Origin of the sequence: Sodalis sp. dw_96 (assembly GCF_018449575.1) — a bacterium.
Classification (GTDB): domain Bacteria; phylum Pseudomonadota; class Gammaproteobacteria; order Enterobacterales; family Enterobacteriaceae; genus Acerihabitans.
The window spans coordinates 57,672-115,342 of record NZ_JAAVUT010000008.1 but is presented as its reverse complement, the minus strand read 5'-3'; the positions used below and the strand labels follow the sequence as shown (position 1 = coordinate 115,342).

General features: G+C 58.8%; 47 protein-coding genes and 2 pseudogenes (2 of these 49 cut by a window edge). 33 read left to right on the top strand and 16 right to left on the bottom strand.

Annotated elements, in window-relative coordinates; translation table 11 throughout:
* The 4 genes in view from HB631_RS13875 to HB631_RS13860 are tightly spaced (at most 12 nt apart) and all read right to left on the bottom strand, a layout consistent with a single transcriptional unit that may run on beyond the window.
* Nucleotides 1-369 carry the 5' portion of an ABC transporter ATP-binding protein gene (locus tag HB631_RS13875; protein WP_213991757.1) on the bottom strand. It extends 753 nt beyond the left edge of the window, so only the first 369 of its 1,122 coding nucleotides appear in the window; it begins with the start codon at nt 367-369; its stop codon lies off the left edge, out of view.
* Nucleotides 366-1,259 carry an ABC transporter permease gene (locus HB631_RS13870; RefSeq protein ID WP_213991756.1) on the bottom strand — a complete coding sequence of 298 codons (894 nt, stop codon included), beginning with the start codon at nt 1,257-1,259 and terminating at the stop codon, nt 366-368. The genes HB631_RS13875 and HB631_RS13870 overlap by 4 nt, the downstream gene beginning before the upstream one ends.
* A complete protein-coding gene (locus tag HB631_RS13865; RefSeq protein WP_213991755.1) occupies nt 1,256-2,203 on the bottom strand; it encodes an ABC transporter permease in 948 nt (315 codons plus the stop codon). Before HB631_RS13865 ends, HB631_RS13870 begins: the two co-directional genes overlap by 4 nt.
* 12 nt (nt 2,204-2,215) lie before the next feature.
* Nucleotides 2,216-3,817 carry an ABC transporter substrate-binding protein gene (locus tag HB631_RS13860; RefSeq protein ID WP_213991754.1) on the bottom strand — a complete coding sequence of 534 codons (1,602 nt, stop codon included), beginning with the start codon at nt 3,815-3,817 and terminating at the stop codon, nt 2,216-2,218.
* A 543-nt stretch (nt 3,818-4,360) separates the two neighbouring features.
* Between HB631_RS13860 and HB631_RS13855 the strand changes: the two genes are divergently transcribed.
* From HB631_RS13855 to leuD, 6 genes are all read left to right on the top strand, one after another.
* Nucleotides 4,361-4,747, top strand: a complete 387-nt coding sequence (locus HB631_RS13855; protein WP_213991753.1) for a VOC family protein — start codon at nt 4,361-4,363, stop codon at nt 4,745-4,747.
* 192 nt (nt 4,748-4,939) lie between these two features.
* Complete coding sequence (locus HB631_RS13850) at nt 4,940-6,019, top strand: extracellular solute-binding protein (RefSeq protein WP_213991752.1); 1,080 nt, start codon at nt 4,940-4,942, stop codon at nt 6,017-6,019.
* Nucleotides 6,020-6,022: 3 nt separating this feature from the next.
* Nucleotides 6,023-7,129 carry an ABC transporter ATP-binding protein gene (locus HB631_RS13845; protein ID WP_213991751.1) on the top strand — a complete coding sequence of 369 codons (1,107 nt, stop codon included), beginning with the start codon at nt 6,023-6,025 and terminating at the stop codon, nt 7,127-7,129.
* The gene (locus tag HB631_RS13840) at nt 7,126-8,922 is read left to right on the top strand and encodes an iron ABC transporter permease (RefSeq protein WP_213991750.1); all 1,797 of its coding nucleotides are present in this window, start codon (nt 7,126-7,128) and stop codon (nt 8,920-8,922) included. The genes HB631_RS13845 and HB631_RS13840 overlap by 4 nt, the downstream gene beginning before the upstream one ends.
* Nucleotides 8,909-10,339, top strand: coding sequence for a 3-isopropylmalate dehydratase large subunit (gene leuC / locus HB631_RS13835; protein WP_213991749.1), 1,431 nt, complete (start codon nt 8,909-8,911; stop codon nt 10,337-10,339). Before HB631_RS13840 ends, leuC begins: the two co-directional genes overlap by 14 nt.
* Nucleotides 10,336-10,941 carry a 3-isopropylmalate dehydratase small subunit gene (gene leuD / locus HB631_RS13830; protein WP_213991748.1) on the top strand — a complete coding sequence of 202 codons (606 nt, stop codon included), beginning with the start codon at nt 10,336-10,338 and terminating at the stop codon, nt 10,939-10,941. Before leuC ends, leuD begins: the two co-directional genes overlap by 4 nt.
* Nucleotides 10,942-11,241: 300 nt before the next feature.
* Here leuD and HB631_RS13825 read toward each other — a convergent pair whose 3' ends face one another.
* Entirely contained in the window at nt 11,242-12,156 is a 915-nt protein-coding gene (locus HB631_RS13825; protein ID WP_213991747.1) for a LysR family transcriptional regulator, read from the bottom strand.
* A 132-nt stretch (nt 12,157-12,288) separates the two neighbouring features.
* Between HB631_RS13825 and HB631_RS13820 the strand changes: the two genes are divergently transcribed.
* Both HB631_RS13820 and lpxO read left to right on the top strand, forming a co-directional pair.
* Nucleotides 12,289-13,062 (top strand): SDR family oxidoreductase, encoded by a 774-nt coding sequence (locus tag HB631_RS13820; protein WP_213991746.1) that lies wholly within the window; start codon nt 12,289-12,291, stop codon nt 13,060-13,062.
* 302 nt (nt 13,063-13,364) lie between these two features.
* A complete protein-coding gene (gene lpxO / locus HB631_RS13815; protein ID WP_213991745.1) occupies nt 13,365-14,267 on the top strand; it encodes a lipid A hydroxylase LpxO in 903 nt (300 codons plus the stop codon).
* A 39-nt stretch (nt 14,268-14,306) separates the two neighbouring features.
* Here the strand turns inward: lpxO and HB631_RS13810 are convergent, their stop codons facing one another.
* Nucleotides 14,307-15,704, bottom strand: a complete 1,398-nt coding sequence (locus HB631_RS13810; RefSeq protein WP_213991744.1) for a PLP-dependent aminotransferase family protein — start codon at nt 15,702-15,704, stop codon at nt 14,307-14,309.
* Between the two features lie 387 nt (nt 15,705-16,091).
* Here HB631_RS13810 and HB631_RS13805 point away from each other — a divergent pair, with 387 nt between their 5' ends.
* From HB631_RS13805 to HB631_RS13765, 9 genes are all read left to right on the top strand, one after another.
* Nucleotides 16,092-16,574, top strand: coding sequence for an MSMEG_0572/Sll0783 family nitrogen starvation response protein (locus HB631_RS13805; protein WP_213991743.1), 483 nt, complete (start codon nt 16,092-16,094; stop codon nt 16,572-16,574).
* A 12-nt stretch (nt 16,575-16,586) separates the two neighbouring features.
* On the top strand, nt 16,587-17,609 hold the full coding sequence (locus tag HB631_RS13800; RefSeq protein ID WP_213991742.1) for a Nit6803 family nitrilase: 1,023 nt from the start codon (nt 16,587-16,589) through the stop codon (nt 17,607-17,609).
* The gene (locus HB631_RS13795; protein WP_213991883.1) at nt 17,584-18,678 is read left to right on the top strand and encodes an MSMEG_0568 family radical SAM protein; all 1,095 of its coding nucleotides are present in this window, start codon (nt 17,584-17,586) and stop codon (nt 18,676-18,678) included. The genes HB631_RS13800 and HB631_RS13795 overlap by 26 nt, the downstream gene beginning before the upstream one ends.
* A 13-nt stretch (nt 18,679-18,691) precedes the next feature.
* Nucleotides 18,692-19,255, top strand: a complete 564-nt coding sequence (locus tag HB631_RS13790) for an MSMEG_0567/Sll0786 family nitrogen starvation N-acetyltransferase (protein ID WP_213991741.1) — start codon at nt 18,692-18,694, stop codon at nt 19,253-19,255.
* Nucleotides 19,255-20,214 carry a sll0787 family AIR synthase-like protein gene (locus HB631_RS13785; RefSeq protein WP_213991740.1) on the top strand — a complete coding sequence of 320 codons (960 nt, stop codon included), beginning with the start codon at nt 19,255-19,257 and terminating at the stop codon, nt 20,212-20,214. Before HB631_RS13790 ends, HB631_RS13785 begins: the two co-directional genes overlap by 1 nt.
* A gap of 21 nt (nt 20,215-20,235) precedes the next feature.
* On the top strand, nt 20,236-20,535 hold the full coding sequence (locus HB631_RS13780) for an MSMEG_0570 family nitrogen starvation response protein (RefSeq protein ID WP_213991739.1): 300 nt from the start codon (nt 20,236-20,238) through the stop codon (nt 20,533-20,535).
* A 15-nt stretch (nt 20,536-20,550) separates the two neighbouring features.
* The gene (locus tag HB631_RS13775; RefSeq protein WP_213991738.1) at nt 20,551-21,819 is read left to right on the top strand and encodes an MSMEG_0569 family flavin-dependent oxidoreductase; all 1,269 of its coding nucleotides are present in this window, start codon (nt 20,551-20,553) and stop codon (nt 21,817-21,819) included.
* The gene (locus HB631_RS13770; RefSeq protein WP_213991737.1) at nt 21,806-23,641 is read left to right on the top strand and encodes an AMP-binding protein; all 1,836 of its coding nucleotides are present in this window, start codon (nt 21,806-21,808) and stop codon (nt 23,639-23,641) included. The genes HB631_RS13775 and HB631_RS13770 overlap by 14 nt, the downstream gene beginning before the upstream one ends.
* A 137-nt stretch (nt 23,642-23,778) precedes the next feature.
* Nucleotides 23,779-24,297, top strand: a complete 519-nt coding sequence (locus HB631_RS13765) for a phenolic acid decarboxylase (RefSeq protein ID WP_275955691.1) — start codon at nt 23,779-23,781, stop codon at nt 24,295-24,297.
* Nucleotides 24,298-24,408: 111 nt separating this feature from the next.
* On the opposite strand, the pseudogene HB631_RS13760 reads toward HB631_RS13765, so the two are convergent.
* Nucleotides 24,409-24,600, bottom strand: a pseudogene (locus HB631_RS13760) (LysR family transcriptional regulator); the annotation flags it as partial.
* A 627-nt stretch (nt 24,601-25,227) separates the two neighbouring features.
* Here HB631_RS13760 and tauA point away from each other — a divergent pair.
* From tauA to tauC, 3 genes and pseudogenes are all read left to right on the top strand, one after another.
* Nucleotides 25,228-26,208, top strand: coding sequence for a taurine ABC transporter substrate-binding protein (tauA, locus tag HB631_RS13755; RefSeq protein WP_213991736.1), 981 nt, complete (start codon nt 25,228-25,230; stop codon nt 26,206-26,208).
* A gap of 80 nt (nt 26,209-26,288) precedes the next feature.
* Nucleotides 26,289-27,056, top strand: a pseudogene (gene tauB, locus HB631_RS13750) (taurine ABC transporter ATP-binding subunit); the annotation flags it as partial.
* A gap of 208 nt (nt 27,057-27,264) precedes the next feature.
* Nucleotides 27,265-28,044, top strand: a complete 780-nt coding sequence (gene tauC / locus HB631_RS13745; protein WP_213991880.1) for a taurine ABC transporter permease TauC — start codon at nt 27,265-27,267, stop codon at nt 28,042-28,044.
* 182 nt (nt 28,045-28,226) lie between these two features.
* Here the strand turns inward: tauC and HB631_RS13740 are convergent, their stop codons facing one another.
* The 6 genes from HB631_RS13740 to ssuC form a co-directional block, all read right to left on the bottom strand.
* Nucleotides 28,227-29,549, bottom strand: coding sequence for an aminotransferase class III-fold pyridoxal phosphate-dependent enzyme (locus HB631_RS13740; protein ID WP_213991734.1), 1,323 nt, complete (start codon nt 29,547-29,549; stop codon nt 28,227-28,229).
* A 122-nt stretch (nt 29,550-29,671) separates the two neighbouring features.
* On the bottom strand, nt 29,672-30,814 hold the full coding sequence (gene ssuD / locus HB631_RS13735) for an FMNH2-dependent alkanesulfonate monooxygenase (protein ID WP_213991733.1): 1,143 nt from the start codon (nt 30,812-30,814) through the stop codon (nt 29,672-29,674).
* 243 nt (nt 30,815-31,057) lie between these two features.
* Complete coding sequence (locus HB631_RS13730) at nt 31,058-32,059, bottom strand: glycyl-radical enzyme activating protein (protein ID WP_213991732.1); 1,002 nt, start codon at nt 32,057-32,059, stop codon at nt 31,058-31,060.
* A complete protein-coding gene (locus HB631_RS13725) occupies nt 32,046-34,520 on the bottom strand; it encodes a pyruvate formate lyase family protein (RefSeq protein ID WP_213991731.1) in 2,475 nt (824 codons plus the stop codon). The genes HB631_RS13730 and HB631_RS13725 overlap by 14 nt, the downstream gene beginning before the upstream one ends.
* Nucleotides 34,521-34,678: 158 nt before the next feature.
* Entirely contained in the window at nt 34,679-35,467 is a 789-nt protein-coding gene (gene ssuB, locus HB631_RS13720) for an aliphatic sulfonates ABC transporter ATP-binding protein (protein WP_213991730.1), read from the bottom strand.
* On the bottom strand, nt 35,464-36,255 hold the full coding sequence (gene ssuC, locus HB631_RS13715; RefSeq protein ID WP_213991729.1) for an aliphatic sulfonate ABC transporter permease SsuC: 792 nt from the start codon (nt 36,253-36,255) through the stop codon (nt 35,464-35,466). The genes ssuB and ssuC overlap by 4 nt, the downstream gene beginning before the upstream one ends.
* A 467-nt stretch (nt 36,256-36,722) precedes the next feature.
* On the opposite strand from ssuC, the gene HB631_RS13710 reads away from it, so the two are divergent.
* The 5 genes from HB631_RS13710 (at nt 36,723) to HB631_RS13690 (ending at nt 44,274) form a co-directional block, all read left to right on the top strand.
* On the top strand, nt 36,723-37,694 hold the full coding sequence (locus tag HB631_RS13710) for an aliphatic sulfonate ABC transporter substrate-binding protein (RefSeq protein WP_213991728.1): 972 nt from the start codon (nt 36,723-36,725) through the stop codon (nt 37,692-37,694).
* On the top strand, nt 37,691-39,145 hold the full coding sequence (locus tag HB631_RS13705; protein WP_213991727.1) for an aldehyde dehydrogenase family protein: 1,455 nt from the start codon (nt 37,691-37,693) through the stop codon (nt 39,143-39,145). The genes HB631_RS13710 and HB631_RS13705 overlap by 4 nt, the downstream gene beginning before the upstream one ends.
* On the top strand, nt 39,142-40,995 hold the full coding sequence (locus tag HB631_RS13700) for an AMP-binding protein (protein ID WP_213991726.1): 1,854 nt from the start codon (nt 39,142-39,144) through the stop codon (nt 40,993-40,995). The genes HB631_RS13705 and HB631_RS13700 overlap by 4 nt, the downstream gene beginning before the upstream one ends.
* 165 nt (nt 40,996-41,160) lie before the next feature.
* Nucleotides 41,161-42,450 (top strand): rhodanese-like domain-containing protein, encoded by a 1,290-nt coding sequence (locus tag HB631_RS13695; protein ID WP_213991725.1) that lies wholly within the window; start codon nt 41,161-41,163, stop codon nt 42,448-42,450.
* 840 nt (nt 42,451-43,290) lie between these two features.
* Nucleotides 43,291-44,274 carry a GGDEF domain-containing protein gene (locus HB631_RS13690; protein ID WP_213991724.1) on the top strand — a complete coding sequence of 328 codons (984 nt, stop codon included), beginning with the start codon at nt 43,291-43,293 and terminating at the stop codon, nt 44,272-44,274.
* 9 nt (nt 44,275-44,283) lie between these two features.
* Here the strand turns inward: HB631_RS13690 and HB631_RS13685 are convergent, their stop codons facing one another.
* A complete protein-coding gene (locus tag HB631_RS13685; RefSeq protein ID WP_213991723.1) occupies nt 44,284-46,278 on the bottom strand; it encodes an LTA synthase family protein in 1,995 nt (664 codons plus the stop codon).
* A gap of 527 nt (nt 46,279-46,805) precedes the next feature.
* On the opposite strand from HB631_RS13685, the gene HB631_RS13680 reads away from it, so the two are divergent.
* Both HB631_RS13680 and HB631_RS13675 read left to right on the top strand, forming a co-directional pair.
* On the top strand, nt 46,806-47,501 hold the full coding sequence (locus tag HB631_RS13680) for an alpha/beta hydrolase (protein ID WP_213991722.1): 696 nt from the start codon (nt 46,806-46,808) through the stop codon (nt 47,499-47,501).
* 148 nt (nt 47,502-47,649) lie between these two features.
* Entirely contained in the window at nt 47,650-49,074 is a 1,425-nt protein-coding gene (locus HB631_RS13675; protein WP_213991721.1) for an MFS transporter, read from the top strand.
* Between the two features lie 91 nt (nt 49,075-49,165).
* Here HB631_RS13675 and HB631_RS13670 read toward each other — a convergent pair whose 3' ends face one another.
* Nucleotides 49,166-50,131, bottom strand: coding sequence for a YhfZ family protein (locus HB631_RS13670; RefSeq protein WP_213991720.1), 966 nt, complete (start codon nt 50,129-50,131; stop codon nt 49,166-49,168).
* A complete protein-coding gene (locus HB631_RS13665; RefSeq protein ID WP_213991719.1) occupies nt 50,115-51,449 on the bottom strand; it encodes an MFS transporter in 1,335 nt (444 codons plus the stop codon). Before HB631_RS13665 ends, HB631_RS13670 begins: the two co-directional genes overlap by 17 nt.
* Before the next feature lie 131 nt (nt 51,450-51,580).
* Between HB631_RS13665 and HB631_RS13660 the strand changes: the two genes are divergently transcribed.
* The 6 genes from HB631_RS13660 to HB631_RS13635 form a co-directional block, all read left to right on the top strand.
* Nucleotides 51,581-53,032: an FAD-binding oxidoreductase gene (locus tag HB631_RS13660; RefSeq protein WP_213991718.1), complete on the top strand. Its 1,452-nt coding sequence runs from the start codon at nt 51,581-51,583 to the stop codon at nt 53,030-53,032.
* A complete protein-coding gene (gene pdxA / locus HB631_RS13655; RefSeq protein WP_213991717.1) occupies nt 53,029-54,033 on the top strand; it encodes a 4-hydroxythreonine-4-phosphate dehydrogenase PdxA in 1,005 nt (334 codons plus the stop codon). The genes HB631_RS13660 and pdxA overlap by 4 nt, the downstream gene beginning before the upstream one ends.
* 18 nt (nt 54,034-54,051) lie before the next feature.
* Nucleotides 54,052-55,248: a four-carbon acid sugar kinase family protein gene (locus tag HB631_RS13650; protein WP_213991716.1), complete on the top strand. Its 1,197-nt coding sequence runs from the start codon at nt 54,052-54,054 to the stop codon at nt 55,246-55,248.
* Nucleotides 55,249-55,416: 168 nt separating this feature from the next.
* Nucleotides 55,417-56,190 (top strand): glucose 1-dehydrogenase, encoded by a 774-nt coding sequence (locus HB631_RS13645; protein WP_213991715.1) that lies wholly within the window; start codon nt 55,417-55,419, stop codon nt 56,188-56,190.
* The gene (locus tag HB631_RS13640) at nt 56,190-57,110 is read left to right on the top strand and encodes an NAD(P)-dependent oxidoreductase (protein ID WP_213991714.1); all 921 of its coding nucleotides are present in this window, start codon (nt 56,190-56,192) and stop codon (nt 57,108-57,110) included. The genes HB631_RS13645 and HB631_RS13640 overlap by 1 nt, the downstream gene beginning before the upstream one ends.
* 292 nt (nt 57,111-57,402) lie before the next feature.
* Nucleotides 57,403-57,671, top strand: partial view of an SPFH domain-containing protein gene (locus HB631_RS13635; RefSeq protein WP_255556993.1) — the beginning only. 1,813 nt of this gene lie beyond the right edge of the window; only the first 269 of its 2,082 coding nucleotides appear in the window; the start codon lies at nt 57,403-57,405; the stop codon falls past the right edge of the window.

The following is a 57,671-nucleotide window of genomic DNA, read 5'->3' as shown; positions in this document are numbered from 1 at the left end:
AGAGGAGTGGCTGTCCTGGAACACCATCTGTACCGCCCGTCTGGCTTCGGGGCTGATTTTTTTGCCCGGCTGCCAGAAGGTTTCGCCGTCCAGGCTGATTTCACCTTCATCCGGCTGCATCATGCCGGTGATAAGCCGGGCGGTGGTGGATTTGCCGCAGCCCGATTCGCCGACGATCCCCAGGGTTTCACCCTTGAGGACCTCGAACGACAGGCCGTCCACCGCGCGCACCTGCTGGCGGCTGCCCAGCCAGCCATCCTTGAAACGAAAGTACTTGCGCAAGCCGGTCACCCGCAGCAGCGGCTGCGCCGGGCCGCCTTTATCGGCAATCGGCGGCAGCGGCGAATCGTTATAAATAACCTTGCTCATCGGCGTATCTCCATGGCTTTGCGCACGCCGTCGCTAATGACGTTAAAGCAAATAGAGCAGACAAAGATCATCACGCCGGGCATGGCCGCCACGGCCGGATTGACATAAATCGACTGCCGCAGCGACGAAAGCATCAGGCCCCAGTCGGCAGTGGGAGGACTGACCCCCAGCCCGAGGAAGCTCAGTCCCGAGGCGGTAATGATCGAGATGCTGATCTGGCTGGAGGCGAAAACAATAATCGGCCCGGCGACATTGCTCAGCACATGCTGCTGGATGATGCGCCAGGTGGAGGCGCCGGACAACATGGCCGCCATGACGAATTCATAGCCCCGCACCTGGGTGGTGACGCTTTCGGAAATGCGGGTGATGGGGGGAATGAAAATCAGCGACAGGGATAAAATCGCGTTCAGCAGCCCAGGACCCAGGGCGCCGGAAATGGCCACCGCCAGCAGCACGGAGGGAAAGGCATAGAAGATATCCATGCTGCGCATGATGGCGGTATTGACCCGGCCGCCGGCGTAACCGGCCAGAATTCCGAGAAAACCTCCGCCCAGCAGGCCGATCATCACCGGCATAAAGGCCATCAGCAGCGATACCCGGCCGCCGTAAATCAGGCGCGACAGCAGATCGCGGCCCAATTCGTCCCCGCCCAGCAGCCGGTGGGGGGTGCCCATGTCCGCCATCCTCATCAGGATACTGGTGGCATAGGGATCTTCCGGAGCTATCCAGTTGGCGCCGATGCAGCAGACCAGAATAATCAGCAGCACCAGAGATGCCGCCAGGGAAACCGGCTGACGAAGAAAACGGCGCAACACCCTGGCGCTGTAACGTCCCGTCTTGGGGGGCCGTATCGCCGGCCCGGCCAGGGTCACCGTGACCTGCTTTATCATCCGATCCTCCTCAGGCGCGGATCGGCCCAGCTCTGCAGCAGGTCAACCAGCAAATTCAACAGTACAAAGGAAATCGACAGTACCAGCATGGTGCCCTGCAACAGCGGCAGGTCGCGCTGGAAGATGGCGGTGGCCATCAGAAAGCCGGTGCCGGGCCAGGCGAACACCGTTTCCACCAGCACCGACCCCCCCAGCATATGTCCGATTTGCAGACCCATCACCGCCAGGGAGCCGGGCAATACATTGCGGATCACATGCCAGAAAATGCGCGAGCGGGTCAGCCCCTTCGACCACAGGGTAGTGATGAATTCCTGATCCATGACTTCGGCCACGTTGGCCCGCACCGTGCGGGCAATCACCGAAATGGGAATGGCGGCCATGGTCACCGTGGGCAGGATCATATGCTGAAAATGCACCCAGTCCAGCCGCCACTCATTCGGCCCCATGCCCAGCGGCGGCAGCCACATATGATTCACCGAGAAGATGATCACCAGCACAATCGCCAGCCAGTAATGGGGCACGCTGACCCCGGCCAGGGTAAAAAAGCTGATGACGTGGTCGGCAAGCCGTTCCCGCCACACGCCCGCCGCGATGCCCAGGGAAAACCCTAGAATACAGCTCATCAGCCCGGCGCTGACCGCCAGCACCAGCGTGTTTTTCACCGCGGTCATGGTTTCCGTCGCCACCGGGCGGCCCGAGCCCAGCGACATGCCCAGATTGCCCCGCAGGGCATTGCCCAGCCAATAGAAGTATTGCACCGGCAGCGGTTTATCCAGTCCGTACTCATGGCGAATCTGATTCACCAGTTCCGCCGAGGCCTCGTCCGGCACCAGGGCGTTGATGGCATCCCCCGGCGCCAGATGCACCAGGGAAAACACCACTACCGTAACCGCCAGCGCAATGGGAATGGCATACAGTAGACGACGAATAACATACGACAACATGGCTTTGCCCCGTTATTGCTGCATGGAGACAGGTGAATAGTCGGAATACCAGCTCTGGGCATGGACATAGCCCTGGACCTTGGGGGACATGGCCCGAGATCCCACATCATGCACCACCCAGATAAAGTAGGCCTGGTCCACGAAGCGGGTATGGATTTGCGCCAGCAGCTTGTCTTGTTTCGCCGGATCGAACTCCCCCTGGACCTGACGGATAAGCGGCGTAATCACCGGATCGTTGACGCCGCCCCAGTTGGTGCCTTCCGGCGGGACTTCCTTCGGATCAAGGTAGCGAATCAGGGCATAGTAGGGATCGGTGGTGGACCAGCTATTATTGATGCCGTCGATGCCTTTATTGTTCGGCGAAGCGGCTCCGTCTCTTCTGCGGCCGCGCAGGGCTTCCCATTCGAACACGTCAAACTGCAGGTCCACGCCGATTTTGCGCATGTCTTCCTGGATGAACTCATTCATCATCAGGGGATACATCTGTCCGGATCCGGAGGTGGAAATGGCGATTTTCAGCTTCAGCGGATGGTCGGGACCGTAACCGGCTTCCTTCAGCAGGCGTTTGGCTTCCTCAGGATCGTATTTTATCTTGAAGCTGGGATTGCCGTACCAGGGGTTGCCCTCGGCCATTTGCGCGGTGGCGGGTGTGGCCAGACCGTGCAGCAGCTGCACCATGCCGTCGCGATCGATGCCCAGGTTAACGGCTTTGCGTACCCGGATATCGGCGAACGGCGAACCGGGCAGCACGCTGACCGTATAGGGCCAGACATGGGGGATGGTATTGGTGGAGATCACCATGCCCGACTTCTTCAGTCGCTCCACGGTATCCGGCGCCGGGCTTTCAATCCAGTCCACGGTACCGGACAGCAGGGCGGCGGTGCGGGCGGACGGCTCGGGAATAGGCAGCAGAACCAGCCGGTCAAGCTTGGGTTCCCGGGCTTTATCCCAGTAATCTTTATTCGGCACCAGATCGGCCTCCTGGTGCGGTATCAGCTTATCCAATTTCCATGGGCCGGTGCCCGATGGGTGCTGGCGAAACTGCTGCCAGCTTTTGCCCATTTTTTCCCACTGCGCCGGCGAGGCAATCAACAGCCGGGTCATCTGGTAAGGGAAAAAAGCATCGACCTTTTTGGTTTCAATTTCAATCTTGTAGTCATCCAGCTTCTTCCAGCTTTTGACATCATTGATATAGGGTACCATCTGCTTTTGTATCGACACGTCATAGGCGGGATAACTTTTATTGAACACCCGCTCCAGATTAAATATCACCGCATCGGCGTTAAAGTCCGATCCGTCATGGAATTTCACGCCCTTTCTTAATTCAAAAATCCAATGTGAATTATCTTCTGGAGAAATATACCATTTGGTCGCCAGACCCGGCCGCAGCACCGAGGCGGCATCGCGTTTGGACAGATCCCATTCGATCAGCGGGTCGAATACCGTATACCCGCCGAAGGAGACGCCTTCGGTGCCCTGATCCGGCGCGCCGTCCATCACCGGGATATCCGCCAGCGTCATGGCGATCCTGAGAGTTCCGCTTGCCTGCGCCCATTCCGAACATAGCAACATCGCGCCCATCAATGAAAAATGTAGCAATTTTTTCAATGACATAATCTGTCTTCCTCATGGTAAGGGAATATTAGGTTGTGTGTATCTGCAGCAGGGAAAAGCGACTTATAGTTTTAATACTATATAGTTTATACTGTACTTTTTTAGACGGTGCAAGATGCTGCTTATGGATTAAATAGCGGCAAATATTGGATGTTTATATCGCGACAGCCACTTTATCTCATCAGGAAAACACAAGATGAATGCTTGCTAATATATTGAAGTCAGGCTGGTTTTTTTCATGTGACGACCCTTGGGGCGGGAGGGTCCCTCCCTCAAGAGCCGCTATTTCTCCTGGCGCGGGGAGACGGGTGATAGCAAAAACGTATGGCTGGGGTTAGGTTGTTATGGCGTTATTTGACTTTAGTTATCTCAATTTGTGCGTTAACAGCGATATCCCCAGCTGCTAGTCTATTTTGGTTGGGCGTCATGAATGAAGCGTTAACGGCTGATAATACTCCCCACGAAATTTGTCCACCTAGAAGAATATTCGTTTAGAGCGCCATGAATAATGACGCTTTTAACCTCACGTATCAGGAGAATAATATGGCCGCCCCGCGCATCGTTCATCTTGCACTTAAAGTTGATGATCTTGATTATGCCACTCGGTTTTATGAACAGGTGTTCGGTTTTAAACAAATAAAAACGGAACATAAACGTCAACATACCTCCCGGCATCTGACCGACGGGCATATTGATTTTACGCTGGTGCATTACGATAACGAGGATCACGAAGAGGCATTACTTTCCGGGCCGGGCCCGCGTATTCATCATTATGGCGTGTCGGTGGACGATCAGGATGAAATAGCGGAGAAGATCAAGGCGCTGGGAGGCGAAATCCTTTCGCCGCCGGGCGCCGGCGCGCTGAAATTCCGGGCGCCGGACGGCACCATTGCCGAAATTGTCAAAGAGGGCCGTTATTCAACCGAATAGCTCTGGTGAGTATCTCTGTTATGTCGGTGAGAAGTGCCGGTATGTAACGCGATGCTTTACACCGAGTAAGGCCTAACCTATATGCCGGTAACCTTTTGGCGATTTACGTGGATAAGAAAGGTCGGCATAAAAGATTTTTTTATTAGCAAATATATAACTTTGTTTCAGAAAATTATAAAAGGCGTGCTTATTATGGCTTTTACTGTAGTAAAAAATATCCTGCTGGGAACCGCGCTATCGGTTTCGTTATCATCCGCGACCTTTGCTGCGGACGATCTGAAATTAAGCGGCGGGGTATATGAACAGCTTTATACAGCAGCCCTCGCCAATAATGAAAAAGACGTTATTTTTTATTCTCCGGCCAGCCGCGAAGAATCAAAGCTGCTCAGTGAGTTATGGAAAACCAATTTCCCAAAAATTCATCTGACCATCGTCGGTAAAAAAGCGCCGGATCTGATTACACAAATAGAAGCGGAACGCGCGGCAAAACAATATCGTGCCGATGTCACCACCATGAGCCAGCCTTATGTCGCCGCCATATGGAAACAAAAAGGCTATTACCTGCCTTATAAAGTTTCCACCTTTGACAAACTCAGACCGGATTATGCCGACGCCGACGGCGCCTATTATTCAATCGGGGTGTTTCTGCTGCCCGCCGCCTATAACAGCCGCGCGATTCCGGATAAAGCCGGTCTGCCCCATTCGCTGGCGGATTTTCTCGATCCTAAATGGAAAGGTAAAATTGTCTTGGCGGATCCTTCCACCGCCGGCAACAGCCTGACGTTCTTTTTGGCCTTGCTGCAAACCGGAAAAATCCACTGGGATTATCTGGAAAAACTGGCCAAACAGGACGTGCTGTTTGTGCGCGGCAATCCTGAAGCGGCGCGGATCCTGGCTTCCGGCGAGCGCAGCGTGTCTCCGATGGTCTCCTCCTTTAATGTGCTGACCTCCAAACAGCAGGGGCAGGCCATTGATCTCTACAACCTGGACGAGGGCACGCTGGTGACCCAGCAGCCCAGCGGCATCATGTCCAATCCGCCGCATCCGACGGCGGCCAAGCTGCTGATGGAAGTCCTCACCAGCGCCCAGGGCCAGGAACTGAGGGCCGACGCCGGTAAATTTTGGCCCACCAACGCCGATGCCGGCTCGGTGGACGGCCTGCCCAAGCTGGCGGAGTTGAAGCCTTATAACGTTGATCTTGCCGGCCTGTCCAACGAGAAGACCACGCAGGATTTCCTGAATCGTTTTAATAAAATTTTCGGTCGCGAGTAACCTATGGCCATAGATGATTCTGTTTCCCGCCCGGCCCGTCTGGAGCTTATCGGCCTGAGAAAACAACTGGGGGATAAGCCGGTGGTGGACGGGGTCGATCTCAGGGTAAATGAAGGGGAGAGCCTGGTACTGCTAGGGCCGAGCGGCTGCGGTAAAACCACCACTCTGCGGATGGTGGCCGGTTTTATCGAGCCCGACGGCGGGGAAATCCATCTTTCCGGCCGGCTTGCTTCCGGGCGCGGCGCCTTTGTACCGGTGGAGCGCCGTCAACTGGGCATGGTGTTTCAGAACTATGCCGTATGGCCCCACAAAACCGTTTATGACAACGTGGCGTTCAGCCTCTCCATCGCCGGGGATGACCGGGCCACCATCCGGCGCAAGGTAAACGATGTGCTGAAACTGGTGCACCTGGACGGCCTGGCCCAGCGTTATCCCGGTGATTTGAGCGGCGGCCAGCAGCAGCGGGTAGCGCTGGCGCGGGCCATTATCGCCGAACCGAGCCTGCTGCTGTTCGATGAGCCGCTGTCCAACCTGGATGCCGGATTGCGTGAAGAGATGCGCTTTGAACTCAAGCGCCTGCATAGGCAAAACGGCATCACCATGTTTTACGTCACCCATGATCAGGAAGAAGCGCTGGTGATAGCGGACCGGATTGCGGTGATGAACAAGGGCCGCATCGAACAGTGCGACGTGCCGGAAGCCATCTACCGACGGCCCGTTTCGCGCTTTGTCGCCTCGTTCGTCGGCACCACCAATCTTATCGATGGCAGGGTGGCGGGACTGGATGCCAATACCCGCCGTCTGCTGGTGCAATCCGCCCTGGGGGAGCCTTTCTGGGCAGCCGCATCGGACCGGATGATTGCCACCTGCCGTACCGGCGACGAGGTAGCGGTATCGGTACGGCCGGAAAATATCTCTTTCGATCCAGACGCCGCCGGCGGTATGCACGGCCGGATTATCGATTCCTCGTTCCTGGGCAGCCGCTACGATCTGGTGATCGAGGTGGCGGGCCTTCCTCTGCGGGTTCAGACGCCGAGGCAATGGGCCAGCGCCATGGCGAACGGGGTGACCGTTTCTTTCAATCCCGATGAGGCCTGGGTGATAGCATGATGAAATCGAGCATCGCGCCGGCGGCGGAACAGCTTCGCCGTTATGCCGGCATTGCGACCCTGGCGCACAGGGGCACCGCCCGCTGGCGCAGGGTGGCGTCGGAACCGGGGAAACTACTGATCCTCACCGCCGCGTTATTGGTGCTGGGCGCGCTGATTATTTATCCCATGGCAAAGCTGGTGCTGCTGGGAGTAGCCGGTAATAGCGGTTTGGCCACCCTGCGGCCGCTGGTCGATGCGTTTTCCGACCCGGGCATGGTGAAGGCGGTAGGGAATTCCGCACTGCTGGCGATAAGCGTCACCGGCGGGGCGCTGGCCCTGGGACTGCCCATGGCCTGGCTGGTATCGCGCACCGATATGCCGGGGAAAACCCTGATCCGCGTCAGCGCCGCCATTGCCTTTGTGGTGCCCTCGTTTATCACCGTGATTGCCTGGATTTTCCTGGCCGCGCCGAATTCCGGTTACCTGAATACCCTGCTGGACGGGCTGTTGGGCACCACCACGCCGTTTTTTAATATCATCAGCTTCAGCGGGCTGGTGTTTATTGAAATCGCCCATTTGTATCCCCTGGTATTTTTCACCGTCTGCGCCGCGCTGGTGAACATCGATCCCGGTTATGAACAGGCCGCCCGCGTGCTGGGGGCCGGCCGGATGCGCACCGCGCTTCAGGTGACCCTGCCGCTGGTGAGGCCGGCGGTATTATCCAGCGCCATCCTGGTGATACTTGACGCCCTGTCGTCATTCGGCGCGCCGGCGGCTATCGGCACCATGGCCAATTTCTCGGTTATCACCACCAAAATCTACAAGCTGCTGACTTTCCCGCCCCATTTCGAACAGGCGGCGGCCCTGGCGTTGCCCATCGTAGTATTTACTCTGGCGAGCCTGTTGCTGCAACGCCTGCTGATTCGGGATATCCGTTATCGGACCCTCTCCGGCAAGGCCGGGGCCAAAGCGCTGCCGGTGCGCCTCGGCCGGGGACGCTGGGCGGCGGCGGCCTTTTGCGGAACGGTATTTTTCGTTACCGCCTTTTTACCCCTGGCGGCCCTGGCGCTGCTCTCTTTATTGACGGCGTTTGGCGATGCCGTGACCTTTTCCAACCTGACGCTGGATCATTTCGCGATGATCGTGGATTCCACCTTCGGGGTATTCGACACGGTAAAACACAGCCTGCTGCTGTCCGCCGCGGCGGCGTTGATCTGTATTATCCTCGGCGTGCTGTTTGCCTGGTTTGTCGAGCGGACCACCATTATCGGCCGGGGGCTGGTGACCGCGACGATTTTCATTGCTTACGGCTTTCCGGCGATTACGTTTGCGGTGGCCATTATGCTCGGCTATGTGAATTGGTTTTACGGCACCTTCACCATCCTGTTGATTGCCTATGTCGCCAAACAGCTGCCGATTTCCTTTGTACTGTCACGGTCAGTGCTTAAACAGATTGCCCCGGAACTGGAAGAGGCCGCGCGCGTGAGCGGGGCCGGCTGGCTGCGCACGTTTACCGCCGTTACCTTGCCGTTGTTAAAGCCCAGCATGTGGGCCGGCGCGCTGCTGGTCTTCGCCTTTGGCCTGCGGGAACTGACCATGTCGGCTATTTTGTCGCAGCCGGCCACCCAGGTAATGTCCACTAAAGTGATCGAATACCTGGAAACCGGCGAGGTGGAACAGGCGGCGGCCATGGCGCTGATTATCGTGGTGCTGAGCCTCGGATCCCTGGCCCTTTACCGGCTGATGTCCGGCGGAAATTTAATCGATATGAAAAAAATGACGTCTTGGAGTAAAAAGCATGGGCACGATTGACAGCAGGCAGGGCAAGACCCTGGCGGAAAAAATCTGGGATCGCCACCGTATAGTGGATATCGACGGCGAGCAGCTGCTTTACCTGGATAAGCTGCTGGTGCATGAAGGGTCCAGCCACGCTTTTGAGGCGCTGAACACCCTCGGCAAGCAGGTATACCGGCCGGAGCAGATCATCGCCTGTTCCGATCACTATCTGCCCACCACCGGTCGGGAGCGCGGGGTGGAAGGCATCGCCGATCCGGCCATCCGCAACATGATATTGAGACTCGGCGAGAACGCCCGTCGCCATAGCATCCGTTATTTCGGTCCGGAGGATCCCAATCAGGGTATTTTGCATGTGGTGGCGCCGGAGCAGGGCATCACCCAGCCCGGCCTGCTGATTGGCGGCGCTGATTCACACACTACCACCCATGGCGCTTTCGGCTGTCTGGCCTTCGGTATCGGCGCCTCGGACGCCCGCCACGTGCTGGCAACCCAGACCCTATGGCTGCGCCGGCCGAAAACCCTGCGGGTACGGCTGGTGGGGGAAGCGGCGCCTTATGTGTCCGCCAAGGATATCAATCTGGCGCTCATCGCCCTTATCGGCGCCGGCGGCGCCCTCGGCCATATTATCGAATATGCCGGACCGGCGGTGAGCAGTATGTCCATGGAGCAGCGCATGACGCTGTGCAATATGGCGGTGGAGGCGGGGGGCCGGGCCGGTATCGTCGCGCCGGATGAAACCACCTATGCCTATCTGCGTGGAAAACCTTTTGCCCCCGCCGGAGAAGATTGGGATCAAGCGCTGGCCGACTGGCGTACGCTGCCCTCTGACGCCGATGCGGTATTCGATCGGGAGGTCGTCCTTGATTTGCTTGAGGTTTCTCCCACGGTGACCTGGGGCACCAGCCCCGAGCATGCCTTGGCCATCGACGGCCATTTGCCTGACCCGGCCGCCATTGAGGACGGCGACCAGCGACAGGAAGTGGCCGCGGCCCTGGACTATATGGGCTTGACCGCCGGCGCCCCGATAACCTCGATAAAAATCGATCGGGTTTTTATCGGCTCCTGCACCAACGGGCGCATTGAGGATTTGCGGGCGGCGGCCGGCATCGCCCGGCGGGGACGGGTTAAAGTGCCGGCCTGGATCGTGCCCGGCTCCAGCTCGGTGAAACGGCAGGCCGAGCGGGAAGGGCTGGACAAGATCTTTATCGAGGCGGGCTTCGAATGGCGCGACGCCGGGTGTTCCCTGTGTACCGCCATTAACGGCGATGTGCTGGCGGAAGGGGAGCGTTGCGCCTCAACCAGCAACCGTAATTTTCGCGGCCGGCAGGGGGTTAACGGACGCACCCACCTGGTGAGTCCGGTGATGGCGGCGGCGGCGGCCCTGACCGGCTATCTCACCGACGTACGCACCTTTGGGGAAACCGCATCATGACCGCATTACTGACTATCGACGCCATCGGCATCCCTTTTGATGAACCGAATGTGGATACCAATCAAATCTGTCCCACCCGGTTTAATAAGGTCCCGCGCGGTCCGGCCTTTGCCCGCATCGCTTTTCACGATCGGCGCTTTGACGGCCAGGATAACGAGAAGGAATTTATCCTTAACCGGCCGCCTTATCGTGACGGCGGCATTATCGTGGCGGATCGCAACTTCGGCTGCGGTTCTTCCCGGGAGACGGCGGTATACGCGCTGGTGGAATTCGGCATCCGGGCGGTTATCGCCTCCAGCTATGGTGATATCTTCGCCAATAACTGCTATAAAAACCGTCTGCTGCCGGTGGTTCTGCCCAATGAAACCTGCGTTGCCCTGCGTCATCAGCTGCATGGCGACCGTGGGGCAAACCTGCGCATCGATCTTGAACAGCAGGTGGTGTGGGACCTGAACCATGAGGCCCATGGATTCGAGATCCATCCCTTGCGGAAAAAGAGCCTGATTGAGGGCATTGACGATATTGCCCTGACCCAGGGTTATGCCGAGACTATCCTGGCGTTCGAACAGCGGTATCGCGCCGCTTTTCCGTGGATTAAGTAGTCCTTCCCAAGTTATTGGCGCGGTCTGCCTTTAGCAGGCTCGTTGCACGATCGGTGATGGCGGGCCTACCGTGCCATGTGGCGCTCGGTCGGGCGGAAAAACCACGCCCGATTCGACCACATCGGCGCGGTCTCCCTTTAACAGGCTCGTTGCACGGTCGACGATCGCGGGCCTACCGTGCCGTGTGGCGCTCGGTCGGGCGGAAAAACCACGCCCGATTCGACCACATCGGCACGGTCTCCCTTTAACAGGCTCGTTGCACGATCGACGATCGTGGCCTTACCAGCGTTATCCAGAATCTTAATCCGGCGCGTTCAGCAGCAGCCTGTTCACCAGGAGGGGCTCCGCCCAGGCTATAAAAGTCTGTAGCGGGCGGGAAAGGTGTTTACGATGTGGGTACAGCAGTTGGACCGGAAGAGGGCGGGAGGGGTAGTCCGGCATGACTTCAATCAGCTCTCCCGCTTCCAGGTGTTTTTGTACATCGTACTGGGGTATCTGAATCATTCCCAGACCGGCCAGGCAGCAGGCGATGTAGGCTTCAGCGTTGTTTACCGTTATCTGGCTGGGCAATACGGCAGATTGGTAGCCGTCGTTTTCCGGCCATTCCCAGTTCTCCACCCGGCCCGTTGTGGGCGAGGCATAGTTGACCGCCAGATGGCGGGGCAGATCTGAAGGGGTGTGGGGTTTGCCATGCCGGGCGATATACGCCGGCGCCGCCACATTGATGAATTTCAACGTCCCCAGTTTTCGGGCGACCAGACTGGAGTCCGGCAGTTTTCCCACCCGCAACGCACAGTCTATTCCCTCTTCCGCCAGACTGACGTTGCGATCAGCGGTGCCCATTTCCAGCGTCATCTGAGGATAACGGGCAAAGAATTCAGGCAGTGAAGGTGCGATTATCAGTCTGCCGATGCGTCCCGGCACATCAATTTTAATTTTACCCGTGGGCTGAATAGTCTTTTGTCTGAACAGATTTTCCGTTTCTTCTACTTCCGGGATCACTCTCAGGCAGCGTTCGTAAAAAGCCCGGCCATCGGATGTGAGGGATACGCTGCGGGTGGTGCGGTGCAGCAGGCGCGTTCCTACCCGCGTTTCAAGCTCTGCGACCGCGGCGGAAACGGTGGACCTGGGCATGTTCATCACGTCGGCCGCGCGGGTGAAACTCCCGCGCTCCACGACCTGTATAAGAATGCGAAAGAGGTCAATTCGGTCCATAAATGATCACATTGTTCGTGTTTTATGGATAGTATAATCAGAAGTAACGTCTTTATACAGGAAATGCAGGGGTTATTCTCTGGTGAACACCCTTTCCAGGCTGTTCCACCCATCAAGAAGAGGACTGACGTCATGACAGATCACAGTATCAAAGGCAAGACCGTCGTTATTGCCGGCGGCGGGAAAAATCTGGGGGGGCTGATTGCCCGTGATTTTGCCGGGCACGGAGCGAAAGCCATCGCCATACACTATAACAGCGCGGGGTCGAAAGGCGACGCGGAGGCCACCGTTGCGGCGATAAAAGCAGCGGGGGCGCAGGCGGTGGCCTTTCAGGCCGACCTGACCACGGCAGGCGCGGTGGAAAAGCTTTTCGCGGATGTGACGGCGGCTATCGGTAAGCCGGATATTGCCGTTAATACCGTGGGCAAGGTGCTGAAAAAACCAATTTTTGATATCTCGGAAGCGGAGTATGACGAGATGAGCGCGGTCAACGCCAAGTCGGCCTTTTTCTTTCTCAAAGAGGCCGGAAAGCACCTTAACGACAACGGGAAAATCTGTACCCTGGTCACCTCCCTGCTTGGGGCATTTACGCCTTTTTACGCCGCCTACGCCGGCACCAAGGCACCGGTGGAGCATTTCACCCGCGCTGCGGCCAAGGAGTATGGCGAGCGGGGGATTTCCGTCACGGCAATCGGTCCGGGCCCAATGGATACGCCTTTCTTTTATCCCGCTGAAAGCGCGGAGGCGCGGGATTACCATAAAACGGCGGCGGCGCTCTCTTCTTTCAGCAAAACCGGCCTGACGGATATCGCTGATATCGTTCCCTGGGTTCGTTTTCTGGTGACCGACGGATGGTGGATGACCGGCCAGACCATTCTGGTCAATGGCGGCTATACCACAAAATAATTTTTTTTCGCGGATGGACTCCGCCCCGGGCACAGGCGCAATGTGCCGGGGGCCGTAGGCATATTCGCTGTTGATAATAAGAGTTTGACCGACATTTTTGTCGTCGGCAAAATGTTAATTTAAGGTGAAAATACGGTTCTTTTGTCAGGTTGGCGATTAACAAGTTATTGCGCTGCCGCGTCGTTGCGCTCGACTACTATTGCATCACCTCCCGGGACGGGGGGCGAGGATCAGAGTAAATACCACTGTAAAAGGTCTGTTTGTTCCTGATGTTTTTAACTAATCCCTGATTAGGTATGGATATGAAATACATCATTTTGCTGCTGTTGATTGCTTGTGCGGTCTATGTGCATTATCGCGGTCGGGTGCGTTTCGGTTTCTGGCGTCAGTTGGCGGACCACTCCACCTTCGTGTCGCCGATGAATGTCTTTATGTATCTGTTTTCCGCTATTCCCCTCACGCCTTATCTCAAGCCGGAAACGCTGCCGGAGCTGGAAACCCTCAGGAATAACTGGCGGATGATCCGCGACGAAGGGCTGGCGTTGCTGGAACAACGCGAGATCAAAGTGTCCGATAAGTATAACGACGCGGGTTTTAATTCTTTCTTTAAAACCGGCTGGAAGCGTTTTTACCTGAAATGGTACGAGGAAAGCCATCCTTCCGCCATGGCGTTATGCCCCCGCACCACCGAACTGCTGCGTACCCTGCCGTCGGTGAAAGCCGCCATGTTCGCCGAACTGCCTGACGGTAGCCGGCTGCCCCGTCACCGCGACCCTTATGCCGGTTCCCTGCGTTATCATCTCGGCCTGATGACTCCCCAGGACGACCGCTGCTTTATTGAGGTGGACGGCAAACGTTACAGCTGGCGCGACGGGGAGGATGTGCTGTTTGACGAAACCTACATCCACTACGCGGAAAATCTCAGCGGAAAACAGCGCCTGATCCTGTTTTGCGACATTGAACGGCCGATGCGTTACCAATGGGCGCAGGCGGTGAATCACTGGCTGGGCCGTCATTTGTTAAGCGCCGGAGTGGCGCCTAACTGGGAAAGCGATCGCACCGGCGGCGTCAACAAGGCGTTCAAATATATCTATGCTGTGCGCAAGGTCGGCAAATACCTGAAGAAGAAAAACCGCGCAGGTTATTACCTGATTAAATGGCTGTTATTCGGCGGTATCGCGGTGTTGGTGTTTACGCACCTGTAAATGTTACAACGTAACCAATATTTTCGTGCACCTGTGCCGTTACAGCGCCACCGTGGATAGCCAGGCGGGGTATTCAAGCATGTCCGCCACGTTTTTCAAGACCCCTTCGCACTGTTCGCGGCTGTTCGGGCCTCCCAGGCACAGGCGTAACGCGTCGGGGGGATTATTGTCGGTGCAGAAGGCGGCGCTTGAGACCGCGCTGACCCCTTGATGACGCAATTTCACCGCCACATCCGACGGATTCCAGCCCTGGCGGTGCGGCAGCCGCAGCCAGAGATGAAACCCCTCGGCATCCGCCTGCAGGCTGTAATTGTGCAGCAGACGGGCGGCCATCCGCTGGCGCAGCACCGCCTCTTCCCGCACCGCCAGCAGCATTTTTTCCGCCGTGCCGTCGTTAATCCATTGGGCGGCCAGGGCATTGGTGAACGGGCTGGACATCACCGTCAGCGCACGCATGGCGCCGGCCAGGTACTGACCCTGGCGCACCGTGGGGGCCTGTACCCAGGCGATACGTAATCCGGCGCCGAAACATTTCGACAGGCCGGTAATGTACCAGGTCAGTTCAGGCACCAGTTCCGCCATGGCGGGCAGCGCGACGGAAGGCAGCATGGCATAGGCGTCGTCTTCGATAATCGGCACGCTGTAGCGCAGCGCCACGTCCGCCAGCTTCTCGCGCCGGCGCAGCGGCATGGTCAGGGTGGTGGGGTTATTGATGGTGGGATTGAGATACAGGGCGCGGATCTGTCCGGTCTGACAGGCGTTTTCAAACGAACGCGGCATCGGGCCGTCCCCGTCGCACTCCAGGGCGTGCAGGGTGATGTCCAACTGGGCGGCGATGGCCTTTAATCCCGGATACACCAGGCTGCCGACGCAAATTTCCCCGCCCTTGCGCGCCAGCAGGGTCAGCAATCCCACCAGTACGCTGTGAATGCCGGGACACACCAGCAGCCGCTCCGGCGCTACCGCCGGTAAACGACGCCCCAGCCAGCGGCATCCCGCCTCCTTGTCGTCATGATTGCCGCCGAAATCATGATAGCGCAGCAGGGGGAACAGATCTTTGTGGGCAAACAGATTCAGGGCGCCCTGGCGGATTTGCGCCACCAAATCCGGCGAGTCCGGCTCCACCGGCAGATTCATGGTCATTTCATAACTGCTGCCGTTGCGGGGGGGAATCGACGGCACCTTGCCGCGGATGAAACTGCCGGTGCCCGGACGGGAATCAATGAGCCCGCGCTTGCGCGCTTCGGCATAACCGCGGGTTACCGTCGTGTAATTAAGGGAAAGTTTCACCGCCAGATCCCGCAAGGGCGGCAGGCGATCCCGCGGCTGGAAGTCACCGCTTTCAATGGCGTCATGGATTAAATCGGCAATCAGCAGATAAGCCGGACGCTCCGGTCGTTCGTGCATATAGTGCGTCCAACGATCGAATCGTTTCATCACTGTTTCTCTCGTAGTGTCGGACTTTCACTCTAGCGGAATCCAGGCCGCCGATGCAATCATTGATGTAATGATTGTGTTTAATGATTGCATCATATTGTTTGCAGTGCGTTACATTGGTGCAATCATAGGTTATACCTGCGTTGTTATTGTGCAGCGAATGGGTTATCGGTGAGTCTTTTAATCGCTTAAATCCCGCAATCCGGGGCGGTAAAAATTTTTTTTGCTCAGAAGTTGAGCGATTGATTGGCCGATGATTGCATGGTGCCTTTTCACCGCTGGCATAACCCTTGCTCCAGAGGTTATGACGCGCCCTTTAGCCGGCGCGATACATCATCCGCCGCGGCTGTACGGCGATGCCAGTAAACCTGCGAAGAGACTAAGACTATGCCAACGGTAACCCTACCCGCACATCAAACCGGTGATTTCCTGGTGGATTACGAAGAAAAGGTGTTCGAAGACGTGAAGGCCGAACCGGGCCAGAAAGCGCTGGTCACCTTCCATACCGTCGCGTTCGAAGGCTCCATCGGCTTCGTGAATATGCTGCAGGCCACCCGTCTGCAGCGCAAAGGGTTTGAAACGTCGATTCTGTTATACGGACCGGGGGTGACCCTCGGCGTACAGCGCGGCTTTCCCAAGCTGGGGGACGAAGCCTTTCCCGGCCATATGAACTTCAACAACCAGCTGCAAAAATTCATGGCCGAAGGGGGCAAGGTCTATGCCTGCCGTTTCGCCCTGCAGGCGTTGTACGGCCACGGCGAACCCTCGCTCATTGAAGGCATCCGCGCCATTAATCCGCTGGACGTGCTGGATTTGAAGCTGCTGCACATTCGCGATAACGCGGTAATTCTCGATACCTGGACCGTGTAAGGAACCGACGTTATGGCACAGGACCGTATCATCCGTGCCGCCGCCGTGCAGATTGCGCCTGACCTCGGCCAGGCGCAAAAAACGCTGGCGCGCGTGCTGGATGCCATTGATGAAGCCGCGGGCAAAGGGGCCGAGATCGTGGTATTCCCCGAGACCCTGGTCCCCTGGTATCCCTATTTTTCCTTTATCGCGCCGCCGATGACCGCCGGCGCCGAGCACCTGCGGCTTTACCAGCAGGCGGTGGAGGTACCCGGGCCCATTACCCGGGCGGTGGCCGAGAGCGCCCGCCGCCACGGCATGGTGGTGGTGCTGGGAGTGAACGAACGGGATCACGGCAGCCTGTTTAACGCTCAGTTGGTGTTCGACGCCGATGGCGAGCTGGTGCTGAAACGGCGCAAAATCACCCCTACCTACCATGAACGCATGATCTGGGGGCAGGGGGACGCCTCGGGGTTGAAGGCGGTGGATACCGCAGTCGGCCGGGTGGCGGCCCTGGCCTGCTGGGAACATTACAACCCCCTGGCCCGTTATGCGCTGATGGCGCAGCACGAGGAGATCCACTGCAGCCAGTTTCCCGGCTCGCTGGTGGGCCAGATCTTCGCCGATCAGATGGAGGTCACCCTTCGCCATCATGCCCTGGAGTCCGGCTGTTTTGTCATTAACGCCACCGGCTGGCTGCGGGAAGATCAGATTGAATCCATTACGTCGGATCCCGATTTGCAGCGCGGACTGCGCGGCGGGTGCCATACCGCCATTATCTCGCCGGAAGGGCGGCACCTGGCGCCCCCCATCACCGAGGGGGAAGGCATTCTTATCGCCGATTTGGATATGAAGCTTATCGCCAAGCGCAAACGCATGATGGATTCCGTGGGGCATTATGCCCGGCCGGAGCTGTTAAGCCTGCTGATCAACGAACGGCCCGCGGCTTACTGCCATCAGCAAACCACCGCCCCTTGGCAAACCGCCGAACAGTCCTTCACTTCCGACCTCACAGGAGGGCGCCATGAGTCTGACCAACCAGCGACTGATTACTGAACTGCAAACCCACGGCCTGAAGGTGGTCAATCCCCAGACCACCCATGTGAACCGCCAGGGCGGCGCGGGCCCGTCGGATCATCAGGCGGTGACCATCGACGGCATGACGGTCATGGTGCCGGTGTATACCCAGCAGGCACATCAATCCCCCTGGAGCGTGACCCATGACGAGGCCGGCGGCAGCCATTTGCTGAAAGACGCCATTCCGGTGCGGGATATCAGCTTTGTGTCCCAGCCGAATTTTTACCGGCTGAGTACCGCCGACGGCGTCCCGTACTCCCATATCGCCACCCTGCACGGCACCGATGTGCTGGCCACCACCGTATTGCAAACCTGCATCCGCTATGAAAACCGGCGCAAGGCCTGCCAGTTTTGCGCCATCGGCCAGTCCCTGGCGGCGGGCAAGACCATTGCCCGTAAAACCCCGCAGCAGCTGGCGGAAGTGGCCAAAGCCGCGGTGGAACTGGACGGCGTGCGGCATATGGTGATGACTACCGGCACTCCGTCCGGCAGCGATCGCGGCGCGCGGGTGCTGTGCGAAAGCGCCGAAGCCATCAGGGCGGCGGTGGATCTGCCGTTACAGGGGCAATGCGAACCGCCGGGGGATCCGCTGTGGTTTACCCGCATGAAGGAGGCGGGCATCGACGCGCTGGGCATGCATCTTGAAGCGGTCACCCCTGCGGTGCGGGCGCGCATTATGCCGGGCAAGGCGATGGTGACCGTGGCGCAATATATGACGGCGTTCAAGGACGCGGTGGGGGTGTTCGGCCACGGGCAGGTGAGCACCTATATTCTGGCGGGCCTGGGGGATACCCGCGAGGCCATATTGTCCACGGCGCGGGAGCTGATAGACATCGGCGTGTATCCCTTTGTGGTGCCGTTCGTGCCCATCCGCGGCACGCCGCTGGAGGGGCATGCGCCGCCGGGAGCGGAGTTTATGGAGTCCATTCTGCAACCCCTGGCCGTCATGCTGCGGGGCGGCGGGCTTCGTTCCGCCGATATCAAGGCCGGCTGCGGCCGCTGCGGCGCCTGTTCACCATTGGCCAGCTATGAGCGGGCTTCGGCCTGAGGGGAGATAGCGCATGTTTTATCCCGAATACCGCATCAAATGGGTAACCTTGCCCTGGGAGCGCGAACAGGCCTATCTGCTGCGCCAGCGGGTTTTTTGCCAAGAGCAGGGGCTGTTCGAGGAGCACGACCGGGATGATATTGACTCTCACGCCAGGCTGCTGGTGGCCATCGGCAGCACGGCGGGCTGGCCGGAGCAAATCGTGGGCACGGTGCGTATCCACCGGGAAGAGGGGGATGTCTGGTACGGTTCTCGGCTGGCGGTTGACCGGCATTTTCGCCGGCAGGGCCAACTGGGGCCGACCCTTATCCGCCTGGCGGTGTCCAGTGCCTGTGCCCTGGGCTGTAAGGCGTTTTACGCCCGGGTGCAGCATCAAAACGCGCCGTTATTTCAGCGCATGCATTGGTTAACCCTCTCCACCGAACGGCTGCGGGGTATGGACCATGACTTCATGCGGGCGGATCTGGCGTTTTATCCTCCCTGCGTTGATCCCAACAGCGGCATGGTGGTAAGCGGACGTCCGCTGCGTCCGGCGCGGGAACTGGCGCCGCTGCTGATGAGCCTGGAGGGCGGCTGATGGATGATTTGCACGTGATGCTGGAGGAAGTACGCCGGTACGGCGGCATCGATCAAAAGCGGGATATCCGGGAGATTGCCGGAGATTTGGGCGAGGCCTGGCCTCTGGACGGCTGCGACAACGGCGACGACTGCGCGGCCATCCCGGAGGCGGACGGCTACAGCCTGCTGGCCATGGAGGGATTTATTAACCGGTTTGTGGCGGATGACCCCTGGTTTGCCGGCTGGTGCGGACTGATGGTCAACCTGAGCGACATCGCCGCCATGGGCGGCACGCCGGTGGCGGTGGTGAACGCCCTGTGGAGCGCCGGCCCGGAACAGGCCCACCGGTTAATGCAGGGCATGGCCGCCGCGTCCCGCGCCTATCGGGTGCCCATTGTCGGCGGCCACACCAATTTACGCAGTGAATCGCCGCAGCTGGCGGTGGCGGTGCTGGGCAAAGTGAAACGGCCGCTGCGGGCGTCCGGGGCCAAGCCGGGCCATACCTTAATCGCCGCCATTGATTTACGCGGTGCCCGGCGCGGGCCCTGGCTGAACTGGGACGCCGCCACCGGGGCCGACCCGGCGGCGCTGCGTGGCGCCATGGCGCTGCTGCCGATGCTGGCGGAGCAGGGGCTGGCGCAGGCCGCCAAGGATATCAGCCAGGCCGGGCTGCTCGGCACCCTGGTCATGCTGCTGGAAAGCGCCCGGGCCGGCGCGGACGTTGATTTAGCGGCCATCCCCCGTCCCGTGGAGATCGGCTGGCAAGAGTGGCTGTGCATGTTTCCCAGCTACGGGTATCTGCTGACGGTTTATCCCCAGCATACCGCCGAAGTCCTGGCGCACTTTCATCGGGCCGGTATCGGCGCGGCGGCCATCGGCGGCATTACCGCCGACCCGAGGCTGTGGGTCGGCCATGAGTCACACCGCGACTGTTTCTGGGATCTCGACGCCCTGCCGCTTACCGGCATCAACCCCTGATTTTTTACCCTGGAGGCGCTTATGCCCGCAATGCATTTTACCGTCCGCTGGCCGGACAGCTCCGTGGACGTGTGTTATTCACCGTCCACCGTGATTGAGCAGCATCTCGAGGTGGGAAAAGAGTACAGCGTGGAGGAGTTTACCGCGCTGGCGCGCCGGGCGTTGCAGGAAGCCAGCGATCGGGTGGCGCTGAAGTTCGGTTATGCCTGTTCAAGCGCCCTGGATCAGTCCGGCGCCATCGAACAGAAAGCCGGGAGTTTTTTGCCCGATGCACGCCCGGTGCGCGTCGAGAAAATCGACGCGCTGCCGCCCACTCTCTAATTCAGGAACGGCACCATGGAACACACACATTATCCGGTGATTATCATCGGCGGCGGGCAGGCGGGCCTGTCCATGAGCTACTGCCTGAAACAGCGGGGCATCGAGCATGTCATATTCGAACGCCATCAGCTTGGCTGGGCATGGCGGGCTCAGCGCTGGGACAGTTTTTGCCTGGTGACTCCCAACTGGCAGTGCAAATTGCCCGGTTTTCCCTATGACGGCGACGACCCGGACGGTTTTATGGTCAATGACCAGATCATCAATTACCTGGAGCGCTACGCCTTGAGCTTCGGGCCGCCGCTGGTCACCGGTATTAACGTTGAGCGGGTCGACCGCCGCGGCGACGGCGGTTTTACCCTGGGCACCAGCCGTGGCGCTTTTACCGCCGATAACCTGGTGGTGGCGGTGGGCAATTATCACCGGCGACGTTTCCCCGCCCTGGCGGGCCGTTTACCGGGGGGGATCCACCAGCTGCATTCGGCGGATTACCGTGCCCCCGCCGCCCTGCCCGAGGGCGAGGTCCTGGTGGTGGGGTCGGCCCAGTCGGGGGCGCAAATCGCCGAAGATCTTCATCTCGCCGGACGCCGGGTGCATCTGTGCGTCGGCAGCGCGCCGCGGGTTAATCGTTTCTACCGCGGCCGCGACGTAGTGGCCTGGCTGGAGGATATGGGGCATTACCGGCTGACGGTGGACAATCATCCCCAGGGGGAGGACGCCCGCCGCAAAACCAACCATTATGTCACCGGCCGCGACGGCGGCCGGGATATCGATTTGCGGCTGTTCGCCGGGCAGGGCATGCAATTGCACGGACGGCTGCTGGACATTGATGAGGCACGGGGGGTACTGCTCACCGGTGATGATCTGGCGGCTAATCTCGACAGCGCCGACGATACCGCCCGGCGCATCAGGGAGAGCATCGATGAGTGGATTGCCGCCCGGGGTATCGACGCCCCCCCTGAGCAGCCCTATCAGCCGATGTGGTTCCCCCGGCCGGGCGAGGGTACCATCCCGCTGGAGTCTCTCTCGTCCATCGTCTGGGCGGTGGGGTTCCATACCGATTTCAGCTGGATTGATCTGCCGGCGTTTGATGACAAGGGATATCCCCGCCACCGGCGCGGCGTGGCGGTGGAGGAGGGGCTTCATTTCCTCGGTCTGCCCTGGCTCTGGACCTGGGGCTCGGGGCGCTTCGAGGGGGTGGGGGAAGATGCGGAGCACCTGGCGGAGCACATCGCCGCCCGCCTGGCGGCGCCAGCACCGCGGGAGGCGCGTTATGCCGTTCGCTAAACGGACCGACAGTTTCCCTCTGGATTCACCGGGCCGTTCCACCGTGGATGAGGCTTTCTGGCGGCGCGAGGCGCAGCGCATCCACTGGCGGCGGCCGTTTCGGCAGGTAATGACGTTGGAGCGGGGCGGGCCGCACTGTCGCTGGTTTGACGGCGGCATCACCAACCTGTGTTATAACGCGGTGGACAGACATTTGCCCTTGCGTGGCGGACAAACGGCTCTGATCTGGTGCGACCGATCGGGGGACGAGCAGCAGTTCAGCTATGCCGATCTGCACCGGGAAGTGGTGGCCATGGCCTGGATCCTGCAACGGCTGGGGGTGACGGCGGGGGATCGGGTGCTTATCTGCCTGCCGGTGATGCCGCCGGCGCTGTTCGCCATGCTGGCCTGCGCCAGGCTGGGGGCCATCCACGTGGTGGTCTCGGCGCAGCTGAGCGCGGCGGCGCTGGCGGAGCGCATCGGCTTAAGCCGGCCCCGCCTGCTGATCCTGGACGGCAACGTCAACCGTGCCTTGCGGGAAGGGGGGGATACATCGTCCGCCGTTCGCCGGATCATTGTCGGCGACGGTGAATCGGACAGCATGTGTACTGACAACCGTGCCGTTGATAGTGCCGGTGATAACGGGTCGGCGGCAATGTGTCGCGCCGAGACCGCCGTCGACCAGGCCTCGGGGGCGTTTTCCCCCTCCCGGGAAGCCAGTTATCAGCGGCTGCGGGCGGATTATGGCAATGAGCCGGTGCCTTGCCGCTGGCTGCCCGCCGAGGCACCGTCACAGCTGCTGTTTACCTCCGGCACCACCGGCACGCCCAAAGGGGTGGTGCGGGATACCGGCGGTTACGCCGTGGCGCTGTGCGCCTCGCTGCCACATATTTTTAACACCGGCGAGGATGAAGTCTTTTTCACCACCGCCGATATCGGCTGGGTGACCGGCCACAGTTATCTGGTATGGGCGCCGCTGCTGGCCGGTTTCACCAGCCTGATGGTCACCGGCGGCGGCATTAACGCCCCGGGGCGGCGCTGGTGGCGGCTGATTGCCCGCCATGGCGTAACGCGCCTGCTAACCGTACCGGGCGCCATGCGTCTGGCCCGTATGCAGAGTGAAACCCTGGACCAAGCGCTCCCCTCACTGCGCGCCGTCTACCTGGCCGGCGAGCCGCTGGACGGTAAAACCCGCCAATGGCTGGAGCAGGGCGCCGGCGCGCCGGTTTACGACCACTATTGGCAGACCGAAAGCGGTTGGCCGATCCTGGCAGGACAAGGGGGCGCCCTGCGCCCGGTAATGGATCGCAGGGTAAGCATTATTGATGGGCAAAGCGGCCGGCCGGCGACAACCGGCATGCTGGTGCTGCATGACACCCTGGGGCCGGGGGGTATGCAAACCCTGTGGGGCCACGACGATGAGTTCGTGGCGCGTTACTGGCGTCATGACGGCCAAGGCTGGCGCTATCTGACGCAGGATCGCGCCCGCTGCGATGAAAATGGCGATATCCAGATTCAGGGACGTATGGACGACACCATGAATATCGGCGGTAAACGGCTGTCCACGGCGGAAGTGGAGCATGCGGCGCTGACGGTGCCCGGCGTCGCCGAAGCGGCGGCGGTGGGCATATCGCATCCGCTGTTGGGCCAGATGGTGCAGCTTTTTATCGTAACGTCGCCGGAGGTGCCGACGGTGCAACATGCCGCCATCCGGCGAACGCTGGCGGCGGTTATCGTGGCCCGCTGCGGCCGTCATGGGCGGCCCAGGGGAGTGGTCTTCCTGGACAGTTTGCCTAAAACCTTTTCCGGAAAAATCATCCGGCGTTTCCTGCGGCGCCCGTGATGCATGCCGGGGACGGATGGCAATCGGGCAGTAATCAATCGAATTTTTAGATGGGTTTATGCCTGATAATCGAACTTTTAATCCTAATATTAATGGCCTAAAGTCGGTTCTATTCTCCCTTTACCAGGAATTTCACCATGACCGATTTATTCGAATCCACCAAGCCCGCCACACTGACCGGTTTTATCGGTAAACATTTCATCTATACCTACGATAACGGCTGGCAGTATGAAATGTACCTTAAAAATCCACGCACCATCGATTACCGCATTCACAGCGGTATGGTGGGCGGGCGCTGGGTACGCGATCAGGAAGCGCATATCGTCCGGTTATCCGATGACGTTTGCAAAATCTCTTGGGACGAACCCACCGGCACGACGGTGAGCGTGGCGGTCAATTTCGCTGAACGTATGCTGCACGGGGTGATATTTTTCCCGCAGTGGATTGCCCTGCATCCTGACAAAACCGTGTGTTATCAGAATGAACATCTGGATTTGATGCGGCAGTATCGCGATGCCGGCCCGACTTACCCGAAGCTGGTCATTGACGAGTTCGCCCCGCTGACCTTTGTGGAAGAGTGCGGCGCCGACAATCAGACGGTGATCAACTGCGCCCCGGCGACGCTGCCGGCGGACTATACTCAGCGGCGCAACTAGCCCCAACGGCGCTACCAGTTCCAATTACGCAACCAGCCCCAACGGCGCAACCAGGCGTTTTCCCCCGTCCTAACCTGCCGACAGCAGTTCGGCCATTGCCCGGGTGGCGGGGCCGGCGTCGGTTAACTGCGCCTTGCGCCCCTCGATTTGCAGCAATCGGGTTCCCAGCCGCTCCTGCAGTTGGCTGACGGCATAACTTACCGCGGATTGGCTGCGGTTGAGAGACTCCGCCGCCTTGGCAAAACTGCCGGTTCCCATCACGGTGTGCAGCACCGCCCACTGTTCCAGGGTGGTCTGGGGTATGGACATCGAACATGCTCCTTAACGATTGCCCGTGGAAAAACGTCACTCCCTATAATGCATTCAAAGAGCGAACGCCGCTTCCGATAATGTATCCAGCATAGGGAGAATCAGCATGACTCCCGGTACCCTGTCCTTTACCGAGGAATGATATCATTACCGGTAATATATCCCTTGCCCGCCTTCATATCACACTGACGCGTATTGTCGGTTTTATTGATTTTTCCGGCAAAGCATAGCGGAAAAAAATCGTTGCCCCGGTTAAAGATAACTCTTTAGAGTAGATAAATGCCGGATTAGCACTGGATGTCCGGCCGCGGTTTGCCGATATACCCGTCATACTTCAAATTGCAGTTGCGTTAGCTTTGTTACTCGGCTCTTCCATGAGCCTCGCCCCTTTGGGGCCGCTGCAAGCAGCGTTCAAATCTGCTCCAGGCAGATTTGTCACTCAACCCAGTCACTTACTTGAGTAAGCTCCTGGGGATTCGCTGCGTCGCCGCCTTCCTGCAACTCGAATTATTTTGGGTATATTTATTCAGCGCGGGCAACCGGTTCAATCAAAGAGCGGCTTGCCGGCCTATTTATTTCTCTGCCGGTGGGCGGAGTGTTGACGAAAAAAAAAGGATATTTATGAACGTTTCGCTATTTTCCCGGCGCTTATCCGCGGCGGTGATGTTAAGTGTGCTCGCCTGCACGGCCCATGCCGCCGATGTTACCGTCGGTTACCAAACCGTCCCCAACCCGTCCCAGGTCGCCCAGGCTAACGGCGATTATGAACGGGCCGCCCATGCCAAAATCGACTGGCGCAAATTCGATGCCGGGGCTGAAGTGATTACCGCGGTGGCCTCCGGCGATGTCCAAATCGCCTATCTGGGCTCCAGCCCGTTTACCGTTGCCGCCAGCCGCAATCTGCCCATAGAAACCATCCTGATAGCGTCCAATCTGGGCACCAGCGAGGCGCTGGTGGTCCGCAATGGTTCCGGCATCAACGGCCCGCGGGATCTGATCGGCAAAAAGATCGCCACGCCGTTCTCCTCCACCAGCCATTACAGCCTGCTGGCCGCCTTGAAGCATTGGCGTATCGATCCCCATCAGGTTACCATTGTCAACCTGACGCCCCCCGCCATCAGCGCCGCCTGGCAGCGGGGCGATATCGACGCCGCTTATACCTGGGATCCGGCGCTTGGCGTGGCCAAAGCCACCGGCAAGGTGCTGATTACCTCCGGCGAATTGGCCAAACTGGGCGCGCCGACCTTCGATCTCTGGCTGGTGAGGAAGGATTACGCCAAGGCCCATCCGGATGTGGTCAAGGCCTTTGCCAAAGTCACCCTCGACAGCTATCAGCAGTTTTATCAGGATCCCAAAGCCTGGCTGGCGAATAAGCAGCATATCGACCAGTTGGTGAAGATAACCGGCGCGAAACCGGAGGATGTCCCCGGATTACTGGAGGGCAATACCTATCCCCTCGCGGCTGAACAAAGGACCATCCTGGGGGCGCCGGTCATCAAGGGCATCACCGATACCGCGCGGTTCCTTAAAGAGCAGGGACGTATTGATTCGGTACTGCCGGATTATTCGCCTTACGTCACGGCGGCCTTTATTCCCCAATAGACAGTTTCCGGGATAGACTGTCGGCATACCCGGGCCTGGTTACCCGGCCCGGCGAATAAGCCACTTTTGACAGGACCGCTATGACTCAATTAATCCTGGAACATGTCGCCGCTCATTATCCGGAATCACCGCAGCCGGTTTTACAGGATATTTCGTTTAGCCTCGGCCCCCGGCAGCTTTGCGTGGCGGTTGGGCCTTCCGGCAGCGGCAAAACCACCCTGCTTAATCTTATCGCCGGCTTTATCGCTCCCAGCGGCGGCGCCATCACCCTGGACGGTAAACCGGTCACCGGGCCGAGCGCCGAGCGCGGGGTGGTATTCCAGGACGACGTCCTGCTGCCCTGGCAAAATGTCCTGGAAAATGTCGCTTTCGGCTTGAAGCTGGCCGGCGTCGCCCGCAGGCAGCGGGAGGAACGCGCACGTGAGCTGCTGGCACTGGTGGATCTGGAAGGCTATGCCCGGCGCAGCGTTTGGCAATTGTCCGGCGGGCAGAAACAGCGGGTGGGCATTGCCCGCGCCCTGGCCGCCGAGCCCCGGGTCCTGCTGCTGGATGAGCCTTTCGGCGCGCTGGACGCCTTTACCCGCGAGCAGATGCAGGAATTGCTGCTCCAGGTGTGGCGGCGCACGGATACGCCGGTGTTTTTGATCACCCATGATATTGAAGAGGCGATTTTTTTAGCCACTGAACTGATGTTGTTATCGCCGAACCCGGGGCGCATCATCGAGCGTCTGCCGCTGGAATTCAGCCGCCGCTACGCCTTGGGTGAAAGCGCCCGTTCGTTAAAGTCCGATCCGCTGTTTATCGCTACCCGCGAACACATCCTGGCGCGGGTGTTCGCCGCCCGCGATGGGGATCGTGGCGATAAAAACGCCGCCGGGGCGACGGCCTCTATACATCCCGTGCGCGACGAACGTCACGCCTATGGTGCCCGCAGATGACTGGTAAGCGTTGCGTCCACGATAAATTTCTTGCCCCGGGTGTGCGGTTATGACCGATACCCGTCATGTCCATCATGAACCTCCCGTTGAGGCGGCATCCCCGCCCATCCGGCCGCCGATGGTGAAAAAGCCGTTGCCTCTTAGCGTGCTGGGCGCCATCAGCATCGGCAGCCTGATAATGATTTGGTGGCTGGTCACCTGGCTGAAATTCATCGATCCGCTGTTTCTGCCGTCCCCCTGGGCGGTATTGGGCAAATTCCGGCAGGTGGCGGTACAGGGCTACCTGGATGCCACCCTGTGGCAGCATTTATGGGCCAGCCTGCAACGTATCGGCATCGCCCTGATTGCCGCCCTGTTCACCGCCATTCCCCTGGGGATCGCCATCGGCCGCTATCGTCTGGTGCAGGGACTGTTCGACCCGCTGATTGAATTCTACCGGCCGATCCCGCCACTGGCCTATTTGCCGCTGATTGTGATCTGGTGCGGCATCGGCGAGCTGTCGAAAATACTGCTGATTTATCTGGCGATTTTCGCGCCGGTGGTGATTGCCACCGCCAACGGCGTACGCAGCGTCGATCCGGCCAAGATCAGGGCGGCCCAGTCCCTGGGGGCCACCAGCGGGCAGCTTACCCGCTATGTCATTATTCCCGCCGCGCTGCCGGATATTTTAACCGGTATTCGTATCGGGCTGGGGGTCGGCTGGTCGACGCTGGTGGCGGCGGAGCTGATTGCCGCCACCCGGGGCCTGGGTTTTATGGTGCAGTCGGCGGCGCAGTTCCTGGTGACGGACGTGGTGATCATGGGCATTTTAGTGATTGCCGTGGTGGCCTGCATCATGGAAATCGGCCTGCGTTATATTCAGCGCAAGTGGGTGCCCTGGCACGGACGTTTTCACTAATCTGGCGATCGCCGAGCGTGCAACGAACGTGTTAAAGGGAGAGCGCGCCAATGAGGTCGAAGCGGGCGTGGTTTTTCCGCCCGCCAGAGTGCCTCATGGCACGCTAGGCCCGCGATCACCGAGCGTGCAACTAACGTTAAAGGGAGAGCCCGTCAAGGGCCTGGGCGAAGCGGCTATCAACGCTAGGGCTTAATATTCGACAACACCTTGGTCAGGATTTCGAACAGCCGATCGATGCGGTCAGGCTCGCTCACCAGTATCGGTGCGATAATCAGCGCATCGCCGGTGGATTTGAGATGCAGGCCGGCATCGAATAATTTTTTTTGCACCTCATAACCCCGCTGTCCCGGTTTTGCCCCCGGCGCCAGGTCGATTCCTCCCAGCAGGCCGTAACCGCGAATATCCGTCACCAGCGGCAGCCCCCTCAGCGCGAACAAGCGTTCCTGAAAATGTCCGCTCAACGTGTCGGCGGCGGTAAATACGCTTTCCTCTCGGTATATTTCCAGGGCGGCCAGTGCCGCGGCGCAGGCTACCGGATGCGCGCTCCAGGTATAGCCGTGAAAGAACTCGATGTCCTGTTCGCCGGCGGCGTTGATGATGCTGTCGTAAATTTCCCGTTGCACCGCCACGGCGCCCATGGGCAAGGTACCGTTGGTGAGGGCTTTGGCCATGGTGATGATATCCGGGCGAATATCGAAGGTTTGGCTGGCGAAAGCCCGGCCGGTCCGGCCGAAGCCGCAGATCACTTCATCCATGACAAGCAGGATGTCATGGCGATCGCACAGTTGGCGCAGACGTTCCAGATAGCCCACCGGCGGTACCAGCACGCCGGTGGAGCCAGCGATGGGTTCCACCACGCAGGCGGCAATGTTTTCCGCGCCGTGGAGGGTTATCAGGCGTAAAAGATCGTCCGCCAGAAAGTCGCCGTGCTCGGGCTGTCCGCGGCTGTAGCGATTCTCTTCCAGCCAGGTATGACGCATATGCACCACCTGCGGCCCGCCGCCGGCGAAGGTCCGCCGGTTATTGGGCAGTCCGGACAGGGCGACGCCGCCGAAATTGACGCCATGATAAGCGCGTTCCCGCGAAACAAAGAGATGTCGGCCGCCCTGGCCCCGGGACCGGTGATACGCCAGGGCGATTTTCAGCGCCGTATCCACCGCCTCCGAGCCGGAACCCACGAAAAAAATCCTGTCGAGGCCGGGAGGCAGCAGTGCCGATAAGGCCTTGGCGGCGGCGAACGCTCCCGGATGGCCGCGATAAAAACTGGCGGTAAAATCCAGGGTCAGCATTTGCCGGTGTACCGCCTCGGCGATATCTTTTCGTCCGTGGCCCAGGGCCGAGGCGAACAAGCCCGAGACACCGTCCAATATCGCCCGCCCGTCCGGATCGTAATAATATTCCCCTTCCGCCCGGGCAAATAATTTCGGGTCTTTACGGAAATCTTTATTTGGCGTAAACGGCAGCCAAAAATTATCGTTAATAATATCCTGGTAATGGGCAGTCATTATTTTCACCAAAGTCATATTCAGGTTTGCTGCATGCCGGGCTGAAAATATGCCCCGTCTTATTGACTATTCGCGCGTTTGCCCGCAACCCAACCAGCGGGAAACCTACCTATAGCCGGCATTTAATGGATTTTGTCCGGCGCAAAATCATTGGCGACCACTTCTCCCTGCGGCCGGATGGCGTCGCCGGCGGCGGTGGGGGTGCTCGCCGCCACGTCCAGATGGGGAAACAGCAGTTCCGACACGCGATAGGCTTCTTCCAGATGCGGGTAGCCGGAAAGGATAAAGGTATCGATGCCTAAATCCGCATACTCGGCGATGCGCCGCGCGACGGTGGGACCGTCTCCCACCAGGGCGGTGCCGGCGCCGGCCCGCACCAGCCCGACCCCGGCCCACAGATTGGGGCTGACCTCCAGATGGTCCCGGCTGCCGTCATGCAGCGCCGCCATACGCTGTTGCCCCACCGAATCAAAGCGGGCAAAGGATGCGCGGGCGCGGGCGATGGTATCATCGTCCACATGGGCAATCAGCCGATTGGCGTCCTGCCAGGCTTCTTCCGTGGTTTCACGCACGATCACGTGCAGGCGGATGCCGAATCGGATTTGCCGTCCCAAGGCGGCGGCTTTTTCCCGCACCCGGGCGATTTTTTCCGCCACCTGCGCCGGCGGCTCACCCCAGGTCAGATAAAGCTCCACCTGTTCCGCCGCCAGATCCTGCGCCTCATCGGACGAACCACCGAAATAGAGCGGCGGCCGGGGTTGTTGCACCGGCGGGAACATCAGGCGCGCTCCTTCCACCTGTAAATGTTTGCCCTGAAAATTCACCGTCTCGCCTTCCAGCACCCGCCGCCATATGCGGGTGAACTCCGCCGCGGCTTCATAACGCGCGGCGTGATCGAGGAATACCCCTTCCGCCGCCAGCTCGTCGGGATCGCCGCCGGTCACCAGATTAAACAGCGCCCGTCCCTGGGACAACCGGTCCAGGGTCGCCGCCTGGCGGGCCGCCAGGGTGGGGGAGATCACCCCCGGCCGCAGCGCCACCAGGAATTTCAGCCGCTGGGTGACGGGTATCAAAGAGGCCGCCACCAGCCAGGAATCTTCGCAGGAGCGGCCGGTGGGGATCAGCACGCCGCCGAAACCCACGCGCTCCGCCGCCTGGGCGATTTGCTGCAAATAAGCGTGGTCCACCGTGCGCGCGCCGCGTGGCGTGCCGAGATAGCGCCCGTCGCCGTGGGTGGGAAGAAACCAGAAGAGATTGAGGCTCATGAACGGCTCCTGCGGAGTAAAAGAACATGTAGCCGTTATGATGGACAGGCGGGGGCGGCGCACCAACTGATATATCCGGCATTTCAAATGCGCAAAACGTCTATACCCGTCATACTTCACGTTGCAGGGGCGTTGGCTTTCCTCACTCACCCCAGTCACTTACTGGAGTAAGCTCCTGGGGGTTCGCTGCGTCGCCGCCTTCCTGCAACTCGAATTATTTAGGGTATATATACCCGTCATACTTCACGTTGCAGGGGCGTTGGCTTTGTTACTCGGCTCTTCCATGAACCTCGCCCCTTTGGGGCCGTAGCGGCGGCCGAGACGCCGCCGGGCCTGTGGGATGATGTTTGCCAGTGTTTCCTCCGGCAGATGGATATCTCCCGGCGGATACGGCCGTCCCAGCAGCCGGTATTTATCGCTGCCCAGGCGGTGATAGGGCAGGATTTCATAGCTGACGTCCGCCAGGGGCAAAATAAAATCGATAATGCGTGCAATCTCGTCCCGGGTATCGTTAAAACCGGGAATCAGCGGCGTGCGGACATGTATCGGCAGAGAGGGAAAATGCCGGCGCAGGGCCAGCAGATTGGCCAGAATCCGGTGGTTGGAACGCCCGGTAAACCGGCGGTGTCTGGCGTCGTCCAGGCTTTTGATATCAAAATAGATGCCGTCGCAATAGCCCGCCAGCGCCTGTAATGCCGGCCAGGGGCCGTAGCCGCAGGTTTCCAGCAGGGTATCGATATGACGTTTTCCGGCTTCCCGCAGCAAGGACAGGGCGAAGTCCGCCTGCATCAGGGGTTCGCCGCCGCTGAGGGTGACGCCGCCCCGGGAGCGCGCATAAAACAGGCTATCGGCCTCGACGATATCCATCACCTCCCGCGCGGTAATCCGTTGGCCGAAAGCGTGCAGGGCATGGGTGGGACAGGCGGGTACGCATTGCAGGCACTGTCGGCAGGTGTCCGTCTCCAGCCGCATCACCCCGTGGGCATCAAAAGCCAGGCTATGGGAAGGGCATTGTGCGAGGCAAAAACCACAGTCCTCCCCGAGGCATTTTCTCCCATCAAACGTGATTTCCGGCAGCAATCCCTGTGATTCGGGATTGCTGCACCAGGTGCAGCGCAGCGGGCAGCCTTTCAAAAAGACCAGCGTGCGGATGCCGTCTCCGTCATGCAGTGAATAGCGCTGTATGTTGAAAACATACCCCTCTTCGCCCGCCGGAGAGCCGGCGGCCCGCTCAGAAGATTTCATGGCCGGTTCTGGCAATCAAATCGTCCTGCAGGTCCGGCGAAAGGTCGGTAAAATAGGCGCTGTAACCGGCAATCCTGACAATCAGTCCGCGAAAACGCTCCGGGTCGGCTTTGGCCGCCAGCAAGGTTTGCCGGTTAATGACGTTGAACTGGATATGCCATAACTTCAGATCGCACCAGACCTTGATAAAATCGCACAGCTTGCGGGTGCCCGCTTCGCCCGCCAGCACCGAGGGGGTGAATTTGACGTTGAGCAACCGGGCGGCGCGCTCGCGAAACTGATAATTCTTGGTGTGGTAATTGGACAGCAGCACGGCGGTGGGGCCTTGGCTATCGCAGCCTTGGGAAGCCGACGAACCGTCCGATAGCGGGCTATAGGCCTTGCGTCCGTTGGGGGTGGCGTGCACCACCTTACCGAACGGCACATGGGAGGTGAAAGGCACCAGGCGCAGATCCATATGGACCCCCAGTGAGCGGGAGTATTGCCGGGTAAATTCCAGGCAGATTTTGTCCAGGGCCTTGCCGATATCATCGGCGTAGGGATCGTTATTGCCGTATTTGGGCGCATCCCGCAGCAGGGCGCGGATAGCGGGATGGCCGTTGAAATCGTCCGCCAGCGCCTCCAGCAATTGCCCCATGGAAAGACGCTTTTCGTCATAAACCCATTTTTTTATCGCTGCCAGCGAATCAATGACCGTGCCGTAGCCCATAAACTCGAAATAACCCAAATCGATACCGCCGTCGATATCCGGCTGATGGATATCCTTGCAGGCGTTCATCGCCAGGTCGTGCAGAGCGGAACCCAGCGGCCAGGCAAAATGTCTGGCGCGTAAATCAATGATGATTTTTTGCTGAATAAAGGCATGGCGGAGAAAATTAATATGCTGTTTGATATAGGCCTGCCAGAATGCCTCCCAATCGGCGAACGCATCGGCATCGCCGGTTTCCAGCCCCAGCAGTTCCCCGCCGTAGCGTTTCATCCGGCCATTGTACAGCGTCATTTCCAGCGCCGCCGGGAAGTTGATATAGGCACAGGGACTGGTATAGGTATCTCGGTTCGGCATGCGGCACTCGGCGCAGCCGGATACCGCAAAATCATAGGCCTCGCTGAAAGAGGCTCCCTTCGCCAGCAGCAGCGGCACCACCTCCTCATCGTTGATGAGTTTCGGGAACCCGGCGCCGTCCTTGATGGTTTGCGCCACTTCATAGAGAAAACGCGGCGGGGTGCGGCTATGGATGCGGGCCGCCAGATCGGGATAGTGCAACGGGAATTCCCGCTTCGATCGCAGGAACAGATAAGACAGCGGGTTGGTGGCGTCCTGGCCTTCCGGCGTCTGGCCGCCGATGGTGACCGCTTCCCAATGGGCATAGCCTTCATTGAAGGCGCCGCCGGTGGGGGAAATATACAAATCGACGAACTGCGCCATGGCAACCCACATGCAGGCCAGCCACTCCAGCGCCTGTTCCTCGGTCAGCAGACCGCGATCCACATCCCGCCGGTAATAGGGGTAAAGGTACTGATCCATGCGGCCGTTGGAGATAATGGTGCCGGTTTTCTGCTCCATACGGGAAAACATCTGCGTAAACCACTGCGCCTGAAGCGCATCGCGGAAATCCCGAGCCGGGTGTTCCGGCACCCAGTCGCACCGCTCGGCGATGGCCTCCAGCTCCTGCCGACGCCGGGGGTTTTGTTCCCGCGCCGCCAGATCCCGCGCCAGCGCGGCATGGCGTCCGGCCCAGAGAATCACCGCCTCGGCGCTGAGGATAATCGCCCGCAGGAACGGTGCCTTTTCAACATTGTCCAGCGGATCGAAGGGATCCAACGCCGCCAGCCTGCGCTGTGCATCCTCCTTGATACCCTTGAACCCCAGCCGCAGCACTTTTTCGTAATCATGCACCCACTGGATGGAAGACCGGAACGACGAGGTTTCGTTGACGATAAAACGGGACGTCAGGGCGTCGGCGGGATCGTAGGTGAGGCGCAGCGTCTCATCGGGCAGGGCGCGGGCCAGGTCTTCATGGTAGGTTTTGCCCTGCCAGTAGGGGGATATCACCCGTTTGACGATGTCCACTTCCGCCGGTTCGACGGTAAACGGCGATTCGACTCGCCGGGGCAGCTGTTCCAGCGCCCGCTCCAGGAAATCGCCGTCCAGTTCCGGATAAAGAATACCGTAGCGGCCGGGTTTGCCGGCCCGGCCGACAATCAGCTGATCCTCGTCGATATACACCTGGATGTGCCCGGCGATGTGATACATCGCTTTCGCCCAGCGCAGGACCAATAATTCCCCTTCCGTGTTCGCCATGGACTCGGTGAAATAGCGCGCCCGTTCCACATCAACCGCCGGTTTGGCATGCTGTATACCGGCCAGCAGGCGATGGGTTCTGTCCGTGGCCGCGGGGAGGGGGGCGGGATGAAGCAGCCGCGCTTCCTGCGGCGAGAGCACCAGGGCTTCCTGATTCACGTGATAACCTGCCTTAGTCCATGAATAAAAAAAGTGTATACCCTATAGATTTCAAGTTGCAGGAAGGCGGCAAAAGAGAGAAGCCCGATGAGCTTACTCTGGTAAGTGATTCGGGTGAACGAATGCAGCCAACCTCCCTGCGGCATGAAATATACTGTTTAATTCGCCCCGGAGCGCAATGTGCCGCCGACCTGCGCGCCCTGAACGCCGCTGGAAAAGATGCGTTCCAGAATTTCGCTTTCCAATGCCGCCAGCCGGGCCTGCCCGTGGCGGCGGGGGCGTGGCAAATCGATGGCGATATCCAATCCGATATGGCCCTGCTCCAGCAGGATGACCCGATCCGCCAGGGTCACCGCTTCATGTACATCATGGGTCACCAGCAGCAGGGTAAAACCCTGTTCCTGCCACAGGGTTTCGATCAGGCGCTGCATTTCGATCCGGGTTAACGCATCCAGCGCCCCCAGGGGTTCGTCCAGCAGCAGCAGGCGCGGACGGTGAATCAATGCCCGTGCCAGCGCCACCCGCTGCTTCTGCCCGCCGGACAGGGCCGAAGGCCAGTCGCCCGCCCGCCCGGCCAGGCCGACGGTGTCAAGGGCGGCCAGGGCGCGCTCCCGTCCGTCTTTGCCCAGCCCGAGACCGACATTGTCCACGACCTTTTTCCAGGGTAATAACCGGTCATCCTGGAACATCAGCCGGATGTCGTTTTGACTGGCGCGCAGCGGGGTATTGCCGGAGGAGAGATCCCCGCCGTCCGGCCTGTCGAGACCGGCCAGCAGACGCAGCAGGGTGCTTTTGCCACAGCCGCTGCGGCCGACGATGGCCAGACACTGGCCGGCGGGAATGGCGAGATCCACCGCCTCCAATACCCGGCGGCCGTGAAAAGACTTCTCCAACCGGCGCACCGCCAGGGGGATACCGCGATTGACCGGGTAGACGTTGACGCTCATGCCGCTGCTCCTGTCTTCTGGTAAGCCGGATGCCAGCGCAGCCAGATACGTTCCAGCGCACGGGCGGCGCTGTCCGCCACCTTGCCGAGGATGGCGTATAAAATAATCGCCACCACCACTACGTCGGTTTGCAGGAATTCACGGGCGTTCATGGCCAGATAGCCGATACCCGAATTAGCGGATATGGTTTCCGCCACAATCAGCGTCAGCCACATGAAACCCAGCGCGAAACGGACCCCCACCAGTATGGAGGGCAGCGCGCCGGGCAGGATGACCTGATAAAACAGCGAGAACCCCGACAGCCCGTAGTTACGGGCCATCTCCACCAGGCCGGCGTCCACATTGCGCACGCCGTGATAGGTATTGAGGTAAATGGGGAACAGCGTGCCGAGAGCCACCAGGAAAATCTTTGCCGTTTCATCAATGCCGAACCATAAAATCACCAGCGGGATCAGCGCCAGATGCGGCACGTTGCGGATCATTTGCACCGTACTGTCCAGCAGCAGAGCCCCCCAGCGGGACAGGCCGGTGATAAATCCCAGCAGCAGGCCGATGGAACCGCCGATGGCGAAACCCACCGCGGCGCGCCAACTGCTGATGGCCAGATGCTGCCATAACTCGCCGCTGTATATTAACCGCCAGGCCGCGGTGATGACCGCGCTCGGCGCCGGCAGGATCCGGCTGGACAGCCAGCCGGCGCTCACCGCCAGCTGCCAGGACGCCATTAATAATACCGGCAGCAGCCAGGGCGCCAGACGTTCTGAAAGCTTGAGGGTAATGCGCTTCATCCCGTGCTCCTGTAAGGTGCCGCATCGGACGATTCGCCGCTATGTTTCACCGGTAAAACCGGCGTCAATAGAGACGATGTTTAATCGCCATTCTTTTATTAATAAAAAATCCTAACAGCGAGATAAATCATTCGGTAAATGTTATTTTCAGCTTTGGATAGACAGTATTTTGCTAAAAGAATAAAGAAAGTATAGAGCGCCGAGACACTGTTAATAGCCGGTATAAAAAGTCCATAATAAAGTAAAAATGTTATATATATGTTTGTCAAAAAGGGCCTTGCTGTTGACAATAGACTGACGCGGCGGCGGTTCGGGGCGTTTTTACCGTTTAGAAAAGCCTGCTGGATCGGCCTGCGTCCGTGCCGGGTTTTAAACAATAAAAAAGACTATCTAAAGTTGATTATATACTTTGACAGTATCGGGCAACTCTTGGAGCTTATTATTACTCATTCTCGTCGGATATCGTTATGTCTCGCTTTACGTTTACCTTGCGCCGTCTTATTTTTGTCATCGTTCCTTTATTGGCTTTATTGATTCAATTCAATGCCCGGGCGGAAACCGCCCTGCGTATCGGTTATCAAAAATCCTCCACCTTATTGACCCTATTGAAATTACAGGGCACGCTGGAAAAAGAACTGGCCCCCCGGGGGATAAAAGTCAGCTGGTATGAATTTTCCAGCGGCCTGCCGCTGCTGGAAGCCCTGAATATCGGCAGTGTGGATATCTCCGCCGATGTGGCGGATACCGTGCCGGTATTTGCCCAGGCGGCCGGCGCCGATTTGACCTATTTTGCCCGTGAAGAGCCTTCGCCGGATGCCCAGGCTATTCTGGTGCCGCAGAACTCGCCGCTGAAAACCCTGGAAGATTTGAAAGGGAAACGTATCGCGGTCACCAAAGCGGCGGGCAGCCATTATTTACTGATCGTCGCCCTGGCGAAGGCCCACCTGACATTCCATGATATCACCCCGGCGTACCTGACCCCGGCGGATGGCCTGGCGGCGTTTGAAACCGGCCAGGTGGATGCCTGGGTCACCTGGGAGCCCTTCGTCGCCAGCGCCGAGCGCCGGCAGCATGCCCGCGTTCTGGCGCCGGGGCAGGGACTGGCCAGCTATCAGCGTTATTACCTGTCGTCCACTTCCTACGCGCGGCAACATCCCGAGATCCTGGACCTGATTTATCGTCAGTTGGAACAAACCGGCGGCTGGGTCAAGTCCCATCCCGCCGATGCGGCGAAGCTGCTGGGGCCGCTATGGGGTAATCTGGACGTGGCCACCGTGGAACAGGCCAATGCCCATCGCACCTATCAGGTTAAACCGGTGACCCGCGACAGCCTCGGCGAACAGCAGCGCATCGCCGACGCGTTTTTTGCCGCGGGATTGCTGCCCAAGCATATTGACGCCCAGGCGGTGCCGGTCTGGCAGCCGGCCGCCGCGAAATGAATCCGGCGGCACCCTGTCCGTCCTCCCGCGCTTCGGATGATGCGCAAGACGAATCGGCCCGGCTGATCGCCTCCTTGGTAAGCCGGGCGCGGGATGCGCAGCGGCGGATAGAGGATTATAGCCAGGAACAGATCGATTTAGTGGTGAGCGCCCTGGGATGGGCGGTGGTGAATCCCGACAATAATCGCGCCCTGGCGACCCTGGCGGTAGAGGATACCGGCCTGGGTAATGTCGACGACAAGATTATCAAAAATCATCGCAAGACGCTGGGGCTGCTGCGAGATCTGCACGGAAAAAAAACCGTCGGCGTCATCGGCGAGGATCCGCGGCGCGGGATTATCGAGATTGCGCGGCCAGTGGGGGTAGTGGCCGCCGTTACTCCTTCCACCAACCCGGTGGCCACGGTCATCAACAATATTATCAACGCGGTGAAATGCCGCAACGCCGTTATCGTGGCGCCGTCGCCGAAAGGGGCCGCCAGCTGCGCCCGGTTGCTGGAGTATATCTACCGCGAATTGGATGTCCTGCGGGTTCCCCACGATCTGGTGCAGATGCTGCCTGTCCCGGTCCGCCGCGAACACACGCGGCAGCTGATGAGCGCGGCGGATCTGGTGATCGTCACCGGATCCCAGGCCAATGTCCGGGCCGCCACGCAAAGCGGCACGCCGACTTTCGGCGTCGGTGTCGGCAATGTGGCCGCGATTATCAGTGAGTCGGCGGATTTACCGGCCGCCGCCCGCAAGATTGCCGAATCAAAAACCTTTGATAATGCCACCAGTTGCTCCGCCGAAAACAGCGTCATTATCCTGGCCGGCCGCTACCGGCCGATGCTGGACGCCCTGACGGAACAGGGCGGCGTGGTGCTGACGGCGCAGGAGAAAGCCCGGCTGCAGCAGGTCCTTTGGCCCGACGGCAGCGGCAAGCTGGCGCGGGATCTGGTGGGCCGTTCCGCGCAGTTCCTTGCCGACGCGGCCGGATTATCGCGACCGGCCTGCCGGAAAGCCGCTTTTTTCATCGTTGAGGAACAGGGGGTGGGGGAACGCTTTCCCTTTTCCGGTGAAAAACTCTCGCCGGTATTAACCGCTTATCGGGCGGATGATTTCCATCAGGCCTGTGACCGCGTCAGGGCGCTCTATGCCTGGCAAGGGGCCGGCCACTCCGTCGGCCTGCACGGCACCGATCCGGCTGAGGCGCTGGCGGCGGGACTCACCCTGCCGGTGAGCCGCGTTATTGTCAATCAAGCCCACTGCTTTGCCGCAGGGGGCAATTTTAATAACGGATTGCCCTTCACCCTTACCCTGGGATGCGGCACCTGGGGCAAAAATCATTTCTCTGACAATCTGAATTACCGGCACTTTTTTAACAAGGTCCGTATCTCCACCCCCATAGAGGAAGATATCCCCTCGCTGGATATGCTGTTCGGCGACTATCTGCGCAGGAAACAGCCGTGAACGACGTCGGCGAAGCAAGGGTGAACGGCTTTGGCGAAGTACCTGTAAACGGTATCGGCGCCGAGGAAGGGGCGTTGGACAATGCCGGGACCGGCGAAGCGGCAGTATACGCCGCCGACTCGCTGCCGGCGGTTATGGCCCGGCATCTGCGGGAGGGCGCCGATCGGGTTTTCCTGATTTGCCCGGAGACGGAGCGCACCCTCACCTTCGGGCAACTGGCCCTGGCCGCCCGGCGTCAATCACGGGGTCTACGGGCCGCAGGGCGACTGCCGGGAGATCATATCGCGCTGCTGCTGCCCGGTGGATTTGACACCGTGACACTCTGCCTGTCATGCATGCTGAACGGTTACGTGCCGGTGCCCCTGAGTTTGCTGGCCGCCGACACCGCCCTGGCGTGGATCATCGCCCACAGCGGGGCTAAAATCGTAATGACCTGCCGGGACTATGCCCCCCGCCTGCGGGGGGTGCTAAACAGCCTGCCGCGGGCGGAGCGTCCGGTGATGGTTATCCGCGAACGGGATATGCCGGCCAGCGACCGGGACCACTTGGATTCGGAGGATTTACCGCCGCAGCCGATCAATGACCCGATTAGCCATCACTCCCACCCGGCCGATGACTTGCGCCAGGCCGATGACGCGATTACCCCTAACTCACGCCAGGCCGGTGACCTGACCACTCATCAGCGGTTGCTGAACGCCCATACCCCGGCTCTCCTGATTTATACCTCGGGCACCACCGGCAAACCCAAAGGGGTGGTTCTGACCCACGGCAATGTGCTGGCCGCGGCGGAGCGCATCGCGCGCTGGCATCACCTTACGGCGCGGGACCGCTTGCTGTGCGCATTGCCGCTTTATCACATTAACGGCCAGATCATTGGAACGCTGGTTCCTTTTGTCACCGGCGGCAGTCTGGTGGCGCCGGGGCGTTTTTCCGTCTCCCGCTGGTGGAACATGGTGGAGCGTTATCGCTGTACCTGGCTCAACCTGGTGCCCACTATGATAGCCTTTCTCCTGCACGGCGCTCCCGACAACAATCCCGACGGCAACGGCGACAATAACCGCGACGGCAACCGCGACAACAACCGCGACAACAACCGCGACGGAAAGCCTGACGGCAACTCTGCAGGCATCTCTGCCGGCAACCCAGGCTATCCCTGGGTTAAATTCGCCCGTTCCGCCTCCGCGCCGCTGTCGCCTACCCAGCACCGGCAGTTCGAGCAGCGGTTCGGCATACCGGTTATCGAAGGCATGGGCATGACGGAATCCGGCTCGTTGGCTTTTTGCAATCCCCATAACGACCGGGTGTATGGCAGCGTCGGTTTGCCCTGCGGCATTGAGGCCGCGGTTGCCGGCGCCGGCGGGGAGCTTCTGGGCGATAACAACCGCGGCGAGATTCTCCTGCGCGGCCCGAATATCATGGCGGGCTATTATCGGGACAGACCGCAAACCGCGGCGGCCATTGACGGCAGGGGATGGCTGCATAGCGGCGATTTGGGCTATCGCGATCCGCGAGGATTCTATTTTATTACCGGGCGCATGAAAGAAATCATTATCAAAGGCGGCGAAAATATCGCCCCGCGTGAAATTGACGAGGCGCTGGCTGATTTCCCCTGCCTTCGTGAAGCCGCCGCTTTTGCCATACCCGATGCCGACTACGGTCAAAACATCGCGGCGGCGCTGGTATTGCACAGCGGCATGGCGTTGGATGAGGCCGGATTGCGGGCATGGTGCCTGGAGCGGCTGGGGAGCTATAAAGTGCCGGCGCGTTTTTATATCGTCGAGGCATTACCCCGGGGCGGTTCGGGTAAATTACAGCGGCTGGCCCTCAGCGACAGGTTCGCCAATGGCTGACGCAGCCATGCCGCCTTCCCGCAACTCGAATTATGTAGGGTCTAAACCCGTCATTGCCGCCTTCCCGCGACTCGAATTATTTAGGGTAATTATTTAGGGTAATTATTTAGGGTAGAGAAACTTCATCATCCATTTTTGTATTGATATCATTCTGGAGTTGATCCCATGACCAACACTCTTTTCCCCCACCGGCAGGCGGACGATATCCGCCGGGCATTGCTGAACCGGCAGGAAGTGGCGCTGGTGGACGTGCGCGAGGAAGCGTTTTATGCTGAAGGGCATCCGCTATTCGCCGCCAATATTCCCCTGTCCCGGCTGGAAGAGGATATTCTGGCGCGTATCCCCCGGCGCTCCGTCCCGGTGACCCTGTATGATAACGGCGAGGGCGCGGCGCCTGCGGCCGCGCACCGGTTACGGGCGCTGGGTTACCCGGATGTGGCTCTACTGGCGGGCGGACTGGCCGGCTGGACGGCGGCGGGTGGCGAACTGTTTATTGACGTCAACTCCCCCTGCAAGGCGTTCGGCGAACTGGTGGCGCACAGCCGGCAGACCCCGTCCCTGGCGGCGGAAGAACTGAAACCGCTGCTGGACGCCTCAGCCGATGTGGTGGTGCTGGATGTCAGGCGTTTCGATGAATACCAGACCATGAATATCCCCGGCAGCATCAGCGTGCCGGGGGCGGAGCTGGTGTTGCGGGCACGGGATCTCGCGCCGTCGCCATCCACCCGTATTATCGTCAACTGCGCCGGACGTACCCGCGGCATTATCGGTGCCCAGTCGCTGATTAACGCCGGCCTGCCCAATCCGGTGGCGGCATTGCGCAACGGCACTATCGGCTGGATGCTGGCAGGGCTGCCGCTGGAGCACCATCAGCGGCGGCGTTATCCCTCCGCGAGCGAAGCGGCGCGACAAACGGCCGCCGTTGCCGCTAGACGGCTGGCGGAACGGGCCGGGGTGAAACGCGCCTCCGCCAGCGAGCTGCAACGCTGGCTGGCGCAGCCGGATCGCACCACCTATCTATTTGATGTGAGGCAGCCGGAAGAGTATGCCGCCGGCCATTTGCCCGCGGCTCGTTCTGTCCCCGGCGGACAGCTGGTGCAGGAGACCGATCACTACGTCGGCGTTCGCGGAGCGCGTATTGTCCTGACGGACGACCGAAATCGGGTGCGTGCCGACATGACCGCCTCCTGGCTGGCACAGATGGGCTGGCAGGTGTGGGTGCTTGACGGGGAGGATGCTGTTGTTACCGCGTCCGGTCCCTGGGTCCCGCCGGTGCCCGATTTGCCGCCGGATGGCGCGGCTTCCCAGGGACCGCGCCCTTTACCCAGGCGCTACCGTCGGCCCTATGAAGGTACCGACAACTCCCCCCGGGCGATGCAGGACTATATCACCTGGGAGCTGGGTTTGGTGGCTCAGTTGGAGCGGGACGGCAGCCATGGCTTTTTTGTTCTGTGATCGGCAGTATAAAATATTGCCTATTTGTTTTTGTATGTGATATAAATCTTTTTAAGATAAATATCAATATTCATTCGGGACGAAGTTTTCTCCCGGATGAATAAATAATTTAATCCATACTTTATCAAAAAAGGTCTTTTGATTAAAACAAGACTGCCATCTCATATTTTTTTCGAATCCCGGACATGGTGAATAAAAAAACACGCATCCTACCGCCTAATTATCATCCGTTCTCCTGCCGGCAATAAAAATGTTTAGGAATACTGGTCGAATTGATCCTTTATTTCCGATTTTTTTTTGTGTTAAACGCCGGTTAACCGTTTTTATAAGGATAAACGTGCTGATAATAACTGGTTAAAAAAACAGCAAATTGCATTTTTTGATCGTTTAAAACAATAGTTAGATTAGAATTGATAGATTATATCTATCGTTTTAACTTTTATGGTCGATATAAACGATTAGCTTAATCAATTCCTAGGGTGTTTACTTCATGATTAACGACGTGTCTCTTTCCCTATATCTTCAACCTAGGCTTATAGGTAATGAACCCTATTAAAAGGTTATTCGGTGTAGGAGAAAATTAAATAATAATCGATCAAAATCGATAATAAAATATTGCGGAATTGTTATTATTTAATTAAGGTGCCAGGAATGGGAATTTTGACACTGGGTCTTTCTGTCTATGTTACCGCCTGTATTATTTATGCCACGCTATCCTTAGCTTATTTTTTCCTCAGCCAACATAAAGCATTTTCTTGTGACTCATCTTATAAAAAACGATTATTTTTCGGTCTGGCGGGAGGCGGTGTTTCCCTTTGTTTTTTGCTCCCGAACGCTATCTTGCCCCAAACGGCCTTAGGCGGATTCGCCGCGCTGCCGGTTATTCTCACCACTATTCTCGGTGGCTGGCTAAGCGGGATGATTGCCTTGGTCATGACCTTGGCCAGCCACGGCGTCCCTTTAACCGATAAGCTCGCTATCTCGCTGGCGTTCCTGATGCTTTTCGCCGGAAAAGTATGGCGGAAAAGGCCCATTGTCATCGCCCTGTCCATTGCGTTTATTATTTTGGTCTGCCGGTTAGGCTCGTTGTTCCTGCTGAATCCTGCATGGCACTATGGCTTTATCCGCCTGTTACATCCGGCGCTGGACCATCCGCCCCGGTTCTCTTCGTTCTTTAAAAAGCCGTTTCTGAATAGACCGTTTCTGATTCAGCCATTAATGGAGTGCCTGTGTTTTTTTATCACCTATTTTGCCCTGGTGGTGAAAAAAGACTATGTCGAAGCCAGTATTGCCATGAAAGACTTCGCCCTGATTGACAGCGTCACCCGCCTCAATAACCGTAAAAGAATCGATCAGGAAATTATCAAACTGGCGTCGGAAACCCAATCTTTTGGCGTTGGACTTATCGATCTGGATGATTTTAAAGGGGTGAACGATCGTTACGGTCACCTGATCGGCGATCGGCTGCTGTTTGAGGTCGCCGATATTTTTCGTGTTACCACCCGCAGCAAGGATTTCATCGGTCGCTACGGTGGCGAGGAATTCCTGATTTTTATCCGCAATGCGGATCCGCTGACGGTATACCAGGTTTGCCAGCGCATTCGTAATGCCATTGCCAATGCGCTGTTTCTGGCCAATTCGCCACAGCCGTTTAAACTCACCGCCTCTATCGGGGTCGGCATGTATCATGCCGGGGATGACCTGATGACCTGTATCCATCAGGCCGATATCGCTCTTTATCAGGCCAAGCGGCGGGGTAAAAACACCGTGGTAATGGCCAATGGCGCCCATCGCTTTAACGCTATCCAGACCTGGGAAGATTAAAAGGCCGTCTCAATCCGTGAAGCCTTTTATCTTGGCATTCAATTGCCAGCGCAGTAACGCGGGGTAGGCTGTAAAGCGCTGCATCCGCGATTTATCCACCGGTCCGGCCTCGGTCTGCAGGGTCAGGCCGCCGTCTTTTGTCCAGGGATAAAACGCCGGCCGGCCGGTGAGCGGATAGACGCCTTGTGAGTCAACCCACAAGTCAACGTTGTAACCAAAGGCCCGGCTGCCGTCATCCGATGGCGCCAGCATATTCCTGCCCCCCAGCGCCTGATAAGGCGTATCCGCCAGGGAATAGGCATAGAGGGTCGGCAAAATGTCTTTGTGTGAACCGATGCGGGACGGGTCATAGCGCCACGGGCTGTTGTCCAGGATGACCTTCGGAACGTAGAGATAAAACGGGACGGCCCGATCCAGGAATTGTTCCCGGGGATTAAAGGCCCTTAAGCGGCGCATTTGATGATCGCCGCTGGCGGCGATCAGGGTGTTATCCCCAAGAGGAGAGCTTTTTATCGTCGCGATAAACTCCCCCAGTGAGTCGGTGCCGTACTGATAGGTTCGCAGAATATTTTCCTGGGCCTGCTGCGGGACTTCGGCATGCGCCATCATTTGGGCCGACGCGAATACCGGATTGGGGTGATAGTGCGGGGGCACGATATATGGCGGATGATTGGTCACGGTCAATATAGTGATAAATGTTGGTTGCGTGGCCTCGGCCAATAATTTGGCCGCCAGGCGAAAAGCATAATCATCCGGTACTCCCCAGTCCGTCACCTCATGCCTGGACTCGGGATACAGGGACTCCAGGGTTTCCTGGCCGAAAACCTGATCCACTCCCTGGTAGGGCAGGTAATTGCCCAGATTTCGCCACATCAAGCTGCCTGAGGTGATAAAAATGACTTTATAACCGGCCTTTTTATACAGGGCGAAAGGCGTATCCCTTAACGGCACCTGCTGGGCGGAAGAGTGGCTGATATTCTGTACCGGGCTGTGGAAGAACAGCGCCGCGAAGGACGGCGCGGTGCCGTTGCCTTCCGAAACGAAACGGCGAAAGACGAAATCGGTGGCAAAAGGCTTGCGCAGCGCGCCGAGCAAATCGTTGTCCGGCATATGATCAAACACAAGCATATTACTGCCCATACTTTCCATCAGGGCCATCACCACGTTGGGTTTATGATCCGCAAGCCATGGGTTGACGGGAGTGCGGGCGTCCAGCGAATCCAAACCGGACTGCCGCAACAAGACCGTGCCGGCCTGATGGGAAACCGGTGTGAACCTGACATCCAGGTTATGATCCCCCACGGCCCAGGATAAGGCGATCAAACCGTTGGGCGTGAGTTTATTCAGGGCGGTGATGGTGGAGATCTGCGAGTCGTTGCGGCGCAGCGGGAACGTCGCGATACCGCCGCGCGCCATGACGGCGAACAGCAGCAGGGTCAAGAATAAATACAGGGCAAACAGGCCCACCGGCCAGCGGGATTTTTCCGGCCGGCGGCGGGGCGTTAAAAAATGCCGGGTCAGGGCGATATCAAAGGCGGTGATCGCCATCGCCACCAGCAGTCCCCTGAGGATCGGATAATCTTGCCAAATGCTCTTGATAACCGCGCTGGATTCGTCGTCCACCAGGCCAAAAGCAAAAATATCGATAAAGTCATGGTATGTCTGATAATAATAAAAATTAATGATTGATACCATAATGACCACGAACGCCACCAGGCCGAGATAAGCCCGCGCGCAGCGTGCCAGCCATGGCCAGCCCTTTTCCCTGGCGGCAATAAGCAGGCCGGCTATCAGGCAGGGGGAGAGCAAAATAGCCGCGACCCGTAAATCAAAACGTATGCCGGTCAACCACATATGCTCAATGGCCGCGGCATGGCCGATAATTTGCCGCGGATCGACAAAAATGTGAAACATAAAATAGCGCGAACCCACCAGCAGCAAGGTGAGCAAGCCTATCTGGCACCAAAGGGCGCTTAATAAGGCGCGGATTCTCAGTTGATACATGTTATGCCCGAATATTTATATTAATTAATTAATGAATTTCATTAATAATTTGCTGGCTACATTCTTTCAAAAAGAAGTTCCACTGAATATCAACGGAGAGTAAATAGAGGCTGATTTCTTTGCCAAAATGTGCGAACCGCACGGTCGGTTAAAACCCGGGGCGGCGGGATTTTACGGAGCGCGCCTTGGGGCCGGGAATGGGATCATATGACGCTTCGCCCATCGGGGCGGGTTTGTTTCCCTGGTTTATAGACTCTTTGCCCGCGGAGAAGGTGAATTCCCCCGCGGCAAGGAGAAACGGGCGATGGGGGCGGGTTTCTTTTCTGAGGCAATACAGCGGATTACTCATCCGCCTCTCTTAATACCCACCAAGGACTCAGGGGAGGATGGGTGCCGGGCGTGAACAGGGGCGTTCTTGACAGAAAAAAGAGATTAAACCACGGTTACCAAGGTTAGCCACTGAGCGTAACGTCTGCCCACGCTGACGTATGACACTCTCACCGACCTGTTGACCTAGGAGAACGCCCATGGGCTCATCTATAAAAAATATCGTGTTGGTTCACGGCGCCTTTGCCGATGGTTCGAGCTGGGCCAAGGTTATCCCCCGGCTGACCGCCCGGGGAATCAAGTCCATCGCGGTGCAAAATCCCCTGAGTTCTTTGGCGGATGACGTGGAAACCACCGTGCGGATGATAGAAATGCAGGACGGTCCGGTTCTGCTCGCCGGCCATTCATGGGGCGGCGGGGTGATCACCGAAGCGGGCAATCATCCGCAGGTGGCGGGATTGGTTTATGTTGCCGCCGGCGCGCCCGACAGCGGCAAAAGCTTTAATGATTGGTGGCAGGATTATCCGCCGATGCCCGGCACCGCCGAAATCGAGCCTTGCGGCGAAGAGTATCTTGTGATGTCCCGTGAAGGGGTGCGCAAATATTTTGCCGGCGATATTCCCCAAGAGGAGGCAGACGTGGTTTTCGCCACCCAGGGACCGCTGGCCGCCCGGTGTTTTGACGATTTGATCACCACCGCCGCCTGGCGCGCCAAACCCTCCTGGTATATCGTCGCTGAAAACGACCAAACCATTCCCCCTAAGGTTCAGCGCGACTCGGCGCAAAAACTGGGGGCGAAGACCCTTAAGTTAAAGAGCAGCCATGTCCCGATGTTGTCCCGTCCCGACGCTGTCGCCGATTTCCTTGCCGATGCGGCCGATTCCCTTTCATTTTGATGTCATGCCCTGAAGGATTATATGAGTAAATTTAATTGAACAGTATTTTATGCTAAATTTTTTGGAACTAACTCTAATATAAAGAGATAATTCCACTCAAGAGCCATTATCATGAAACATTATTTTTTATGTTGTGGCAGGGTTAACAATGAGTGACGCGTACGCCCCCCATGCCGGGATAGCGGCCCCATTAACGATACATGAAGAAGATTTATCGGTACGCATTGATGCATTGCCCGCCTCGGCCGGCCTGTGGCGTTTTATCGTACTGTTGGCCCTCGGGGGTTTCTTCGAGCTATACGATCTGTTTCAAACCGGCTATATCAGCGGCGGGCTGGTGGCGGAAGGGATTTTCCACATCGGCCCGCAGGGGGTCTTCGGCGTATCCGATCAGGCGGCATTCGCCTCAGCCACCTTCCTCGGCCTGTTTATCGGCGCCAGTCTGCTCAGTCCCTATGCAGACAGGTTCGGTCGCCGGCTGACCTTTATGTTCGCCCTGGCCTGGTACGGCCTGTTCTCCTTATGCCTGGCCTTTCAGCAGCAGGCCGAGTGGATCATTTTCCTGCGTTTCCTGGTGGGGATGGGGCTGGGCATCGAACTGGTCACCATAGATACTTACCTGGCGGAATGGACACCGGCCGGTCTGCGCACCAAGGCGTTCGCCTTCTCGTTTTTCATCCAGTTTCTCTCGGTGCCTACGGTGGCGTTAATGTCCTGGTGGCTGGTGCCGCAAACCATTCTCGGCTTGACCGGCTGGCGTTATGTGGTGATTGCCGGCGCCGTGGCGTCGCTGATTATCTGGGTCGTGCGCAAGAAGCTGCCGGAATCGCCGCGCTGGCTGATTCAACAGCGGCGCTACCGGGAAGCGCGCCAGGTGATGCTGGAAATGGAAAAGCGCTGCGGCATCACCGCCGCCGCTGAGTTTCCCCAGCGCGATGAGGACCAGGGCGGGGCGCCGGCCAAGGCGAAGGTCGGTACCTTCAGGGATATCTGGGCTGCGCCCTATGGCAGCCGTACTCTGATGCTGTCGGTGATGAACTTTTTCCAGGCCATCGGCTTTTTCGGTTTCGGCAACTGGCTGCCGGCGCTGCTGGCGGGCCGGGGCACCACCATTACCCACAGCCTGCTGTATGCCTTTTTTATTACCCTGGCGTATCCGCTGGGTTCCCTGCTGTGCAGCCGCTATGCCGATAAAATGGAAAATAAATGGCAAATTGTTTTATCCTGCCTGGTGACGGTGATTTTCGGTTCACTGTTCGCGGTGCAGAATAATCCGCTGCTGCTTATTTTATGCGGCTTCCTGGTCACCTGGTCCAACGCCTGGCTGACCTACAGCTACCACTCCTACCAGTCGGAGGTCTTCCCCACCTTTATCCGCGCCCGCGCCGTCGGTTTCTGTTATTCCTTCAGCCGGCTGTCGACAGTGTTCAGCAGCATCATCATCGGCCTGCTGCTGCAGCATACCGGGGTAACGGGGGTTATCATCTTTATCGTCATCAGCCTGCTGATTGTCATGGGGGTTATCGCCATCTTCGGCCCGAAAACCCGCGGCCTGGATTTGGAAGATATCTGAGGCGGATCGGGCCTGCCGGGATGTGCTCAAGGCGCGTTCAGGATTTCGCATCCGCCCCGATCATGCGCTTTGTCAACAGGTTCACTGCCCGCTAATAGGTGGGCAGCCGTTTCCCTTCAATAACCTCGCGCTGGATTTTCTCCACCTGGCCGATGTTGATTTCATCCAGCACCGCGCGCGTCGCCGTATTACCTTTATCAATCACCAGCGAGGCGGAAAACATCTCGTTGGTCAATAACGCCATGGCCGAAGGGGAAAGCGGCCAGGTCAACAGTTCCTGGTGATTAAGGGAGAGGCCGAACGCCGAGTGATGCCACACCGCCACATCGCAGGCCCCGCTTATCAAAGCGGCGGGGATATGTGCGTAAGTCACGTCCACGTAGTCGTTATCCGGAAATTCCAGCTGTGTCAGCATGGCATGATCGATGGACAGGCGATCAATGCCGACCCGCAGGGTCTTTGGCAATTGATCGCGCGGGGCGCGGGCGACGACGATGACCGAGTCGGCGGCGTAATAACTGCCGGCGGAGTAAGTCGTATGGATGAAAAACGCCGGTTTGGCGGCGATAACCTTTTTGGCCGCATGGGTGGACATCACCGCAACATGGGACAACGAGTCGCTCAGGGCTTTTGACCGCTGGGTGGAGCCATGGCCGAAAATAAAGGAAGACGGAATATTGTAATTATCCAGGGCCACGCGCAGGCCGGTGGCCAGGCCCTGGAATTCCCAGCTCAGGGGCAGCGGCATGATGACCGTCAGCGGATGAAATCCCGCCCTGGACCACAGGCCCCCCAGGTTTTTCTCCACGATAAAGGTGCCTTGACGCTGCTTGGAGGTCAGCGTGACCAGCTTGTCGTTCTGCAATTCTTGCAGCGCTTTCTGAATGGTGCCGGCTCCTACGCCGATAGATACCCTCAGCTCCCCGACGTTGGGCAGGCGCTCGCCGATTTTTCTTTCCAGAATGGTGCGGGCGACCCTTTCGGTCGCCCGTTGTTGCGGGGATTCCACATCGCCTTTAACACGGGGCGATATCAGAGGTTCAGCTTTTTGATTCATTTCTTTTTAGATACACCTCTATTTTTCGTTCACGACCGAAAAACGACACCAAAATACAGCCCAGCAAGCAGATGCCGGCCGCGGTGAAGAAAACCAGTGTCCAGTTTCCCGTGCGATCGATAATTTCACCCGCCACCACTGGTGAAATGATTCCCGACAGGTTGGCGATGGCGTGGACGAACCCCATGACCCCCCCCAGACGCTGGCTGGGAACAATGTCGCCTATGATAGCAAAATATTGCGCCCCGGTAATGTAAAGGGAAAAGACCACCCCCGACATTAACAGCACCGCGCCCAGCGTGGTGGCGACGTAGGTGATAAACGCGAACTGGATTGCGGTCGCCACCAGGCCAATCACGATGACCGCCGATCTGGCCCCGATAGGCTTGCCGGTATGGCGCGCCAGCAGGTCGGAGACAAATCCGCCGCTGGCGAAACCGATGACGCCGAATACCCAGGGCAGCGAACCGGCGAAGGCCAGGCCTTTCAGATCGACGCCGCGCACCTCGGATAAATAGATGGGAAACCAGGTCAGAAAGGTAAACAGCACCCAGCCGTAGCCAAAAAACGCGATGGAAGTAGCAAGCAGCACCGGCATACGGCAGTAAAACCCCAGGGATGGTTGCCCCTTTTCATCCGGCGAGGTGATGGGTTGGGTCAACTTTTCCCGCTGCAAATCGATATCTCTCTGCGTGGCCCAAGGATGCAGATCGGGACGATCCCGCACCACGGCAAACCAGGCGACGGCGATGAACATACCGAGAATCCCCAGGACGATAAACGACCAGCGCCAGTCGGCGATACCTATCAGCGCCACCACCAGCGGCGTGCCAATGGCGCCCCCGAGGGGCGTGGCGCCTTGGGCCAGGCCCATGGCGGTGGACATTTGCCGCTGGGGGAACCAGTTATGCATGGTTTTTGTCGAGACCGAACCCTGGGGGCCTTCGCCGAAACCAAACAGGAAACGGATGATGAACATGATGATGAAGGTACCGCCCAGGGCGGTCAATCCGGTGAACAGAGACCACCAGGCCACGGCGATGCCCATGACTTTCCGTGGACCGTATTTGTCCGACAGCCAACCGCCGATAAACGAAAAAGGCGAGTAGCTGAAAAAGAAGGCGCTGGCGATCAGTCCAAACTGAGTACCGCTGAGACCAAGCTCCTTAATGATATGGGGACCGGCGACGCCGAGGGCGGCGCGGTCGGCATAGTTCAGCACCAACACCAGTGCGGTCATCCCTAAAATGATCCAGCGTAGCGTGGCCCTGTTTTGCGATGGTGGCTTAACTTTATTATTGGCGGTATCGATTGGCATAGCATTGTCACCTTGATTGATATCACGTTTGACGACCTGATATAAACAATATACAGTAATCTGTAAATATAAATCTGTTATGTCGTACCTTATGTCAATATTTTGAAGCCACCCACAAATAAAGGACTCTTATGAACAGTCAAGCAGCCGGCAGTATCGATACGGCCTCCCTCATTAACGAGTTGCAGAAGCTTGCGCCCCAGAGCGTCATTGATAGTTCCCTTGAAACACGTCAAGCCAGGGCGCACGATCGCTGGCCCATAGCGGCGAAGTGGTCGGAAAATGAACTCAATATCCATACGCCGCTGGCGGTCATTCGGGTCGGTTCCGCCCGGGATGTATCGCAGGTGCTTAAACTCGCCGGCGCGCATCATATTCCGGTGGTGCCGTTCGGCGCCGGTTCAGGGGTCGTGGGGGGCGTGGTAAACCAGCGCGGTTATCTTTGTATAGACCTGTCCGGCCTGAACGGCAAACCCGAACTGGACGAGGAAAACGGTGAAGTCACCGTGCCTTCAGGTGTATTGGGCGGGGATCTGGAGGACATACTCAACGCGGCGGGGCGGCGTTTGCCCCATTATCCCCAGTCCCTGGCGCTGGCAAGCATCGGCGGATTGGTGGCGACCCGTTCATCGGGCACCTTCAGCAGTAAATACGGCAACATCGAGAATTTTGTCACGTCCCTGGAAGTGGTCCTGCCCGACGGCGCCATTATCCATACTCAGCGTTCGCCGCGTTCATCCACCGGTCCCTCCGTCGCCCAGATGTTCGTGGGCAGTGAAGGGACGCTGGGCATCATCACCGCCGTCACCCTGCGCACCCTGCCGCTGGCCCGCTCCCAATTGTTCCGCGGCGTGGCTTTCGAGGGCATCGGCAATGGGCTGAAAGCGGTGCGCCAACTGCTGGACAGCGGTTTAATGCCTGCGGTCATCCGGCTTTATGATGAAAAAGAAGCGGTGCATATATTCGAAAAAAGCGGCATCGAGCCCGCCCACCGGACATTATTGGTGCTGACCTTCGACGGTAATCCGGCGGTGGCCGCCGCCGAACAGGCCGAATCCCTGAAAATCGCCGCTGTTCACGGCGGCGACGATCTTGGTTCGACGCCAGGGGAAGTATGGGAAAAAACCCGCTATGACGCAGGTTGGCTGGATCGCGGCAACGCCGGGGATTTTGATTTTGCCGACGCCATCGAAATCGCCGCCGGCTGGCATACGCTGGAAGCCCTGCACGACAAGGTGCTGAATGCCATATCCCCCTACGCAGACAACGCTTATGCCCATTATTCCCATTTCTACAGTAACGGCGGCGCCATCTACTTTATCTTTTTCATTACCGGTAAAAACAAACAGGACGCGGAGAGCCGTTTCAACAAGGTGTGGGACATCACCATGCGTACGGTGCTGGAGCAGGGCGGTTCCATCAGCCATCACCACGGCGTGGGGGAAGCGCGTAAACATTGGATGGTCCGGGAACATGGCGATAGCCTGCGGGTACTGGCTAAGCTTAAACAGGCGCTGGATCCTCTCGGGATACTCTCTCCCGGCAAAATGGGATTCGATGAACAACCGGAGGCGACAAGATGAAAACCATCAAGCCCATTGCCATTACCGTCGGCGATCCGGCGGGTACCGGCCCCGAATTAAGCCTTAAGGTGGCCTCCACCGACCTGTTGATGCCGCAGACCCCCGTGGTGCTTATCGGCTCCGTCGGGCTATTGCGGCGGGTGGCGGACCATATCGGTCTGGAGGTGGAAATCCGGACCGTCAGACGGTCGGAAGAGGCGAAACGCCAGCCGGGCGTCGTCTGGGTGATGGATGTCCCCCTTGACTATCGGGAGGTGGTTCCCTGCCGCATCAGCAAGATCTGCGGCCAGGCATCGGTGGATGCCATCCGGCTCAGCACCAAACTGGCGCTGGCGGGGGAGGTGAGCGCCATCTGTTCCGCGCCGGCCAATAAAGAGGCCTTTCATTTGGCGGGGCACAAATTCGAGGGGCAAACCGAAATTTTCGCCCACCTTACCAACACCACCGCCTTTCATACCATTATGATCGGCGGCCCGCTGCGCGTCAGCCTGGTGAGCGCACACTGCTCACTGCTGGAAGCGGTGGCGCGGGTCAAGCAGCCGCGTATCGAACGTATCATGGGAGAACTGCATCAATCCCTGGTAGAAGAGTTCGGGTTTCCCCATCCGCGCATCGGCGTGGCCGGACTCAATCCCCACGCCGGCGAGAACGGCGTGCTGGGCATGGAGGAAATCGATCACATTAAACCCGCTCTGGAAGTTTGCCGGCGCAAAGGCATGAACGTCAGCGATCCGCTGGCTGCCGACAGCCTGTTTTACGCGGCGGAGCAGGGCGGCTACGATGCCATCCTGGCCATGTATCACGACCAGGGCACTATCCCTTTGAAGCGGTTCGGGTACGTAACCTATGCCGTCGGACTGCCCATCATCCGCACCACCGCCGGCCACGGCACCGCCTTTGATATCGCCTGGAAGGGTATCGCCAAACCGGAGCTGTTGTCCCGGGCGGTGAAACAGGCCGAAGAACTGGCCTTGACCAAAGCCCGGCATCAGCGCGGATGAGCCGTTAAGGGAGAGAATATGCTAGGTATCGTGGCCGATGATCTCACGGGGGGCGCCGCTATTGCGGGGGAAATCGCCCGCACGGGCATGCCGGTGCCCGTATTGCGTCTGCAAAATGACGGCCGCGTCGAACCGCGGACGCTGGTGGTGGAAACCGGCAGCCGCTATATGCCGGTGGCGCAGGCGGAGCAGTGCGTCGTATTGGCGGTTCAACAGCTGAGACAGGCGGGTTTTACCCTGCTGATGAAAAAAATCGACAGCACCCTGAAAGGCAATGTCGCGGCGGAACTGGCGATATTCGCCAAGGCCGTCGGCGAACGGCTGGTGATCGTACCGGCCTGCCCGGCCATGCACATCCACGTCCGGGACGGTTATCAATGGAAATCCGGCCGCAAAGGTATCGATATCGCCGCTCTGGTGGGGCAGGCGTTGGGCTGGGCCCCATTATCCCTGCCGCTGGACGTGGTGCGCGGCGGCGAAGGGGCCATCAGCGCCTGGCTGCGCGCCAATGATTGTCCGGTGATAATCGCCGATACCGAAACGCAAAACGATATCGAGCAGATCGTCAGCGGCGCCAGGAACACCGGTATCAACGCCTATGCCGGCGTCTACGGCTTGGGTAGGGCGCTGGCCGGGCCGGCGGGCAAGCCGGATATGCACCCACCCGGTGAGGCGTCCCGGCTGATGGTCCTGGTGGGGTCCACCGCCTCCGCCACGGTAGCTCAGGTGGATTATCTTATTGCGCAGGGTGCCGCCAATATTGCGGTGCGGGTACCTTCTCTCTTTGGCGGCGACAGCGAACGGGAAATAAGCCGGATATGCCGGGAAATCGCCCGCGCCACCGCGCCCGTCGTGTTGGTGCATACCGACGCGAAAAGCACCGCTGATGATGTGAGCCGGTTTTGCCGGGATCGGGGCTGGAGCGATAGGGATCTGGCGCAAGCCCTGGCGGCGCCCTTTGCCGAAGCGGTGCGTAGCTTACCGGGGGCGGGCATCATGATAGTCGGCGGTGAAACCACCGGTGCGTTATTCGACATGCTGGCATGGCGGGGTTTGCTGGTGACCGGCGAATTTGCCGACTCCGTGCCCATCGCCGCGCCGCCCGACGCTGATTATCCCTTTATTTTAACCAAGCCCGGCGCGTTCGGCACCGTCTCGGTATTGCAGGATGCGGCGCAAATGATGCTAGGGGCCCGCTTTGGCCGGCGGCCATGAACGATTGCAATGAACGCTTTGCGATGAAGGGTCGCCAATGAAATGAACAGTCGGCAAGCAACCGTGGCGGATGCGACCCGCCGCCGGGTCAGGCATTACGCGGGGCGCTGTGCGCCGTTGGGTCCGTCGTCGGCCGCCCCCTGCTTCCAATCACATTGAGGAGGAACAATGCGGTATTTTCCGGGATTTCGTCTTGATAATAAAATCGCCGTCGTCACCGGCGCCAGCAAAGGCCTGGGGGAGACAATCGCCCATTCGCTGGCGGAATCCGGCGCGACGGTGGCCATTGTCGCCCGCGATAAAGCGATGCTTGAACAGGTCGCCCGCACCGCCAAAGAGGAGTACGGCGGCCTGATGTTTCCGTTTCAGGCCGATCTCATCGATATTCAGGGCTTTGACCGGCTGGTTTCCCAAATCGAAGCCGAAGTGGGCGCCATCGATATCCTGGTGAACAATGCCGGCACCAATATCCAGCAGTCCGCCACCGACGTCGATGAACAGACCTGGGACTATCTGCTCGATTTGAATTTGAAATCGGTGTTCTTTTTGAGCCAGGCAGTGGGCCGGCGGATGCTGGACGCCAAACGTCCCGGCCGGATTATCAATATCGCCTCGCAAATAGGCGAGGTGGGTTTTTATAAGCGCTCCGCCTATGCCGCCAGCAAAGGCGGGCTGGTCCATATGTCCAAGGTCATGGCCATCGAGTGGGCGGAGCAGGGGATCAGGGTTAATTGCGTCGGCCCGACTTTTGTGGACACGCCGTTGCTGAAGATAGCGTTCCAGGATCGGGAAATCGCCGAGGAGGTGATGCGCCGCATCCCTATCAAGCGTTTGGGACGCCCCTCTGAAGTCGCCGCGGCGGTGGTGTATCTGGCCTCGGAGGGCGCCGATCTGGTTACCGGTCATCATTTATTGGTGGACGGCGGCTGGACGGCGCAATAATGAAAAACGGAGAAAACGCGATGCATATCGGCATGATGGGTTTAGGGCAAATGGGCTGGAATCTGGCGAAAAATTTGTCCGTCGCCGGCTACTCCGTGGTGGGTTTCGATCCGCGGCCCGACAGCCGGGAGCGGATGGCGGAGATCAATGTCAAGGCGGCGGCTTCCCCGGCGGAGCTTGCCGCCGTTACCGACGCCGCGGTACTGATGGTGCTCAATACCGAACAGGCCGAGGCGGCGGTCTGGGCAGAGAACGGGTTTGCCGCCGGGGCGGATAAAGACCAGACGTTGATTATCATGAGCAGCCTTTCGCCGGTATTCGTCAGGGCGCTGGCCGTACGGGCCAAGGGCAAATTCAGGGTACTGGATGCGCCGGTGAGCGGCGGGGTGGAAGGAGCGCGGGCCGCCACGCTGACCATTATGGCATCCGGTCCGGCGGCATTGCAGCACGCCCTGATGCCGGTGCTGCGGGCAATGGGCAAAAACGTGATTAACGTTGGCGACGAGGCGGGATTGGGGGCAACGATGAAAACCATCAACCAGGCCATGCTGTTCGCCGCCCTTGCGTCCGCTGCGGAAATGGTGGTGGCCGGCGTAAAGGCGGGGCTGGATCCGGATACCATTATCAAGGTAATAAGTATTAGCAGCGGCGGCAGCTGGGCGCTGGAGCACAGGGTGCCGCTGGCGTGGCAAACCGACTATGCCAGCGGGGCGACGCTTGCCATTGCGGCCAAAGATATGCGTTCGGCGCTGGAATTGGCGGATTCTCTCGGCACATCGGCAACCCTTGCCCGCGAGGTGCGAAGACTGGTGGATATCGGTATGGCAAGGCATCAGGGGCAAGGGGACGATCCGCTGATGGTGGAGATTATCGAGCAATTAAGTGATTTTTATATCCGGTCCCGTTCGAACTGCCCTTGATACAAGCCTGAGTATTAGCCGCCGCCATGCCGCTGTCGTGACATGGCGGCGCTGAACCGGTAACATGGCTTGGAAAAAAGCCGGTGACCGGCCGCTCATTTGTTACAGTTGTAATACAAAGGCATTAGCCTTTCATCCAGTGTAATGTTATATAGTCATGCTAATTCGGCGCATGCCGTTTCTCCCCCCGCACCGCGCATTTCCGTTCCCGGAACGAGGCAATGCTATTGAAGTGCCGGGCCGTGGAGCATAATAGGACCCTCTTTGCCATGCAGCCTGTGTTTGAGTAATCATGCGCGTTGATCTGGATGATGACACCGCCGATATCAAAGCGCTCCCACGCTTCCAGCGCGCCGCTTTTCAGGCACGTGGTTTATATCGTTTCGCCCAGGGGCTGGGCGCGCTCTCCGCCATTTTGTTGCTGGCGGCTCTCCTTATCCATTGGATCGCGCCGGGTTCGATTTGGCTGCCGCTGGTTTGCAATAATATCGCGGCGCTGCTGGTGCTCACCGCCGCGCTGCTTTCCGCCCGACAGGTAGCGGCCTGGCGCGCCGCGGCACT

Coding starts and splice junctions, on each gene's coding strand:
- ssuB (WP_213991730.1), bottom strand. CDS start 35,467: ATGAGCGTCAACGTCTACCCGGTCAATCGCGGTATCCCCCTGGCGGTG.
- HB631_RS13685 (WP_213991723.1), bottom strand. CDS start 46,278: ATGTATCAACTGAGAATCCGCGCCTTATTAAGCGCCCTTTGGTGCCAG.
- HB631_RS13670 (WP_213991720.1), bottom strand. CDS start 50,131: ATGAATCAAAAAGCTGAACCTCTGATATCGCCCCGTGTTAAAGGCGAT.
- HB631_RS13860 (WP_213991754.1), bottom strand. CDS start 3,817: ATGTCATTGAAAAAATTGCTACATTTTTCATTGATGGGCGCGATGTTG.
- HB631_RS13705 (WP_213991727.1), top strand. CDS start 37,691: ATGAATCCGGCGGCACCCTGTCCGTCCTCCCGCGCTTCGGATGATGCG.
- HB631_RS13765 (WP_275955691.1), top strand. CDS start 23,779: ATGACCGATTTATTCGAATCCACCAAGCCCGCCACACTGACCGGTTTT.
- tauA (WP_213991736.1), top strand. CDS start 25,228: ATGAACGTTTCGCTATTTTCCCGGCGCTTATCCGCGGCGGTGATGTTA.
- HB631_RS13865 (WP_213991755.1), bottom strand. CDS start 2,203: ATGTTGTCGTATGTTATTCGTCGTCTACTGTATGCCATTCCCATTGCG.
- HB631_RS13665 (WP_213991719.1), bottom strand. CDS start 51,449: ATGCCAATCGATACCGCCAATAATAAAGTTAAGCCACCATCGCAAAAC.
- leuD (WP_213991748.1), top strand. CDS start 10,336: ATGACCGCATTACTGACTATCGACGCCATCGGCATCCCTTTTGATGAA.
- HB631_RS13780 (WP_213991739.1), top strand. CDS start 20,236: ATGCCCGCAATGCATTTTACCGTCCGCTGGCCGGACAGCTCCGTGGAC.
- HB631_RS13845 (WP_213991751.1), top strand. CDS start 6,023: ATGGCCATAGATGATTCTGTTTCCCGCCCGGCCCGTCTGGAGCTTATC.
- HB631_RS13695 (WP_213991725.1), top strand. CDS start 41,161: ATGACCAACACTCTTTTCCCCCACCGGCAGGCGGACGATATCCGCCGG.
- HB631_RS13870 (WP_213991756.1), bottom strand. CDS start 1,259: ATGATAAAGCAGGTCACGGTGACCCTGGCCGGGCCGGCGATACGGCCC.
- HB631_RS13820 (WP_213991746.1), top strand. CDS start 12,289: ATGACAGATCACAGTATCAAAGGCAAGACCGTCGTTATTGCCGGCGGC.
- HB631_RS13645 (WP_213991715.1), top strand. CDS start 55,417: ATGCGGTATTTTCCGGGATTTCGTCTTGATAATAAAATCGCCGTCGTC.
- tauC (WP_213991880.1), top strand. CDS start 27,265: ATGGTGAAAAAGCCGTTGCCTCTTAGCGTGCTGGGCGCCATCAGCATC.
- ssuD (WP_213991733.1), bottom strand. CDS start 30,814: ATGAGCCTCAATCTCTTCTGGTTTCTTCCCACCCACGGCGACGGGCGC.
- HB631_RS13805 (WP_213991743.1), top strand. CDS start 16,092: ATGCCAACGGTAACCCTACCCGCACATCAAACCGGTGATTTCCTGGTG.
- pdxA (WP_213991717.1), top strand. CDS start 53,029: ATGAAAACCATCAAGCCCATTGCCATTACCGTCGGCGATCCGGCGGGT.
- HB631_RS13825 (WP_213991747.1), bottom strand. CDS start 12,156: ATGGACCGAATTGACCTCTTTCGCATTCTTATACAGGTCGTGGAGCGC.
- HB631_RS13680 (WP_213991722.1), top strand. CDS start 46,806: ATGGGCTCATCTATAAAAAATATCGTGTTGGTTCACGGCGCCTTTGCC.
- HB631_RS13740 (WP_213991734.1), bottom strand. CDS start 29,549: ATGACTGCCCATTACCAGGATATTATTAACGATAATTTTTGGCTGCCG.
- HB631_RS13855 (WP_213991753.1), top strand. CDS start 4,361: ATGGCCGCCCCGCGCATCGTTCATCTTGCACTTAAAGTTGATGATCTT.
- HB631_RS13650 (WP_213991716.1), top strand. CDS start 54,052: ATGCTAGGTATCGTGGCCGATGATCTCACGGGGGGCGCCGCTATTGCG.
- HB631_RS13660 (WP_213991718.1), top strand. CDS start 51,581: ATGAACAGTCAAGCAGCCGGCAGTATCGATACGGCCTCCCTCATTAAC.
- HB631_RS13710 (WP_213991728.1), top strand. CDS start 36,723: ATGTCTCGCTTTACGTTTACCTTGCGCCGTCTTATTTTTGTCATCGTT.
- HB631_RS13730 (WP_213991732.1), bottom strand. CDS start 32,059: ATGAAATCTTCTGAGCGGGCCGCCGGCTCTCCGGCGGGCGAAGAGGGG.
- ssuC (WP_213991729.1), bottom strand. CDS start 36,255: ATGAAGCGCATTACCCTCAAGCTTTCAGAACGTCTGGCGCCCTGGCTG.
- HB631_RS13790 (WP_213991741.1), top strand. CDS start 18,692: ATGTTTTATCCCGAATACCGCATCAAATGGGTAACCTTGCCCTGGGAG.
- lpxO (WP_213991745.1), top strand. CDS start 13,365: ATGAAATACATCATTTTGCTGCTGTTGATTGCTTGTGCGGTCTATGTG.
- HB631_RS13810 (WP_213991744.1), bottom strand. CDS start 15,704: ATGAAACGATTCGATCGTTGGACGCACTATATGCACGAACGACCGGAG.
- HB631_RS13785 (WP_213991740.1), top strand. CDS start 19,255: ATGGATGATTTGCACGTGATGCTGGAGGAAGTACGCCGGTACGGCGGC.
- HB631_RS13850 (WP_213991752.1), top strand. CDS start 4,940: ATGGCTTTTACTGTAGTAAAAAATATCCTGCTGGGAACCGCGCTATCG.
- leuC (WP_213991749.1), top strand. CDS start 8,909: ATGGGCACGATTGACAGCAGGCAGGGCAAGACCCTGGCGGAAAAAATC.
- HB631_RS13640 (WP_213991714.1), top strand. CDS start 56,190: ATGAAAAACGGAGAAAACGCGATGCATATCGGCATGATGGGTTTAGGG.
- HB631_RS13840 (WP_213991750.1), top strand. CDS start 7,126: ATGATGAAATCGAGCATCGCGCCGGCGGCGGAACAGCTTCGCCGTTAT.
- HB631_RS13770 (WP_213991737.1), top strand. CDS start 21,806: ATGCCGTTCGCTAAACGGACCGACAGTTTCCCTCTGGATTCACCGGGC.
- HB631_RS13800 (WP_213991742.1), top strand. CDS start 16,587: ATGGCACAGGACCGTATCATCCGTGCCGCCGCCGTGCAGATTGCGCCT.
- HB631_RS13775 (WP_213991738.1), top strand. CDS start 20,551: ATGGAACACACACATTATCCGGTGATTATCATCGGCGGCGGGCAGGCG.
- HB631_RS13675 (WP_213991721.1), top strand. CDS start 47,650: ATGAGTGACGCGTACGCCCCCCATGCCGGGATAGCGGCCCCATTAACG.